This window comes from Sporosarcina gallistercoris (genome assembly GCF_014836415.1).
In the GTDB taxonomy this organism is placed as follows: domain Bacteria; phylum Bacillota; class Bacilli; order Bacillales_A; family Planococcaceae; genus Sporosarcina; species Sporosarcina gallistercoris.
The window spans coordinates 346,029-400,957 of sequence record NZ_JACSQY010000002.1 but is presented as its reverse complement, the minus strand read 5'-3'; the positions used below and the strand labels follow the sequence as shown (position 1 = coordinate 400,957).

General features: G+C 42.9%; 61 protein-coding genes, 1 pseudogene and 2 riboswitches (1 of these 64 only partly in view). Of the genes and pseudogenes, 39 read left to right on the top strand and 23 right to left on the bottom strand.

Annotated features, from left to right (window positions below):
* Positions 1–350: 350 nt before the first annotated feature.
* The gene (locus H9659_RS05285; RefSeq protein WP_191688870.1) at positions 351–1,541 is read right to left on the bottom strand and encodes a coenzyme F420-0:L-glutamate ligase; all 1,191 of its coding nucleotides are present in this window, start codon (positions 1,539–1,541) and stop codon (positions 351–353) included.
* 134 nt (positions 1,542–1,675) lie between these two features.
* Between H9659_RS05285 and H9659_RS05280 the strand changes: the two genes are divergently transcribed.
* The 6 genes from H9659_RS05280 to H9659_RS05255 all read left to right on the top strand — a co-directional run bounded on the left by H9659_RS05280 (position 1,676) and on the right by H9659_RS05255 (position 6,652).
* Positions 1,676–2,554 carry a LysR family transcriptional regulator gene (locus tag H9659_RS05280; RefSeq protein WP_191688869.1) on the top strand — a complete coding sequence of 293 codons (879 nt, stop codon included), beginning with the start codon at positions 1,676–1,678 and terminating at the stop codon, positions 2,552–2,554.
* A gap of 367 nt (positions 2,555–2,921) precedes the next feature.
* Positions 2,922–3,467 carry a histidine phosphatase family protein gene (locus H9659_RS05275; protein WP_191688868.1) on the top strand — a complete coding sequence of 182 codons (546 nt, stop codon included), beginning with the start codon at positions 2,922–2,924 and terminating at the stop codon, positions 3,465–3,467.
* Between the two features lie 280 nt (positions 3,468–3,747).
* Positions 3,748–4,263 (top strand): YehS family protein, encoded by a 516-nt coding sequence (locus H9659_RS05270; RefSeq protein WP_191688867.1) that lies wholly within the window; start codon positions 3,748–3,750, stop codon positions 4,261–4,263.
* A gap of 139 nt (positions 4,264–4,402) precedes the next feature.
* Complete coding sequence (locus tag H9659_RS05265; RefSeq protein ID WP_191688866.1) at positions 4,403–5,149, top strand: methionine ABC transporter ATP-binding protein; 747 nt, start codon at positions 4,403–4,405, stop codon at positions 5,147–5,149.
* Complete coding sequence (locus H9659_RS05260; RefSeq protein WP_191688911.1) at positions 5,142–5,804, top strand: methionine ABC transporter permease; 663 nt, start codon at positions 5,142–5,144, stop codon at positions 5,802–5,804. The genes H9659_RS05265 and H9659_RS05260 overlap by 8 nt, the downstream gene beginning before the upstream one ends.
* A gap of 17 nt (positions 5,805–5,821) precedes the next feature.
* Complete coding sequence (locus H9659_RS05255) at positions 5,822–6,652, top strand: MetQ/NlpA family ABC transporter substrate-binding protein (protein WP_191688865.1); 831 nt, start codon at positions 5,822–5,824, stop codon at positions 6,650–6,652.
* A 60-nt stretch (positions 6,653–6,712) separates the two neighbouring features.
* Here H9659_RS05255 and H9659_RS05250 read toward each other — a convergent pair whose 3' ends face one another.
* Positions 6,713–7,048 carry a MerR family transcriptional regulator gene (locus tag H9659_RS05250; protein ID WP_191688864.1) on the bottom strand — a complete coding sequence of 112 codons (336 nt, stop codon included), beginning with the start codon at positions 7,046–7,048 and terminating at the stop codon, positions 6,713–6,715.
* A gap of 74 nt (positions 7,049–7,122) precedes the next feature.
* Between H9659_RS05250 and H9659_RS05245 the strand changes: the two genes are divergently transcribed.
* Positions 7,123–7,812 carry a type 1 glutamine amidotransferase domain-containing protein gene (locus tag H9659_RS05245; protein ID WP_191688863.1) on the top strand — a complete coding sequence of 230 codons (690 nt, stop codon included), beginning with the start codon at positions 7,123–7,125 and terminating at the stop codon, positions 7,810–7,812.
* Between the two features lie 160 nt (positions 7,813–7,972).
* Here H9659_RS05245 and H9659_RS05240 read toward each other — a convergent pair whose 3' ends face one another.
* Both H9659_RS05240 and H9659_RS05235 read right to left on the bottom strand, forming a co-directional pair.
* Positions 7,973–8,512: a PadR family transcriptional regulator gene (locus H9659_RS05240; RefSeq protein WP_191688862.1), complete on the bottom strand. Its 540-nt coding sequence runs from the start codon at positions 8,510–8,512 to the stop codon at positions 7,973–7,975.
* Between the two features lie 46 nt (positions 8,513–8,558).
* A complete protein-coding gene (locus tag H9659_RS05235; protein WP_191688861.1) occupies positions 8,559–9,743 on the bottom strand; it encodes a YhgE/Pip domain-containing protein in 1,185 nt (394 codons plus the stop codon).
* A 284-nt stretch (positions 9,744–10,027) separates the two neighbouring features.
* Between H9659_RS05235 and H9659_RS05230 the strand changes: the two genes are divergently transcribed.
* The 5 genes from H9659_RS05230 (at position 10,028) to H9659_RS05210 (ending at position 15,587) form a co-directional block, all read left to right on the top strand.
* Positions 10,028–11,104 carry a helix-turn-helix transcriptional regulator gene (locus H9659_RS05230; RefSeq protein WP_191688860.1) on the top strand — a complete coding sequence of 359 codons (1,077 nt, stop codon included), beginning with the start codon at positions 10,028–10,030 and terminating at the stop codon, positions 11,102–11,104.
* A 117-nt stretch (positions 11,105–11,221) separates the two neighbouring features.
* Positions 11,222–11,998, top strand: coding sequence for a TatD family hydrolase (locus H9659_RS05225; RefSeq protein ID WP_191688859.1), 777 nt, complete (start codon positions 11,222–11,224; stop codon positions 11,996–11,998).
* A gap of 309 nt (positions 11,999–12,307) precedes the next feature.
* Positions 12,308–14,002, top strand: a complete 1,695-nt coding sequence (locus tag H9659_RS05220; protein WP_191688858.1) for a methyl-accepting chemotaxis protein — start codon at positions 12,308–12,310, stop codon at positions 14,000–14,002.
* A gap of 187 nt (positions 14,003–14,189) precedes the next feature.
* Positions 14,190–14,807 (top strand): NUDIX hydrolase, encoded by a 618-nt coding sequence (locus H9659_RS05215; protein WP_191688857.1) that lies wholly within the window; start codon positions 14,190–14,192, stop codon positions 14,805–14,807.
* Between the two features lie 30 nt (positions 14,808–14,837).
* On the top strand, positions 14,838–15,587 hold the full coding sequence (locus H9659_RS05210) for an alpha/beta family hydrolase (protein WP_191688856.1): 750 nt from the start codon (positions 14,838–14,840) through the stop codon (positions 15,585–15,587).
* Positions 15,588–15,658: 71 nt separating this feature from the next.
* Here H9659_RS05210 and H9659_RS05205 read toward each other — a convergent pair whose 3' ends face one another.
* Positions 15,659–16,150 carry a hypothetical protein gene (locus H9659_RS05205; protein WP_191688855.1) on the bottom strand — a complete coding sequence of 164 codons (492 nt, stop codon included), beginning with the start codon at positions 16,148–16,150 and terminating at the stop codon, positions 15,659–15,661.
* Positions 16,151–16,350: 200 nt separating this feature from the next.
* On the opposite strand from H9659_RS05205, the gene H9659_RS05200 reads away from it, so the two are divergent.
* From H9659_RS05200 to H9659_RS05190, 3 genes are read left to right on the top strand one after another with little or no spacing between them, the layout of a single operon-like run.
* On the top strand, positions 16,351–16,863 hold the full coding sequence (locus H9659_RS05200; protein ID WP_191688854.1) for an RNA polymerase sigma factor: 513 nt from the start codon (positions 16,351–16,353) through the stop codon (positions 16,861–16,863).
* Positions 16,850–17,752, top strand: coding sequence for an anti sigma factor C-terminal domain-containing protein (locus tag H9659_RS05195; protein ID WP_191688853.1), 903 nt, complete (start codon positions 16,850–16,852; stop codon positions 17,750–17,752). The genes H9659_RS05200 and H9659_RS05195 overlap by 14 nt, the downstream gene beginning before the upstream one ends.
* 13 nt (positions 17,753–17,765) lie before the next feature.
* Positions 17,766–18,107: a hypothetical protein gene (locus H9659_RS05190; RefSeq protein WP_191688852.1), complete on the top strand. Its 342-nt coding sequence runs from the start codon at positions 17,766–17,768 to the stop codon at positions 18,105–18,107.
* An 85-nt stretch (positions 18,108–18,192) separates the two neighbouring features.
* Here the strand turns inward: H9659_RS05190 and H9659_RS05185 are convergent, their stop codons facing one another.
* Positions 18,193–18,615, bottom strand: coding sequence for an organic hydroperoxide resistance protein (locus H9659_RS05185; protein ID WP_191688851.1), 423 nt, complete (start codon positions 18,613–18,615; stop codon positions 18,193–18,195).
* Between the two features lie 263 nt (positions 18,616–18,878).
* On the opposite strand from H9659_RS05185, the gene H9659_RS05180 reads away from it, so the two are divergent.
* Together H9659_RS05180 and H9659_RS05175 are read left to right on the top strand one after the other, a co-directional pair.
* On the top strand, positions 18,879–20,072 hold the full coding sequence (locus tag H9659_RS05180; RefSeq protein ID WP_191688850.1) for a DUF4317 domain-containing protein: 1,194 nt from the start codon (positions 18,879–18,881) through the stop codon (positions 20,070–20,072).
* A gap of 37 nt (positions 20,073–20,109) precedes the next feature.
* A complete protein-coding gene (locus tag H9659_RS05175) occupies positions 20,110–20,877 on the top strand; it encodes a 3-hydroxybutyrate dehydrogenase (RefSeq protein ID WP_191688849.1) in 768 nt (255 codons plus the stop codon).
* 109 nt (positions 20,878–20,986) lie between these two features.
* Here the strand turns inward: H9659_RS05175 and H9659_RS05170 are convergent, their stop codons facing one another.
* From H9659_RS05170 to H9659_RS05160, 3 genes and pseudogenes are all read right to left on the bottom strand, one after another.
* On the bottom strand, positions 20,987–22,795 hold the full coding sequence (locus H9659_RS05170) for an ABC transporter substrate-binding protein (RefSeq protein WP_191688848.1): 1,809 nt from the start codon (positions 22,793–22,795) through the stop codon (positions 20,987–20,989).
* A gap of 30 nt (positions 22,796–22,825) precedes the next feature.
* Positions 22,826–24,321 (bottom strand): annotated as a pseudogene (locus H9659_RS05165) (ABC transporter permease).
* A 15-nt stretch (positions 24,322–24,336) separates the two neighbouring features.
* A complete protein-coding gene (locus H9659_RS05160; protein ID WP_191688847.1) occupies positions 24,337–25,701 on the bottom strand; it encodes an ABC transporter permease in 1,365 nt (454 codons plus the stop codon).
* 178 nt (positions 25,702–25,879) lie between these two features.
* Here H9659_RS05160 and H9659_RS05155 point away from each other — a divergent pair, with 178 nt between their 5' ends.
* Both H9659_RS05155 and H9659_RS05150 read left to right on the top strand, forming a co-directional pair.
* Positions 25,880–27,619 carry an ABC transporter ATP-binding protein gene (locus H9659_RS05155; protein WP_191688846.1) on the top strand — a complete coding sequence of 580 codons (1,740 nt, stop codon included), beginning with the start codon at positions 25,880–25,882 and terminating at the stop codon, positions 27,617–27,619.
* A 311-nt stretch (positions 27,620–27,930) separates the two neighbouring features.
* Positions 27,931–29,481 carry a malate:quinone oxidoreductase gene (locus H9659_RS05150; protein ID WP_191688845.1) on the top strand — a complete coding sequence of 517 codons (1,551 nt, stop codon included), beginning with the start codon at positions 27,931–27,933 and terminating at the stop codon, positions 29,479–29,481.
* Positions 29,482–29,641: 160 nt separating this feature from the next.
* Here H9659_RS05150 and H9659_RS05145 read toward each other — a convergent pair whose 3' ends face one another.
* Positions 29,642–29,986, bottom strand: a complete 345-nt coding sequence (locus H9659_RS05145; protein WP_191688910.1) for a DUF3889 domain-containing protein — start codon at positions 29,984–29,986, stop codon at positions 29,642–29,644.
* A gap of 134 nt (positions 29,987–30,120) precedes the next feature.
* Between H9659_RS05145 and H9659_RS05140 the strand changes: the two genes are divergently transcribed.
* Positions 30,121–30,627 (top strand): methylated-DNA--[protein]-cysteine S-methyltransferase, encoded by a 507-nt coding sequence (locus H9659_RS05140; RefSeq protein WP_225217652.1) that lies wholly within the window; start codon positions 30,121–30,123, stop codon positions 30,625–30,627.
* A 76-nt stretch (positions 30,628–30,703) separates the two neighbouring features.
* Here H9659_RS05140 and H9659_RS05135 read toward each other — a convergent pair whose 3' ends face one another.
* Positions 30,704–31,186, bottom strand: coding sequence for a hypothetical protein (locus tag H9659_RS05135; protein WP_191688844.1), 483 nt, complete (start codon positions 31,184–31,186; stop codon positions 30,704–30,706).
* A 110-nt stretch (positions 31,187–31,296) separates the two neighbouring features.
* Between H9659_RS05135 and H9659_RS05130 the strand changes: the two genes are divergently transcribed.
* From H9659_RS05130 to H9659_RS05115, 4 genes are all read left to right on the top strand, one after another.
* Complete coding sequence (locus H9659_RS05130) at positions 31,297–32,091, top strand: ABC transporter ATP-binding protein (protein ID WP_191688843.1); 795 nt, start codon at positions 31,297–31,299, stop codon at positions 32,089–32,091.
* Entirely contained in the window at positions 32,084–33,712 is a 1,629-nt protein-coding gene (locus tag H9659_RS05125) for a hypothetical protein (RefSeq protein ID WP_191688842.1), read from the top strand. Before H9659_RS05130 ends, H9659_RS05125 begins: the two co-directional genes overlap by 8 nt.
* Before the next feature lie 121 nt (positions 33,713–33,833).
* Complete coding sequence (locus H9659_RS05120; protein WP_191688841.1) at positions 33,834–34,340, top strand: hypothetical protein; 507 nt, start codon at positions 33,834–33,836, stop codon at positions 34,338–34,340.
* Between the two features lie 27 nt (positions 34,341–34,367).
* Positions 34,368–35,078 carry an AAA family ATPase gene (locus H9659_RS05115; protein ID WP_191688840.1) on the top strand — a complete coding sequence of 237 codons (711 nt, stop codon included), beginning with the start codon at positions 34,368–34,370 and terminating at the stop codon, positions 35,076–35,078.
* Between the two features lie 30 nt (positions 35,079–35,108).
* Here the strand turns inward: H9659_RS05115 and H9659_RS05110 are convergent, their stop codons facing one another.
* Positions 35,109–35,504 (bottom strand): hypothetical protein, encoded by a 396-nt coding sequence (locus H9659_RS05110; RefSeq protein WP_191688839.1) that lies wholly within the window; start codon positions 35,502–35,504, stop codon positions 35,109–35,111.
* A 310-nt stretch (positions 35,505–35,814) separates the two neighbouring features.
* Between H9659_RS05110 and H9659_RS05105 the strand changes: the two genes are divergently transcribed.
* The 5 genes from H9659_RS05105 to H9659_RS05085 all read left to right on the top strand — a co-directional run bounded on the left by H9659_RS05105 (position 35,815) and on the right by H9659_RS05085 (position 39,113).
* The gene (locus H9659_RS05105; RefSeq protein ID WP_191688838.1) at positions 35,815–36,432 is read left to right on the top strand and encodes an NUDIX hydrolase; all 618 of its coding nucleotides are present in this window, start codon (positions 35,815–35,817) and stop codon (positions 36,430–36,432) included.
* Between the two features lie 36 nt (positions 36,433–36,468).
* A complete protein-coding gene (locus H9659_RS05100) occupies positions 36,469–37,191 on the top strand; it encodes a GNAT family N-acetyltransferase (protein ID WP_191688837.1) in 723 nt (240 codons plus the stop codon).
* 128 nt (positions 37,192–37,319) lie between these two features.
* A riboswitch (guanidine-I (ykkC/yxkD leader) is annotated at positions 37,320–37,416 on the top strand.
* A 60-nt stretch (positions 37,417–37,476) separates the two neighbouring features.
* Entirely contained in the window at positions 37,477–37,818 is a 342-nt protein-coding gene (locus tag H9659_RS05095; protein ID WP_191688836.1) for a DMT family transporter, read from the top strand.
* Complete coding sequence (locus tag H9659_RS05090) at positions 37,818–38,132, top strand: DMT family transporter (protein ID WP_191688835.1); 315 nt, start codon at positions 37,818–37,820, stop codon at positions 38,130–38,132. The genes H9659_RS05095 and H9659_RS05090 overlap by 1 nt, the downstream gene beginning before the upstream one ends.
* A 66-nt stretch (positions 38,133–38,198) precedes the next feature.
* Positions 38,199–39,113: an aminoglycoside phosphotransferase family protein gene (locus H9659_RS05085; RefSeq protein WP_191688834.1), complete on the top strand. Its 915-nt coding sequence runs from the start codon at positions 38,199–38,201 to the stop codon at positions 39,111–39,113.
* An 8-nt stretch (positions 39,114–39,121) separates the two neighbouring features.
* Here the strand turns inward: H9659_RS05085 and H9659_RS05080 are convergent, their stop codons facing one another.
* Together H9659_RS05080 and H9659_RS05075 are read right to left on the bottom strand one after the other, a co-directional pair.
* Positions 39,122–39,961 carry an alpha/beta fold hydrolase gene (locus H9659_RS05080; RefSeq protein WP_191688908.1) on the bottom strand — a complete coding sequence of 280 codons (840 nt, stop codon included), beginning with the start codon at positions 39,959–39,961 and terminating at the stop codon, positions 39,122–39,124.
* 48 nt (positions 39,962–40,009) lie between these two features.
* Positions 40,010–40,870 carry a GNAT family N-acetyltransferase gene (locus H9659_RS05075; protein WP_191688833.1) on the bottom strand — a complete coding sequence of 287 codons (861 nt, stop codon included), beginning with the start codon at positions 40,868–40,870 and terminating at the stop codon, positions 40,010–40,012.
* A gap of 154 nt (positions 40,871–41,024) precedes the next feature.
* Between H9659_RS05075 and H9659_RS05070 the strand changes: the two genes are divergently transcribed.
* The gene (locus tag H9659_RS05070; protein ID WP_191688832.1) at positions 41,025–42,473 is read left to right on the top strand and encodes an NAD(P)H-binding protein; all 1,449 of its coding nucleotides are present in this window, start codon (positions 41,025–41,027) and stop codon (positions 42,471–42,473) included.
* Positions 42,474–42,689: 216 nt separating this feature from the next.
* Here H9659_RS05070 and H9659_RS05065 read toward each other — a convergent pair whose 3' ends face one another.
* Positions 42,690–43,316, bottom strand: a complete 627-nt coding sequence (locus H9659_RS05065) for a nitroreductase family protein (protein WP_191688831.1) — start codon at positions 43,314–43,316, stop codon at positions 42,690–42,692.
* 137 nt (positions 43,317–43,453) lie between these two features.
* On the opposite strand from H9659_RS05065, the gene H9659_RS05060 reads away from it, so the two are divergent.
* The 4 genes from H9659_RS05060 to H9659_RS05045 all read left to right on the top strand — a co-directional run bounded on the left by H9659_RS05060 (position 43,454) and on the right by H9659_RS05045 (position 45,542).
* Positions 43,454–43,828, top strand: a complete 375-nt coding sequence (locus H9659_RS05060) for a winged helix-turn-helix transcriptional regulator (RefSeq protein WP_191688830.1) — start codon at positions 43,454–43,456, stop codon at positions 43,826–43,828.
* A 21-nt stretch (positions 43,829–43,849) separates the two neighbouring features.
* Positions 43,850–44,071 carry a DUF2829 domain-containing protein gene (locus H9659_RS05055; protein ID WP_191688907.1) on the top strand — a complete coding sequence of 74 codons (222 nt, stop codon included), beginning with the start codon at positions 43,850–43,852 and terminating at the stop codon, positions 44,069–44,071.
* 55 nt (positions 44,072–44,126) lie between these two features.
* Positions 44,127–44,882, top strand: a complete 756-nt coding sequence (locus H9659_RS05050; RefSeq protein ID WP_191688829.1) for a 3-oxoacyl-ACP reductase — start codon at positions 44,127–44,129, stop codon at positions 44,880–44,882.
* 153 nt (positions 44,883–45,035) lie between these two features.
* A complete protein-coding gene (locus H9659_RS05045; RefSeq protein WP_225217651.1) occupies positions 45,036–45,542 on the top strand; it encodes a QueT transporter family protein in 507 nt (168 codons plus the stop codon).
* 47 nt (positions 45,543–45,589) lie between these two features.
* Here the strand turns inward: H9659_RS05045 and H9659_RS05040 are convergent, their stop codons facing one another.
* The 8 genes from H9659_RS05040 to H9659_RS05005 all read right to left on the bottom strand — a co-directional run bounded on the left by H9659_RS05040 (position 45,590) and on the right by H9659_RS05005 (position 52,053).
* Positions 45,590–45,991, bottom strand: a complete 402-nt coding sequence (locus tag H9659_RS05040) for a GNAT family N-acetyltransferase (protein WP_191688828.1) — start codon at positions 45,989–45,991, stop codon at positions 45,590–45,592.
* A 128-nt stretch (positions 45,992–46,119) separates the two neighbouring features.
* Complete coding sequence (ribH, locus tag H9659_RS05035) at positions 46,120–46,587, bottom strand: 6,7-dimethyl-8-ribityllumazine synthase (protein ID WP_191688827.1); 468 nt, start codon at positions 46,585–46,587, stop codon at positions 46,120–46,122.
* A 12-nt stretch (positions 46,588–46,599) separates the two neighbouring features.
* Entirely contained in the window at positions 46,600–47,793 is a 1,194-nt protein-coding gene (locus tag H9659_RS05030; RefSeq protein ID WP_191688826.1) for a bifunctional 3,4-dihydroxy-2-butanone-4-phosphate synthase/GTP cyclohydrolase II, read from the bottom strand.
* Positions 47,794–47,809: 16 nt separating this feature from the next.
* Complete coding sequence (ribE, locus tag H9659_RS05025; RefSeq protein ID WP_191688825.1) at positions 47,810–48,457, bottom strand: riboflavin synthase; 648 nt, start codon at positions 48,455–48,457, stop codon at positions 47,810–47,812.
* Entirely contained in the window at positions 48,438–49,553 is a 1,116-nt protein-coding gene (ribD, locus tag H9659_RS05020) for a bifunctional diaminohydroxyphosphoribosylaminopyrimidine deaminase/5-amino-6-(5-phosphoribosylamino)uracil reductase RibD (RefSeq protein ID WP_225217650.1), read from the bottom strand. Before ribD ends, ribE begins: the two co-directional genes overlap by 20 nt.
* Positions 49,554–49,675: 122 nt before the next feature.
* Positions 49,676–49,822: riboswitch (FMN riboswitch) on the bottom strand.
* 61 nt (positions 49,823–49,883) lie between these two features.
* Positions 49,884–50,375 carry a hypothetical protein gene (locus H9659_RS05015; RefSeq protein ID WP_191688824.1) on the bottom strand — a complete coding sequence of 164 codons (492 nt, stop codon included), beginning with the start codon at positions 50,373–50,375 and terminating at the stop codon, positions 49,884–49,886.
* A 77-nt stretch (positions 50,376–50,452) separates the two neighbouring features.
* Complete coding sequence (locus tag H9659_RS05010) at positions 50,453–51,223, bottom strand: STAS domain-containing protein (RefSeq protein ID WP_191688823.1); 771 nt, start codon at positions 51,221–51,223, stop codon at positions 50,453–50,455.
* A gap of 80 nt (positions 51,224–51,303) precedes the next feature.
* Complete coding sequence (locus tag H9659_RS05005; protein ID WP_191688822.1) at positions 51,304–52,053, bottom strand: GNAT family N-acetyltransferase; 750 nt, start codon at positions 52,051–52,053, stop codon at positions 51,304–51,306.
* 183 nt (positions 52,054–52,236) lie between these two features.
* On the opposite strand from H9659_RS05005, the gene H9659_RS05000 reads away from it, so the two are divergent.
* From H9659_RS05000 to abc-f, 5 genes are all read left to right on the top strand, one after another.
* Complete coding sequence (locus H9659_RS05000; RefSeq protein WP_191688821.1) at positions 52,237–52,578, top strand: PadR family transcriptional regulator; 342 nt, start codon at positions 52,237–52,239, stop codon at positions 52,576–52,578.
* The gene (locus H9659_RS04995) at positions 52,565–53,248 is read left to right on the top strand and encodes a DUF1129 family protein (protein WP_191688820.1); all 684 of its coding nucleotides are present in this window, start codon (positions 52,565–52,567) and stop codon (positions 53,246–53,248) included. The genes H9659_RS05000 and H9659_RS04995 overlap by 14 nt, the downstream gene beginning before the upstream one ends.
* Before the next feature lie 72 nt (positions 53,249–53,320).
* Positions 53,321–53,476 carry a hypothetical protein gene (locus H9659_RS04990; RefSeq protein WP_191688819.1) on the top strand — a complete coding sequence of 52 codons (156 nt, stop codon included), beginning with the start codon at positions 53,321–53,323 and terminating at the stop codon, positions 53,474–53,476.
* Positions 53,477–53,591: 115 nt separating this feature from the next.
* Complete coding sequence (locus H9659_RS04985) at positions 53,592–53,942, top strand: rhodanese-like domain-containing protein (protein WP_191688818.1); 351 nt, start codon at positions 53,592–53,594, stop codon at positions 53,940–53,942.
* Between the two features lie 425 nt (positions 53,943–54,367).
* Positions 54,368–54,929: the beginning of a ribosomal protection-like ABC-F family protein gene (abc-f, locus tag H9659_RS04980; protein ID WP_191688817.1), read on the top strand. It continues 1,100 nt past the right edge of the window; only the first 562 of its 1,662 coding nucleotides appear in the window; the start codon lies at positions 54,368–54,370; its stop codon lies off the right edge, out of view.

The window sequence follows — 54,929 nt, the reverse complement described above, 5'->3', positions numbered from 1 at the left end:
ACGCTAGATTATCTAACGCCAATTGAGTACCGATTAGAGACCTTATAAAAATTGTCCGATTTAATGTTGACAAGCCATATTCAAGAAAAAAGTAACGGGACAGGCTTCCTCGCTTAATATGCAGAGAAAGCAGTTCGGATGCAATTGCTTAGATAGTAGGCGCCCTATAGAGCTAAAGATGGATTCGTTTAATGATATTTTACTTAATAATTATGTATTGATGTGATACATGACAATAAGCATCCATTTGCGAATTAGATAATAACCGACGCGAGATTATTAGGTGTCCTCGAGTATAAGCAAAAATAAAAAGGATGTCTCGACTAAAGAGACATCCTTTTGTGGTGAGATTATTTTGTAAAGTTATCGAAGTAACCCTTAATATAGACAATAGGAGTTCCTTTATCTCCACTTCCTGAAGTTAAATCAGATAAAGATCCAATTAGATCAGTTAGTTTACGAGGGGTAGTACCTTGTGCTTCCATTGAACCTACTAGGTCTTCTTTTTTATTTTGGATGAATTCAGTAATAGCTTGATTTAACTCTTCACCATGAAGATGAGAGAAGTTATTATCTGCCAAGTATTTTAGTTTCACTTCGTTTGGTGTGCCGTCCAGTCCAGTTGTATAAGCCGGTGATACTACTGGATCCGCAAGTTCCCAAATCTTTCCGACAGGATCTTTAAATGCTCCATCGCCATACACCATTACTTCCACAGTTTTACCCGTTAATTCTTTAAGTTTAGCTTGAATTCCATCCACGACGGGTTGGCAGTTGTTCGGAAATAGCTTGATACTGTCTTCCGTTGCTTTGTTTGAACCAAGTAGCCCATATGCTTCGTTATATCCACTGCCGTTGACGGATTTTGAAAGAACATCGTCGAGGCCATATACTTTTTCAGCACCATTGTTTGTCAAAATGCGTTTTGTTCTTACACGTGAGTGAATATCACAAGTTAAAACGCTCTTTGTATAGTCCAGAATTGTTTTTGGATTGTTGGAGAAGATCACTTCACAAGTTGCCCCTTCAGCCTCAATCAAGGATTTGTAGTATTCGATGTAATCCACACCTGTGAAAGTGTGTTTTCCATATCCGAAATGTTCGCGGAACTGGGCTTCGGTTAATACATCCGTCCATGGATTAATGCCTTTCGCATCTAGCTCATCAATGTCTACCAGGTGATTCCCCACTTCATCAGAAGGATAGCTTAACATTAAGACTATCTTTTTTGCGCCTTTTGCAATTCCTCTCAAGCAATTTGCAAATCGGTTACGACTAAGAATCGGGAAAATGACACCAATTGTATCATCACCGAATTTAGTTTCTATATCCGTTGCTATATCATCAATTGTCGCATAGTTTCCCTGCGCACGAGCAACAATGGATTCAGTAATTGTTACAATATCGCGATCCTCTATCGAAAAGCCTTCGAGCTTTGCTGCTTTTAATACGGTTTCAACAGTGATTTGTTCCATATTGTCACCTTGGTTGATGATGGGACTGCGAAGCCCACGAACTACTGTTCCAACGGCTCTTGTCAATGTAATCTCTCCTCAAATCGAGTGTATTTAATATTATGATGTCCATTTGTTTAAACATTATATGTTTACTATACCGTTACAAAGTGATATAAGTAAAATTAATATTCATTATATCGGGTATAAGGAGAGATTATATGATAGGAAAATTGGATTTGTACCGTATATTTAACGTTGTTAGCTCCAATAAAAGTTTTTCAAAAGCGGCACAAGAACTATACATGACACAACCCGCTGTTAGCCAAGCAATCTCAAAGTTGGAGAAGGAATTGGACATTCTACTGTTCCATCGAACGTCAAAGGGAGTAGTATTAACAAATGAAGGAAAACTGCTGAATGAGCATATTAAGTCCGCACTAGGGATCATAAACGCCGCAGAAGACAAATTGTTAGAATTTAAAACATTAAAGACTGGACACTTACGAATCGGAGTGGGTGACACCATCTCTCGTTATTTCCTATTACCTTATTTAGAACAATTCCATAAGGGATACCCAGGGATCAAATTAAATATATTAAATGGCACGACAACAGAAATTAGTGACTTGATCAAATCAGGAAAGGTAGATATTGGTGTGTGTAATTTACCAATGGATGAAGAAAACCTACAAGTTATACCCTGCAAGGAAATCCAAGATATCTTTGTCTGTGGAGAAAAATATAAATCTCTTACGGAAAAACCGGTTAGTTTTGAGTATTTAATGAAAATGCCACTCATCTTTTTGGAAAAGAAATCGAATTCACGATTGTTTGTGGAACACTTCTTTGAAAAAAAAGGTTTTAAATTTTCTCCTGTATTTGAATTAGGATCATTTGATTTGGTCTTAGAGTTTGCAAAAATAAATTTAGGGATTTCATGTGTGATTAAAGAGTTTTCACAGAGTTATTTAGAAAGTGGAGAATTATACGAGATCCAGCTAGTAGAGGAAATTCCAAAGAGGGTTATTGGCCTATGTTATTTAGAGAATGTCCCATTGACGCGTGCGGCAAAATCATTTATCGAGCTTGTAAAATAATGCATGCAGTTAAATCTGCATAGTTACATGCAGTACGCTGAACCGTAACATAAGTAAATAGTATTTGAACAACAATCACCTAACGTGTTGGGAACTTAACACGTTAGGTGATTGTTGTTTTAGTTAAACCTTACATACATCCGTCTCTATAATCATTCCACTTTACAAGTCCCCCAAAAAATACCTGACAGCATGACAACTAGACGGGAATTAAAATCCATCACCATCACTCGAAGATCCAGCAGTGCGATAGTTATTAAAAATAAGAACCAACAATTGCTCGCGTTTGTTTTTTTGATGCCGATTCATAACCCGATACATATAGTAGCAGTAAATTAGGAGGATCACATGAAAGGAGAAGATCGATTTGAACGAATCACTACTTACTTCCCTTAGAAAAGGCGGATTCATACTATACGCTAAACATGGGGAAGCGAACGTTGGAGAAGATTTACCCTATCTCAACTTTCAAGACTGCTCTACCCAAAGAAATCTTTCTGAAAAGGGAAGAAGGCAGGCTAATTACTATGGAGAGATTCTTCGATACTTACAAATACCGATTCAAGTCCCTGTTCCCGCAAGCCCCTTCTGCCGGGCAATCGAAACAGCACAGTTAGCATTTGGAAGTGGCAATGTTCAAGTCAATCCATTCTGGTTTGAGATCTATAGGTTGAGTGGAAATTTACCTAGCAGCTATAGACAAAAAACTTTGAGTGATTTAAAGGCTATTTTGGAAACACTTCCTGTAGAGGGGAAAAACACGGTGATTGTTGCGCACAGTTTCCCGGAAGGGGTGGGACTAGGCGTAATACCTGATATGGGCACAGTTATTATAAAGCCTAAAGGGAAAGGAAATGGTTATGAAGTTGTTCGTCAATTACCTTTAGCAGAGTGGAGTAAATTAGATAGTTAGAAGAAGGTTCATTACCAGAAAAGCAGAGGTATTTGGATTTTGTATTAAGGAATAAAGAGAAAAAACTCTTCAATACTTTAAGAGTTTACTATATCCTTACATCAATTTAGTATAAGAATTTCAATAAAAAATCGCATTTATACTAGTTACAGGGAACCGTACTGTAAGAAAAATAATCTACATCATCGACTAACTTATGAAATTGATAACAAGTTCGTACATTAATTCATGAAAAGCAGTATACTACTAAGAACTGTACAAATACGAAAGGTTTAAGGTGATGACAATGAATGCAAACGATATACTAACCAGACTCCGATATGCACTCGACATAAAAGATGCAGAAATGGTGGAGATTTTCGCACTGGGCGGAATCGAAACAACGAAAGCGGAAGTCCAGGACATGCTGTCGAAGTCAAAAAACAGTCCGGATGGTGCGGCGGCTGACGAAGAATATGTCAAAATGATCGACAACAAAACATTAGAATCTTTCTTAAACGGGTGTGTCACATTAAAAAGAGGGCCTCAAGAAGAAACGCCGGAGACCGTCAAAAATCAGTTTTTAATGAGAGACGACAATAGAAACATGAATAATATTTTGCTCAAGAAGTTGAAAATTGCCCTGTCCCTTACGAGTGAAGAGATGATTGATATTTTACATGACGCAGGAGTCACGGTGTCAAAGAGTGAATTGAGTGCAGTACTGCGTAAAGAAGGTCACCGCAACTATAAAGAGTGCGGCGATCGATACGCGAGAAACTTCTTAAAAGGGTTGGCACACATCTATCGAGCATGATTCCTACGAGAAAAGGCAGACTCCAAATTTATCGGAGCCTGCCTTTTCTCTCTGCCTTGCAGAACATATGACAGCGTATACCTGATAAGCTATAATCATGAAGGTTGCAGCCACCTTTCAACAAGAGAGGGGAGTCTCTTTGATTTCATTACATAATGTCAGTAAAAGTTTCACAGGTGTACCCGTCATCCAATCCATTTCACTCTCGATCGCTCGAGGCGATATCCATGGCATTATCGGAGCGAGTGGTTCGGGAAAGTCGACGTTGTTGCGACTCATGAACTTGTTGGAAACGCCTGATGCAGGGGATGTAGAAGTGAACGGCCAAAAGCTGACCGCTCTCAACACGAAGCAACTTCGGCAAGCTCGTAAATCCATCGGAATGATTTTTCAACACTTCAATTTAGTGGCCAATAAAACCGTTTACGAAAATGTAGTGGTCGCGTTGGAGCTCGCCAAGTATCCGAAAGCTGAACTTCGCAAACGGGTTATGGACTGTCTGCAATTTGTTGGACTTGAAAGCTTCCAAGCCAAGTATCCAGCGCAGCTGAGTGGCGGTCAAAAGCAACGGGTTGCCATTGCGAGAGCGCTTGCGAATCATCCACACGTATTGTTATGTGATGAACCCACATCCTCACTTGACCCTCATACGACTGCAGAAATCCTCAGAGTGTTAGCAGATATCAATCAAAGGCTCGGGGTCACCATTGTCCTGGTGAGCCATGAGATGGACGTCATTAAAAGTATCTGCAACCGCGTCACTGTGCTGACAGATGGCACCATTCATGACACGGTAGCCATTACACCGAGAGGCATTCAAGAAACGGTAAATACTGCGGTTCATCTTGTGGAACGTCTCAAGGAAGATGGTGATCGCGATGCCTGACGTACTCATTCAATACCAAGCTGAAATTTGGCAGGCGATTGGAGAAACGTTCATCATGGTGGGGACTTCCATCTTGGCGGCCATTTTAATAGGGTTGCCTGTAGGAACCTTGTTATTCATTTGCCGGAGAGGGCAGGCTTTTGAAAATCAGATGGTCTTTACCATCGTCAACTTATTCGTAAATGTAGTCCGTTCCTTTCCGTTTTTATTGTTAGTGGTCTTTCTAATTCCTTTTACCCGGCTTCTGATTGGAACGGCAATCGGTACCGCAGCTGCCACTGTGCCCCTTTCAATTATCGCCATTGCCCATTATTCAAGATTAGTGGAACAAGCGCTCTTGGATGTGCCAAAAGGCGTCATAGAAGCAGCAATCTCTATGGGAGCTTCCATGAAAGAACTCATCTTTAAATTTCTTTACGTGGAAGCCCGTTCAGGATTGGTCCTCGGTCTCACAACGTCCATTATTAGCTTCATCTCCTATTCCACGATCATGGGAGTGGTTGGAGGCGGTGGAATCGGTGATTTTGCAATTCGTTATGGGTATCAGCAGTTCAAGACAGATTTAATGATCTATATGATTGTGATCATGATCATTTTGGTGCAGCTCATCCAGTTTACGGGGACGACTGTATCCAGATGGATCGACAAAAGATAAAGAGATAGGAGAACATCATGAAAAAAATTCTTTTAATCCTCACGTTAAGTATTCTTCTTGTAGTAGCCGGGTGTAACAAATCTGATTCTGCCAAGGAACCTGAAAAAGCTCCAGCAAAAGAAGATGACGTCGTCACATTGAAAGTCGCTTCACTCATCCCCCCGATGACGGAAATCCTGGAACTCGTGAAACCGACTCTTGCAGAGCAAGGTATTGACCTTAAAATCGTCGTGCTAGGCGATAATGTTCAACCGAACAGTGCTCTTGCCGCAAAAGAAGTAGACGCAAACTTCTTCCAACACGTACCGTACATGGAAGAGTTCAATCGCAACAACGATGCGAATTTAGTTCCAATAACACCGATCTATTTTGCCAATTACGGTGTCTATTCAAAAGAATACGACTCCATGGAACAATTACCGAAGGGTGCGAGTATTGCAATCGCAAATGACATTTCAAATATTGACCGCTCGTTAGCCCTGTTAGCTCAGCAAGACATCATCACATTAAAAGAAAAAAAGGGACCGTACTATACAAAAGCGGATATCTTAGAGAATCCGAAGAATTACGAGTTCAAAGAAGTGGATTTACTGATGCTTGCAAGAATGTATGATGACGCAGATGCCGTCATCATGACACCTGCTTATGCAGCACCACTGAACCTGACGCCGAAAAGTGATGCACTTCTAACGGAAGGTGTCGAAAATGATTTTGCCATTACGTTAATTGCCCGTGAAGACAATGCAGACTCGGAGTCAATCCAAAAGCTATCCAAGGCGATGACTTCCGATGAGGTGCGTAAGTTTTTAGAAGACAACTACGATGAAACAGCAATTCCAGCATTTTAAGAAAAAAGGCTTTAAGAACAGGAACACACCTGTCTCTTAAAGCCTTTTTCTATGCTTCTGTCATGCCATTATCTTGTCGTCAATTTCACGGATGAATGAATTCAAAATGTGGATCTGTTCTTCCAGCTTCTCTTTATGCTGGAACAGAATCGCTTTCGTATTCACATCTTCATAAGCACCATGGATATGTGAGAGGTTCTCTCGGATATCCTCAATTGACATGCCAAGATGCCGGAAACACCTGATTAGATTCAGGATTTCAATGTCTTTATCATCAAACGTCCGGTTTCCTTGAGCGTTTCTTGTGATCGCAGGGATGAGCTGGATCTTTTCATAGTATCTGATTGTGCTGGATGGCACTTGAGCTAGTGTGCTTGCTTGTTGAATGGGATACATGGAGCAACCTCCTTGACTTAAAGTTAGGTTTAACCTTTAAGGTTGATTCTATCAGACAAAGAGGAGTGAATGGAATGAAAAAGATTTTAGTCGTCGTTACGAATGTGTCCAAGTATCCGAATCTTGAACGAGCTACAGGGTTATGGCTGGGTGAAGCAGTACACTTTGTAGATGTCATGCAAAAAGAAGGACATGAAATTGATTATGTAAGCCCTAAAGGCGGATATACACCGATTGACCCGCACAGTCTGCAAGCAGATCAGATGTCGGAGCTCGACTGGCAGTATTACGAAGACCAGACGTTCATGAATAAGTTGGGTACGACATTGGCGGCAGCTGAGGTGAATGCGGCAGAGTACGACGCAATCTACTATACGGGCGGACACGGGGTCATGTGGGATTATCCAGAAGATGCACACTTGCAAAACATCGCAAGTACCATCTACCAAAAGGGTGGAGTCGTTTCTGCAGTGTGCCATGGCTCTGCAGGTTTAGTGAATATTAAAGATGCAACAGGTGAGCCGCTGATTGCGAATAAGAAAGTTTCAGGCTTTACCAACACAGAAGAAGCCGCACTAGGTTTAGAGAACATCGTACCATTTTTAACAGAGGATGCACTCGTCAGCCAGGGGGCAAACTATGTGAAAGGTGATGACTGGGCTGCATTTGCTGTTGCAGATCATCGCGTCGTTACTGGACAGAACCCGGCATCCGGCGGCGCGGTCGCAGCTGAAGTATTGTCCGTTTTTAATTCAACTAACTAACAGGAAACGTATTCGCTATAAGCAGGAGCAAAGCTATGATCCATCTTCATAGCTTTGCTTTTTTATTTTCGGATGAAAGCCTCCGATATCGAAGCTAGCGAGCCAACTACTAAAAGGACCCTCCAGTCATCAGTGTTCACTGACTTTCCGGAGAGTCCTTTTATAGATTGCCCTGTTCAATTTGTCGAATGGCTTCTTCCAGCCAATGAATTGTATGGTCTGACTTGGTGGTGAAATATCCAACGAGCAAATCATTGAGGTTTTCACTTTTTTCGTCTCTGGGGGACGTATTGTCAAAGTTCATGATCCGTTCCCAATGAGCTTTATAATTCGTTAACTTTTCTTTTAAGAGCGTCACAACTATTTCAGAATCCACATATTTGATATTTGCTAAAGCGATGACCATGTCATTGAGGTCATTTGCACTTTTAAATAATTTGTAAATCTTATTAGGAAGCTCTTCACGGCCTTTAGCCGTAATCGCGAATACTTGTTTGTCAGGCCGGTGTTCTTCTTTGATGATTTCAACGGGTTCAATTAAACCTTGTTTTGACAGAGCATCGAAGTGATAGTAGAGCTTACTCTCTGTAATCCCACCTAATTCGTCCAATGGTATGGGTTCGGACATTTGTTTTTTCAGCTCATAAGGATAGGTTTTTCCTACCATTAGTTTGCTTAATATAAACACTTGAATGCTCATTCACAATGCCCCTTTAATAAGAATAATTCTTCTTATTATAACATGGTTAAGACAACACTTTAGTGATTTCTTCTATTTCAGTCCTTGCTGCGGACTTCTCGGACGGTTTGGACTTGTTAACGGTCGCAACGATGATGATATTGATGATCATTGCACCTAAACCGACTGCAGCTAGTGACCAAAGGAATGGACTTGCACTAATACTTCCGTAAAGATCCGCTACGTAACCCTGTACGGAGTAATACATAGGTGTGATATGGCTTGCCCATTCATATGGTGCGTACATCATATCACGCGAGATGACTGCCCCATTCGCTAACGTTTGGACGAAGATAAGGGGAATGTTGAGAATCATACCAGCGGGTCCGAGTAAGAAAATCAGAATCGCTGTGAAATTGAAACTTGCCATGTAAATAAGGGTTTGATGCCCGACTATACTCATGAACAGGCTTCCGCTCGGCTCATTCACTAAATAGGTGATTCCTGTCGCAGCCAAGGAGGATAACACGGCGATCAAAAGAGCAGTCAATTGAAGATAGATGAACAACCGGGTTTTGCTAGCTTTTCCGCGGCTCTCTTTAAAGGCATCCACTAATTGCATGGAACCGATCATCGCCCCAATGTAACTCGCCATTGTCAGGAACATAGGAAGCATATTATTATGCATGCCATCAGGAATCTTATTGATGGTCACTACATTTCCTACATAAGCAGTTTCAATTTTTTCGGCTAATTCAGAAGCCTGCTTTTCTGGCACATTGAAGTTCATTAATACGCTCTGAGCAGTTTGCTGAGAGAATTGCTGACTGAGCTGGTTATTGATTTCCGCAACAACGGATTTCATAGAAGAAGAAATGACTGTGGCTCCTGCATCATTAATTGTAAAGTCAATACTGGACGAGGTCTCACCGTTTTGCATATCCGCAGAAAATGATTCGGGAATGTGTACGACTAAGGCTAAATCATTTTTCTCCAATTCTTTTAAAGCCTTCTTATTCGTGATATCTGTCTCTACTTTTTTAAAAGGTAAATTCTTTTGCAGTTGCTCTGCAATCGTTGCTCCATATTCACCCGCGTCATCATTGACGATGGCAATCGGTAATTTATCAATATTTCTTGGAATTGCCGTATAACCAGGTAAGAAAATTCCCAGCATGGCAATTGCATAGAATACGCCCATGATGATGGCGGCAATTGAACCTCTCGTTTTTAGAAACTGTGTGAATTTCATGTTTTTTCCTCTTTCCAATTCAAAATACACTTTAACAATTCGACTTTCATAAAAGTACTTTGTTTAAAGTATCTCATCATTTTATTCTTTTTCCTTAAGAAGTCAACTGATTTGTTTGGCGGAGGATCTGATAGGATTTGTAGAACATGAGATGTGGAAACTTTATAGTGAAAGTGCAAGCCGACGGTAAAATGAGTCCAGTCTATCTTGAACGGTACTCAGCGCAACAACTATCATATGATTAAACTAGCTACACCGTATACTGGTATTTGGGAGTGATGAAATTGAATGAGTACATCCAGCACATGATTGATTGGATAGAGGACAGGTTAAAAGAGGAGTTCTCTTTAGAGGGGTTAGCAAATCATATGGGGTATTCTCCCTACTACTGCTCTTTTAAGTTTCATCAGGTCACCGGTATCAGTATGAGACGTTACATTTTGCTGCGAAGATTATATTTGTCTACGGAAGATTTAGTAATGAATCGCAAAATCATCGATATTGCTGTCGACTATAACTATTCATCGCAAGAAGCGTATAGCAGGGCTTTTAAATCCGTGTTTGGTATCAGTCCAAGTGAGTTTCAACGTCGTCAAATGCCAGTTCAATCCATTGCCAAGCTTATAACGTATTCAGAAGGGGGAGGAAATCGTATGACTGCTCAAAGAGACACGGAAGTTGCACATTTGCAAAGTGAAAAAAGTGAATTATTTGACCGGGATGTACTGAATATTTTAAACGGACAGGTCATGTACGAGGAGTTCAAAAGTAAAAAACTGATGGGGAATTCCGATTATGCCCCATTCAATGAAGCGATGTGTGTCCATGAAACGACAACTCCAATTTTCGATTCAACGTTCATCCAAACACGGGCTTTTGGTCATGATGTTTCTCTTGAAAGTTACATTGGCAAAGTGATCCAGCCATTAACGGTACTTAATCAAAAAAACTATAACTATATAGTTTTATGGTTTGGTGAAGATCTGTTTTGTCAGATGAATCTTCTAACCGTTCTTGCGTATCTTGAGCAGTTGGAGTATAAAGGTACGGTGTTTTTAAATAGTTTCAGGGAAGACGAATTTAAAGTAACTCAAACGGAACTAGCTTTAGGCAGCTATCATTCAATCTATGAAAATGTACTCATAAACCATAAAAAGCCAAGTCATCAAGTGATGCCCCTGATGTACCAGTCAATCGAGTTATATCTAGAAATGCAAACAGAGAACAATCCGGTCACTAAATACATCTCAAAAAATAGACAGCTGTCTCAATCGGAATTGCTTAAGAAATTATTTGAGGTCTTTCCGATGATCGGGTATGGAGATACACAATATATGGAGCTGATCAATAAAGTAAGGTAGATGTACAGGAATGTCCTTGTATAGCAGAAGCAGTTATCATGTAGAGTACAGCTTTGGAGTGGAATACTTAAACCGTCAGCGCTTGAAAAAACAAACTATACAAACAGGTGATAGCCAATGTACCGGAAAATAATCGACGCACATATCCACTTAGATATGTATGCGGATACTGAACGTCTTCAAATTCTAAATGAGTTAGAACAAGCGTCTGTTGAATCACTGATTGCTGTCTCAAACAATTTAGCCTCTTCACTTAGGCAATTGGAATTTGCCCGAATGGACCGTCGGGTAAAACCAGCTATCGGATATCATCCAGAACAGTCCTTGCCAAGTAAAAGTGAGCTTGAAGGGATTATGCAACTGATTGATGCCAATCGGGACGTTCTCGTTGCAATAGGAGAAGTCGGTCTTCCATATTATTTGCAACAGGAGGAACCCGAGATGGATGTGGCGCCATATGTGGTTCTGCTAGAGCGTTTTATGCAAAAGGCTGTAGCGTGTGATTTACCCATTGTCCTGCATGCCGTTTACCAAGATGCGGAGCTCGTATGTGACCTGCTGGAAAGCTATCACATCACACAAGCGCATTTCCATTGGTTTAAAGGGGATGACGCAGTTCTTGAGCGTATGCTTCGGAATGGATATGTTCTATCGGTTACGCCCGATGTCACGTATGAACAAGAGATTCAACATATAGTCAAACAGACTCCACTCTCACAGTTAATGGTGGAAACGGATGGACCTTGGCCATTTAAAGGCCATTTTGCAAAGAAAATGACGCATCCCTCCATGATGCACCATAGTATTCACACCATTGCGGATATTAAAGGAATAAGCTTAGAAGAGACCTATCTCCAAATCTACGAGACAACCCGAAAGTTTTATCGGTTGTAAGGGCGCAGTACGAAGCAACATATTATATTATCCACCTATTGAAAGTGAGGAATGGGACGTACTCTTTAAATGGTGCGTCCTTTTTGATTTTAAAATCTGTGCGTTAAATGAATAGATATTATAGAAGATAACTGAATTCAAGATATAATGCGATTTTTCAATAAGACTAAAGGTGATATTTAAATATAAAATAGCTCTTTACATAGTTCAATAGTATGTATATATTTAAATGCGGGGGATAGTCATTAGTTACTATAATTACCCAGTGACGAATAGCGTTTCCTGAAAATTACATAAGAGGTGTACAGGTTGAAAAATTTTGGGCAGTTAAATAGTATTAGAAAGAAAATTTTGCTAGGATTTGCAATTGCGATTGTGTTCACGTCAATATATAGTGTTTTTATGTATATAACGAACGAAAAAACAAATGCTTCTTTGGATCAGGTCATCAATGAAGAATTACAGTTATTAAGTGCCTATGAAAAGATGTCTTCGTCTATCTCTGTCAGGATTTCTGCCGTGAGAGGATATATAATTTTAGGAAATTCCTCTTTTAAAGAGACATTCAAAGAGTATACCGAAATCGGTATTGAAAACGAAAACACGATTAGAAGTATAGAAGAAAATAGTGAATTTGATGCGCTAATCGAGCGAACGGTGAAGTGGCGTAAGCAAGTTGACGCTCAAGTTTTCGACGTATACGACAAGGGAAATAAAGATCAGGCGATTCAAAACGCGTCCAGTCTAAGTAATGAAAGTACTGAGATTCGTCTTGGATATGAAGCATTAGCGGATAAAAATCAAAAAAAGATCGAGCAAATGGGTAAAGAAATACAACAGGCAGGAGAAAAAGCTTCACATATCGGTACGATACTCTCTATTATTATTACAATTATTTCTATTATAATTGCCATTATTACAGCAAGAGTTATCTCAAACCCTATAAAACAAGTTGCTGAGCGAATGAAATTAATTGCGGGTGGAGACATTAGCCACGAGCATCTTATGACAAATGCGCGCGATGAAATCGGTCTTCTTGTGGATGCAACAAATGACATGCAAACAAAAATGAATACAATTCTGCGTCAAATTAATAGCGTTTCGAATACCGTTTTATCACATAGTGAAGAGTTGACTCAATCTGCTAATGAAGTAAAGACAGGATCTACTCAGATTGCAATGACGATGCAGGAACTGTCAACAGCGGCTGAAACACAAGCGAGCAGTGCTAGCGACCTAGTGTCTATCATGGATTCCTTTGCGACAAAGATTTTTGAAACCAACGAGAGCGGGACTACCGTTCAGAAGTATTCTCAAGAAGTGATTGGGATGACTCAAGATGGCGTTGAGATGATTGCATTCTCTACAAAACAAATGGAGAAAATCAATGATCTTGTTCAAGAATCGGTTCAAAAAGTTGAAGGATTAGACAGTCAATCCCAAGAAATTTCCAAGTTAGTTACAGTGATTAACGATATAGCAGCCCAAACAAATCTACTAGCACTAAATGCCGCAATAGAAGCGGCTAGGGCGGGAGAACAGGGACGTGGATTTGCAGTAGTTGCAGATGAAGTGCGTAAATTGGCAGAGCAAGTTTCTCATTCTGTAACCGATATCTCAGGTATTGTAGAACGAATCCAAGGTGAGACGAAAGGTGTTTCGGATGCACTTGCTGACGGTTATAAAGAGGTGGAGCAAGGTACCGAACAACTCCAATTGACAAAAGGAACCTTCAATAAAATTAGTGAGGCCGTTCTCAAAATGGATGAAAATATAAAAACTGTAGGGACCAATCTGAATGATATAGTAGGAAGTACTAAAGAGATCAACCATACAGTGGACGATATCGCTGCAGTGTCTGAAGAAGCGGCGGCGGGTGTAGAACAAGCCTCAGCTTCCGTTCAACAAACTGCGAGCTCGATGGAAGAAGTGGCCAGTAGTTCAGCTGAACTTGCTCAACTATCTGAAGAGCTGAATGGATTGGCACATCAATTCAAACTTTAATTATACTGAACACGGGATCATTTCACTTTGATGATCTCGTGTTTTTTTGTAGAAGATGTTTTTATCTCACATACGTACGTGAAGTAAGTTGAAAAAGGCTTGAAACGCCTCCTAATGCGTTTCTTTAATTATTCACCTGCTAATGATACGATAACGTTATGAGAAAGCATGGAGGTGTAGAAACTGTATGTTTTTGGAGGATATGAAGAAACAACTAGATGGCAATGAGTCACTGTTCATTGGTGAAGATACTGCATTCCGCGCTGCAGTATTAGTGCCGCTTGTTCATGAATCAGGTGAGTGGCATGTAGTTTTTGAGAGACGTTCTCTGACAATGCGTAAACAGCCGGGAGATAGCAGTTTTCCAGGAGGTCGAATTGACTTGGCAGATGCTTCGCCGATGGAGGCTGCATTGCGGGAAACCCATGAAGAATTAGGAATCGATCCAGACACCATCAATGTCATTGGAAAGTTGAGTCCATATATTGCATCTCCTTCGTTTGTCGTCTATCCCTTTGTGGCGGTGTGCGACTATCGTGAAATTATCCATTCTTTTAATAAGGAAGAAGTCGAGGAAGTCTTTGCGATTCCGTTGAAGTGGTTACTCGAGCATGAACCCGTTCTGCACAGAGTCCCCGTTCAACCGGCACCCTTGCCGGACTTCCCGTTCGATAAGATCTACAATGGTCAGCAGTACCAATGGGGAACGCGTTCACAGGAAGAGTGGTTTTATGAATATGGAGAATATATTGTTTGGGGATTGACAGCTCGCATATTAAAACATTTTATCGATTTGATTAAATAGGATTTTATCTCACTTAAAGGAGTCATGAAAATGAGAGAAAAGAAGTCATGGCCTGTAAAGATCCTGATAGGAATCGCAGCGTTACTGCTAATTGCAGTAGCTGGATTTTTCATCTTTGTCAGCACTTCTTATGAGGCAATTCCATCTGCAAAGAAAAGTTTACAATCCGATGATCAGTTGATCGTTAAAGAAGAAGGGAATATTCTGTTTGAACCGGTTTCTGAAGCACGCGATATCGGTTTCATTTTCTATCCGGGTGCGAAGGTAGAAGCACCAGCTTATGCGAAGATGGCAAAGGAAATTGCTGCGAAGGGATATCCTGTGCTCCTTGCAGATCTCCCATTTAACTTAGCGATCCTTTCTCCCGACCGTGCGGATGAGATTATTAGCGACCATCCAGAGATAAAAAGATGGGTCATTGGCGGTCACTCATTAGGGGGTGTGATGGCGGCGGATTATGCGCTGGAGCATGAGGAAATAGAAGGACTCGTCTTGCTTGCATCCTATCCTCAAAGTAAAACGGATTTAAGTGACTCCTCGTTGAAAGTGTTGTCTTTATGGGGAAGCAATGATAAAGTTGCTGATTTGGAAAAAGTGAAAGGCGCAAAATCGATGATGCCAAGCGATGCTGAATTCATCGGAATTGAAGGTGGGAATCACGGCGGATTTGGAGAGTACGGTCATCAGAAGGGTGATGGAGAAACTTCACTGTCAGGAGACCAACAAATTCAGGACACCGTCAAATACGTCGTGGAATTCTTAGGGAAATTGAACGAGTGAAGAGGATTCTGCGGACGTTAACGTAAAAAACTGCATGCAGAAAGTTCTTCCACATGCAGGGGAATCTTCAGTTATGAACATAATACAACGATTTGGTAAGGTGTCGTCTGCGCAGGGATACTTCGAGTGGTTGCGCCGTATACGACAAGCAAATCTCGGTTGGCCAGATTTCCTGTGAAAGGCTGCCCGTTTTTCAGTACGACTTTAGTAGCTGGATTCATATTCAACTGTAGCGTGTGATCACTGCTCACTAATTGCTCATCAAAATGATCCACTTTCACAAATTGACCAGACGTATTTTTATACATGATCACCGCATTGTATTGTGGTGGGAAGATGAGCGGAGCCGGAGCATTCCCATCGTAAAATCCAGTCACCTGATCCCCGACGGATACCACTTCTTGATCGACAAAGTAAGTGGTCGGAGCCACTACGAAATTCACTGCGTTTCCATAACCGTTATCGACAGACATGAGCTTGTAACAACCTACTTCGTTGTACTGTCCGATTGAAAAGTCATTGATGGCAGTCACGATGCCTGTAAAGGCTTGATAGTTCATCATCCCGATTCCTCCTACTATATGATTGAGTTACGTTTACATAGAGTATGCCCGCTTTCCAACTTAGTGAATCTGAGGATACGAATAGTACTGTAAAAGAGTAAGCCGGTTGCGGCTTGCTCTTTTTTAGAAAAAATTTTGAAATGGCTGTATACCTTTTGCGAATTCGATTGTTATATAGAAGAGAGGAGCTTAGCGGACCCATGACAGAAGAAGACCTATTATCGATGCTATACAAAGATAAATATTTGTTTATCCAAAACTACTTGATGAAGCTCGGTTCCTCTCTCCAAGATGCCGAGGATATTGCACAGAACACATTTACGAAAGCCATCGTCAATAATATCCACACTACGATGGAGAATCCGATTTCTTGGCTATTCCGTGTTGCAAGAAACGAATACTTTACGTTATGCAAAAAGAATAATCGGGAAATTACGATGTACATCGAGCCAGATGGAATTGAGCAATTGCTTTCGACAGAAAATGGCGAGTCCATTTTACTCGGTAAAGAAAGCAGAGTAGCCATTCAGCACGTGTTAGGTGAGTTAACTCCTGCTTTTAGTAATTTACTGTTGTTTAAATATGAATTTGAAATGTCTTATGAACAGATCGCATCACTGCTCGATATGAAAGTTGATACGGTCAAAACTTCTTTGTACAGGGCACGCATTGCATTCAAGAAAAAATGGAGTGAACACGATGAAAAATACTGAGAACGATCTCGATGCAATCTTTAATCATGATGATTCAACCAATCTGTTTAAACAAGCAAAACGGAAGAACATTCAACAGAACGTGTTCATCAATCTAATTCTAGTACTTTCAACAGTTGCTTTGCTAGTCATCATCAAGTGGTGGATCACCCCCTATCTTTTGACTCAAGATACAGCAAAAGTGGAAACCTATTATACGGTGTTCGGAGCAAATATGTATGTTGGTCAATGGCAAGAACACCCGAAGTTACTAGGATCGAGTGCGACTGCTCCAGTTTACAAGTTAGTAGATGGCATCCCTGTCGAACTGAAAACCGTTCAGCACAAAAATAATACAGTAGATGCGTTCGTTTACAGTGATCATGGAGTGTTTCGAACGAATGGGCAGAAGGTGATGACGTTCATGCATCCAAATGTGATGTATAAGGAATACAACAAAGACTTAACATCCCTTCAAGAGGATACGTTGTATGAAGTGGCGCTGTCCTTTAGCAGATCCTTCACTCCCGAAGAACTTGAAAGCCAATTCCCTGAATCACTAACGCCTTCTTGGCTATGGCTTGATGTGTTTGACGAAAATGGAGTGAAGGCCATGCAAAAAGAACAACCGATTTTCACTGAGGATGAAGTTGTCGGTATTTCTACTGTAGATCAAAGTGGAGCACTTATTGAAAATCCTGCAGCACACTTTCAAGAGGATTTGAAGCTTTCGATTTCCAAAAATCGAGGAACAGATAAAGAGAAATTGATGCAAGTTAAAGAAGCAATTGATCGTGAATCTCCAGAAGTCATTGGCGCTGTCGTAACAGGATCAGCAAAGGATTTACAACAATTAAAACAACTCGACTTCGTAAAAAATATAACAATCGGAGCAAGTGTACACAACTAGAGGAGGAACAGGCATGTCCAAAACAGTTCGAAAAGTCATCTTCATCATCGCAGCACTTGCAGTTAATATAAGTGCTTTGAGTATCATATCCTTCTTATTATTTGGAGCAACTTCCATCATTTCAATAGATGCATTGCTCGGTTTGTTGTTGCTTATTGCATCTAACATTCCTGTCATCATCCTTTATCGAGCTATGAAGAATGAGAGGGAAACTAGTTATTTAACGGCATTGCTTGGGGCAATTGGCGTTTGCATCGCATTCATCATATTAGTGAATATCTGGACACTCACAGTTCCAATCGTTATTTTCAGTGCCAGTATTCTAATTGCATTGGTTTTCAATATTCGTAAATGAGACGCTTATCGTTCCAAATAGAATTAAGAAATCCCCCGAAATGTGTAACTCTACATTTCGGAGGATTTCTTGTACTCCTGAATGTTTATAGGGCTTCCAATGTAACTTCAATGTTATCTCGCGTCGCTTTCGAGTAAGGGCAGACCTTGTGAGCTTTTTCGACTAACTCTTGTAACTGGTCTTTTTCAATGCCTGTCCCTTTCACTTGCAACTTCACCGCTAACTTGAAGCCTTGGTCTGCTTCGTCTTTTTGAAGGCTGACGTTTGCAGTGACTTCAGAGTCGAATTTCACTTTTTCTTTGCCTGCAACCAATTGCAGCGCGCTGTCAAAGCATGCTGCATAGCCCGCCGCAAACAATTGCTCAGGGTTGGTGGAGTTCTCCAATTTTTTAGCTCTAGGAGTTCCAGGCATCGCCGTGTCAAAACTCACGACATTATCCGAGGATTGAACGTGCCCTTCTCGTCCGCCGTTTGCAGTTGCAGTCGCTGTGAATAGTGTTTCTGACATGATATCACTTCTCCTCATCATCTATTTAGTACTATAGTCAATGTTTACCCTGTATCCAATTTTTTAAGCAAAGGAAACAGATAGGTATTGTAGAAGTCTCATTCAAGTCGTCAAGAACGCTCAAGATTACTTTCATGTACCCAACTATTGTTATAATGGAAGAGTGTCAAAAGCGAGTCGTGAACTTTGAAAGCTCTAAGTTGGATGTGAGCTAAGGCAGATTCCAAACAATCGATCTTATAGATAGAAAGCAGGGACTTTATATGAATAAAAAAGACATTGCTGAAATTCGCAAGCAATTTAAAGTAGATACGGATTTACTCATGATTACAGATATCTATAATGTTTACGTTCGCCAGGAAAGTGATGAGATCTATCACGAGGAGAGCCAAGCATTCGGATTGATGGAGCGGGAGCAGCAAGAGTTGTTTTTAGCTAACTTCAAAAAAGTGCTAGGCGGAAAGCTCGCCATGAAGTTATTCGAGGTTCGATTTGCGGAAGTAAAAGAAGGGCAGACAGATAATACTCAACAGCTTTTATATGCGGGACTCCATACAAAAGAAGCGGATGACTGGAAAGAGAACATGCAGTTGATCGCCCAGAAAATGGTCAAGGATACTCAGTACGAAAAAGATTTGGTCATTACGTTCATTCGTGGGAAGTATTATAAGCCGACGAAAAAGAACTTGGAAGAGTTGGAAATGGCTGAAGGGGACGAGGCGTATACAACACCTTTCATTCTTTGCAGCATGAACCATACCGAACTGCCGAAGAGTTCACTCGTGTTCGACTTTGTCGGACGTGAGTTTAAGTCCAGCGAGATGACGGACCCTGTCGTCAAACTGGCTTCGCCTGTAGGAGGGTTTCTGTTCCCTTGTTTCACGGACAATGCAGCAGATGTGAATCACATTTTGTATGCTGCGGGCAAGGCGAACAAACCGGATTACCGATTTATCGAGAACGTGTTAGATGGTGAGGAAATCATGACAGCTGAAGATGACAAAGCGGTCTTTGAAGAAATCGTCAAGCACGTCGTAGGAGATGAAGTCAATACCAAAATGTTGTCCAACGTCTACGATGAACTCAACCGAATGACGACTGTTGAAGACGAGGGTGAAGATGAGGATTACGTTCCGACATTGGATACAAAAGAACTGGAACGCGTATTGAAATTGAGTGGGGCAGAAGACGTTGATACCGAAAAAGTGCAGCAGGCATTCCAATCTGTAGTTGACGATGAATCCTATGAGTTGAAAGCGAGCCATGTGGTACCAAGTTATACCTCGAAATCGATCAAAATCAGCACGAAAGTCGCAAATATATCAATCAGTCCCCAAGATTTAAAATATGTGAAACAAGTCAATTACAACGGCAAACGCTGTCTTTTGATCGAGGTGGAAGAAGATACGATGATCGAAGGGTTTACGTTGATGGAAGAAGAGTTGTTTGAGTCTTAAATCGGTGGGCGTCAATTTAACTTAAGGGGATGAAGTAATGGTAGAAGGCAACGTATTATTCATTACAGGGGCGGCACGAGGAATCGGATTCGACATTGCAAAAGCCTTTTCTGAAGCGGGAGCGAAAGTGGTTGTTTCAGATCTTAGTCAAGAAGCGATCGATGAAGCAGTTGCTAAGTTAAGTGGAGATGTTTCAGGAATCGTTTGTGACGTCACGAAAGAAGAAGACATTCAAGCTGCAATTGAATTCACTGTAAAAACTTACGGAAAAATAGATATTCTGGTTAATAATGCAGGTCTACAACACGTGTCGTTCATCGAGGAATTCCCAACTGAGAAGTTTGAACTGCTAGTTAAAGTGATGCTAACAGCACCATTCATCGCCATTAAACATGCTATGCCATATATGAAAAAACAGAAATTTGGCCGTATCATTAACATGGCATCGATTAATGGCGTGATTGGTTTTGCAGGGAAAGCTGCCTACAATTCTGCGAAACATGGCGTGATTGGTTTAACAAAAGTAGCTGCATTGGAATCTGCAACAGATGGTGTTACCGTGAATGCAATTTGTCCGGGGTATGCAGATACGAAACTGGTCCGTGACCAATTCAATGATCTTGCAAAAACCCGAAATGTTGAAGTAGAGCAAGTGTTGGAAGAAGTGTTATATCCACTTGTGCCACAGAAAAGATTGATTGACGTCAAAGAAATCACCGATTTGGCATTGTACATGTCAAGTGAATCTGCAAAAGGGATTACTGGACAGGCGATTGTTTTAGATGGTGGGTATACAGCGCAGTAATCGGATGTAACTCATTTCGATTGCGTGTAAACGAGAGAAAACCTTTAAAGAATATGAAAATAAAAACCGCACTCCGACCTGGAAATTCAGGTTGGAGTGCGGTTTTCAATTATTCCTTACGATAGGCTTCCAAAAACTCTTTTACCTTATCAGAATCAGCTACAAGCTCGTTTCCAGTGTCTACAAGTGGGCTAACAGTAGAGTAAGCTTTTTTCTTGTTCCCTTGATAATAGTTCAGGAATTCGTCTTGATTGATGGAAAATAGCACAGCTTTACGTAAGTTTTCACTCTGTGAGACTTCTCGGCCGGCTGTATTGAATTGCAAGTAAGTCACGGCGTTGCTGTCGCTCTTTTGAAGCTGCAAGTTATCCGCTTTTTCTACAAGGTCGTACTTCGTTTCCGGAACTCCGTTAAAGATATGGATTTCACCGTTACGTAAGGCAGACAGAGCACTATCTGCATCATCGATGAAGCGCACCGTTACGTTTGAAACCTTAGGCTCAAAATCACTGCCTGTGCGGTATCCGGGGTTCTTAACGAAATCTGCTTGATAATCGTTTTTCTTGACGAGAATGTAAGGTCCACTTGCATACAACTGGTTGTTATAATTTGCACCTTCAGTTACAGTGCGCTGATCTCCATATGGAATATCGGTATCTATATTAAAGGATGCAACGTCATACGTGTTTATGCTCTTCACTTGTTTCTCTGAGACGATCCCTGCTGATTGGTGAGCCAAATAGTTCAACACTTGAGGGAATGGTTCTGTTGTCGTCACTTTAACTACTTGGTAGTTTCCTTTTGAATTGTCGGCTTCTGTTTTGTTTCCAACAAGTGCAGACAGTTTTGTATCCAGATCATTTTCAAGAGCGGCTAGAACCGTTTGATCACTACCTGACAGAGTGGTTTTTTCCAATTCCGCCAAGTCAGTTACGATTTCAGCGCTTTTAATATGTTCATGCAAACTATATGTCCGATGATCCGGTACAGAATCCATGTCTTTTGCACGATCCAAAGAGAACACAACATCTTCTGCTCCGACGCGTTCACCAGTGTCAACTGCTTTCTCTTTTGAAACAGCTGCGAAGTGAATGTCGTCGCGAAGAAGGAAGTAGTAATCGGAATTTCCTTCAGCCATTGCATAGTTATAAGAAAGTGAACCATCTGATACGACTTCGTCTTCATCCGTCAAGTTGACAAGACGGACGTACATATTTGTGTTGAGTGTATTTATAGAACCATCATTTCCTTTTATGGGATCCAGTGAAGTCAAATCGCCTATTGCTTGTTGCGTCACAAGTGGCTCGGTCGCACGCTGTTCAGTCTTTTTGAAGTCAATGGTCTCCCATGGAATTGCACGGGATTTTGCAAGTCGTACTGTATCTGGATTCAATACTTCTTTGTTTACACCTTGTGCTTTAAAAGAGTTATAAAGGGGTGCGATGAATGCTTTTTCTGTAACGAGCTGCTGCTCTAACTGTTTGTAAGTTTTTGTATATTCATCAGCAGTCTCGGTGCTCGCTTGATCGATCAATTCATCCACTTTAGCGTCCTTAACCATACTATTTGCACCATCGGATTTGAATAGTGCACGTACGGCGTAGTCAGGATTCCCAGTGACTGTCGTCCAGCTCGACAGCGCCAGATCGAAGTTTCCTGCATCTTTTTGTGCGGAGAATGTCCCGTAATCCGGTTGGATGTTCAGTTTGACGTCAAAGCCGTTTTTGATGAGTTGGTCGCGCACAATATTCAAGTCTTCTTCGCCTGAACCCATTCCGAGAACTTCAATCTGCACTTTCTCATTCGAGCCGCCCTTACTGTCGTCTTTACCTCCACTTTCAACCTCTGATTTAGTTTTGACACAGCCTGAAAGCACGAGAACGAGCAGTAAGGTCAGTGTTAACAGTTTCTTTTTCATAGATGAATCCCTCCAAGTTTTTGTTAGTTGTCAGTCAAGCTTCGGGTCTAGCGCATCCCGTAATCCATCTCCCAAGAAATTGAATGAGAGAACGAGCAGGATGATTGCAAGACCTGGAAAAATTGCGAGATACGAATTCGACTCCAGATACGTACTTCCGACTTTCAAAATATTTCCCCATTCTGGAATATGGGGCTCAACACCAAGGCCTAAATAGCTCAGACTGCTCGTTGCAATCACTGCACCGCCGATTGTTAAGGTGGATTTCACAATCATCGGTGCTAAAGAATTTGGGACAACTTGTTTAAATAGTATGGAGAAGTCTGATGCGCCTAATGCTTTAGCGGAATCTACGAAATCGTAGTTGGACACCATTAGGACATTCGCCCGCATCGTTCGTGCGTATGTTGGAATGGCTCCCACGCTGAGCGCAATAATCAGGTTGACTGTATTGGCTCCGAATGCTGCAATAATAGCAATTGCGAGTAAGATACCAGGAATTGAATACAATATGTCCAGCAACCTCATGATCCAGTTATCTACGCGGTTGCTATAGTATCCAGCAATAGCCCCGAGAAAGCCGCCGATAATTCCGGGTAAAATCGTTGCCGCGAATCCGACGAGTAGTGATATTCTTGCCCCGAATACAATTCTTGAGAATACGTCTCGGCCAAAATTATCGGTTCCGAACGGGTATTCAAGACTCGGAGTCTGTAAAGTCGCGCCGTAATTATTTTCCACTGCGAGCGTATAATCGAATGTGAATCGACTCGTGACGGAGATCGTAAGCATAAGGAGAATGAAGAACATTCCCAGAACAGCGGTCGAATTCCATGTAATTTTCTCCCACATCACATTCCACTTCAACAATCGTGACGAGTCGAATCCCCTGGACTTCATAAGTATGCTCCAGCCTAAAAGAAGTGCAAACAAGTTCCCTGTCACGGCTGTCGCTATTAAAAATAGTGCAACGATCGTCATCCATTTCGGTGCCTCGTATTCCTTAACAAAGTTAATCGTCAGGATGAGAACAAGTAGATGAAACAGAGCAATGATGAGCAAACTTCCCATCGCGAGTAAAAAAGTATCGCTGACGTACGGTTTAAAAAGATTCACAGAGCTTATGGCAATAACTGCAAGTTGCGTCAACAACATATACACTGCAAACGTATATTCCACGGTCTTTCTTTGATTGATCAAGTTGAATGCGAAAGCAGCAGCAAAGATATTACCCGATAGTAAACTTATCAATTGCACATAGCCAAGTCGTCTTGTAGCTTGCTGAATTTCACTTGTGTTGAGTAGATCTTTTTTCATCTTCCAAGTGATGAAAAGCTGAAATAGAGTCGTCAGAGCATAGATGAAAAAAGGATGAATACAACGGGCTGCAGTTCACCAGTTTTGAACGAGAAGCTGTTCCATAAGAAAATCCCTGAAAAAACCAGCGAAAGAACCCACGTGAAATTTGCTTGGGTATACTCGGTTGAAATGGATAGGGCGTGACGTTTCCGCAGAGTTTCTTTCATAAATTTACACCTGCCTTATGATTGGTTAATCTTGGATCGGATCCGCGGATCTAGAAATGCGTACAAAATATCGATCAGTAAATTGATCAACGAAATTGTAATCGCAATGTAGACGACACCGCCCATAATCGCTGGAATATCGGGAATGAATTGTTTATCAACGATATAACTGCCAATCCCTCGAATATTGAATACTTTTTCTGTTACAGCAGCACCTCCAAGCATGCCTCCGAACAACAGACCGATAACGGTGATGACGGGAATCATGGCGTTTCCGACAGCGTGCTTCCAAAGCATCTGACTCTTAGATAAGCCTTTTGCTCGAGCCGTGATGATATAGTCTTCATGGATGATTTCAAGAAGCGATGAGCGCATCATTCTTGCAATGGATGCAGTCAGCGCAGTTCCAAGAACGACGACAGGCATGATAAGAGAAAGCGCATTGCCAGGACTATATGTGGGAGGAAGCCAATTCAGATTGATGGAGAACCCCAAAATGAAGATGAGACCTTGCCAAAAATTCGGGATAGAAAGACCGAGTAACGCAATAAACATAAAGGAATAATCTAAAAACGAATTCGGCCGAGTTGCAGATAAGATCCCCACTGGAATGGCTATGACGATGGCCATGATAACGGATAACAATGCAATAGTGAGCGTCACTGGGAATTTGTTGGCGATACTGGTTGCAACATCCTCATTCCCTGCGAAGGAGGAACCGAGGTCGAAAGTTGCAATCCCTTTTAACGCATTCCACAATTGCTGCCAGTAAGACAAATCGAGACCATGCAGTCGATTGAATGCTGTAATTTGTTCCTTAGTTGCAGATTCTCCTAAAATGTTGGTTGCGGGATCGAAAGGAGATATATACAGGATTGTAAAGACCAGCACTGCAACGCCTGTAATCACAAACAAACTTTGGACAAGCCGTTCTGCGACATAGGTTATGAACGGACTGCTGAAAAGTAACAACAACCCATACATGAAAATGCCTGGCACTAAAGAAACCATCAAAAATGTCGGGCGCTTGAGTAAGGACTGAAAGTAAAAGGAGTACGTTTGCTTATGCATTCCGTTTCTTGCGAGACGTACTTCACTGAGCCGTAAAGTTTCCGCTCTCAGTTTTTCTTCAGCTAACTTCTCCGCCTCCCTATGGATTTCTTCAGACTTCAAGTTTGTTTGGAAGAATTTCTGCTTTCGATCGAGCTGATCTGTAAAATCATTAAGCCATTCCTCTTTGCATTTATTTTCCAACAATTCTTCTCGAATAACTTCCATCATTTCAATAGAGTTCTGGTCTTTTCGCTTTCTTACATAAATAAAATAAGTGACAAGATGGAGAGGGAAACCTGCTACCAAGAGGAGAATTTTAACCAACATTTTTCCCTGAGCCTTTCTGAAAGACCTTTCGAAAAGTGAAGCTAGAGTGAGTGCCAATCATTACACCACCTTTTATATTGTTTAATTCCGATTGGTATACTAGACTATAAAATACTAGATAATGTTTGTCAATTCTATCTTTATAACTCGAAAATTATGACAAAGGGAGCTTGATCCGATGGAACCAGTTTTAAAAGTAAGGAACTTACATGTAGCGTTTACCGGGAGGCAGGAAGATTTCAACGCAGTGCGTGGGGTGAGTTTCGAAGTCAATAGAGGGGAAACACTTGGTATTGTAGGGGAATCAGGGAGTGGGAAAAGTGTAACGGCGCGTTCAATCATGCGTTTGTTACCCTCCCCTCCATCATATGTAAAAGAAGGCATCATTGAATTTCAAGGAGACGACTTGAGCCTTAAGACAGAAAAAGAAATGGAAAGTATTCGAGGCCATGGTATCGGCATGATATTTCAAGACCCCATGACTTCTTTAAATCCAACTAAAAGAATCGGAAATCAAATTTCCGAAAGTATAGTAAAACATATGAATGTGTCAAAAAGAGAAGCGAGAAAAGAAGCGGTGGAACTTTTGAAATTGGTCGGTATTAAAGACAGTGAAGCACGCTACGACCAATACCCGCATGAGTTTTCAGGGGGGATGCGTCAACGAGTGATGATTGCGATTGCCCTTGCGTGTAAGCCCGCATTACTCATTGCAGATGAGCCGACAACTGCTCTGGATGTAACGATCCAAGCGCAGATTTTAGACTTGATGAAAGACATTCAACAGCGGTTCGGCACATCGATTATTCTTATTACACATGATTTAGGGGTCGTAGCAGAAATGTGCGATCGCGTGGCAGTCATGAAAGAGGGGGAAATCGTTGAAACTGGAACAACGTTCGATATTTTTGAAAGTCCCCAACATCCTTATACCAAACGGTTATTACATGCACTGCCTCGTCTGGATGAAAGAAAGAAAGTGAAACGAGTGTCTCAGCTCCGGGAAGGAATCGATAGAACCATCCCCTTGATTCAAGTGACATCCTTGAAACAACATTTCGACAGTGGAAAAGGAGAAGTGACCAAGGCGGTGGATGATATAAGTTTTCACATTCGACCTGGTGAGACGCTTGGTCTTGTAGGGGAATCGGGCTCGGGGAAATCTACAACGGGTCGTGCAATTCTCCGATTGAACGAGCCGACAGCTGGAGAGATCCTCTACCAAGGGATGGCCATTAACCGATTCTCTCCAAAAGAGATGAAAGCGATGCGAAGTCATATGCAGATGATTTTTCAAGACCCGTATTCTTCTTTGAACCCGCGTTTTAAAGTACTCGATATTATCGGGCAAGCACTGGATATCCATCGGATGAGTAAGAACAAAAAGGAGCGGAAGCAAAGAGTGGAAGACCTCCTAGTAATGGTAGGACTAGAACCGGAGCATGCAATGCGCTATCCGCATGAATTCTCAGGTGGTCAACGTCAAAGAATCGGCATCGCCCGCGCCTTGGCAGTTGAGCCGGATTTCATAGTTTGTGATGAACCGCTCTCCGCACTTGATGTATCTATCCAGACACAGATTGTGAAACTTCTTGAGGATTTGCAGCATAAGCTGGGACTCACATATTTATTCATCGCCCATGACTTATCGATGGTCAAGCATATCAGTGACCGGGTGGCGGTCATGTACGCGGGCAAGATTGTCGAGTTGGCAGAAAGCGAAGAACTGTACAATAACCCGTTACATCCCTATACCAAGTCGCTGCTAGCTGCAATTCCGATTCCTGACCCTAAAGTGCAGAGGAACAAAAACCGTAATCTAACGAGCGAAGACGGGCTAGAAAGAAAGTTTGATGTACAAAACCAGCAACTTGTAGAAGTGTCGAAAGGACATTGGGTAGCAAAGGCACTCGAGTAATTTTAAGGGGAGTTTTCCGTGTAAGAACCGCATCCCGTGTGACGTGGGGAATGCAGTTTTATCTTGGAGAGAACGATTCAATTCATCATTTACTCTACTATGATCTTTATAAGCTTGTGATTTGTCTATATCCTCAAACATCTCCCTTTTGTATCTCCTTGAATTAGTCTATAATTGGGAAGGTAAAGCAAGTTTATTTATTAATTAATCAAAACGTATAGATGTAGACAATGGTCAGCAATACAAAAAAGGTGCAGTGGGAACGGTTCCCTCCATTTTTTTTGCAAATTCAGTGTGTAAGGATGGGTCAAATGAGCAACAGAGATACGAATACAGACGTTATTTTGATTGGCGCCGGAATTATGAGTGCTACTCTCGGAGCGATGCTGAAGGAAGTTGCCCCAGAGTGGAATATTACCGTGTTTGAAAAGCTGAACCGGGCAGGGGAAGAGAGTTCGAATGAATGGAATAATGCCGGTACAGGTCACGCAGCATTATGCGAACTGAACTATACAACGGAAAAGGCAGACGGCTCCATTGATATTAGCAAAGCGATTAAAATCAACGAACAGTTTCAAGTATCTAAGCAGTTCTGGTCATTTTTAGTAGAGAACGGAAGAATTCAACGTCCTGAAGATTTTATCCGTCCACTCCCACACATGAGTTATGTGCAAGGTAAGGACAACGTGACGTTTTTAAAGAAGCGCTATGAAACAATGAAGCAAAATCCACTGTTTCAAGATATGGAGTACACAGAAGATCGTGAAACGTTAAAAGAATGGGTTCCTGTAATGATGGAAGGTCGGACATCTACTGAACCGTTAGCCATTTCTAAAATCGACGCAGGAACGGATGTCAATTTCGGTGCGCTTACACATATGCTATTTGATCATCTTCAACGTGAAAATGTGGATATCCAATACCGACGCAGCGTAGAGGATTTGAAACAGAAGAGTGATGGCCGCTGGGAGCTGAAAGTTCGTAACTTAGTGAGCGGGGAAATCGAGCGCCACACTGCGAAGTTTGTTTTCATCGGTGGCGGTGGCGGTAGCCTTCACTTGTTGCAAAAGTCAGGCATTCCTGAAGGGAAAGGAATTGGCGGCTTCCCTGTCAGCGGTCTGTTCCTAGTCTGTAACAACCCGGAAGTTGCAGAAAAGCATTATGCGAAAGTATATGGGAAAGCATCGGTGGGTGCACCCCCGATGTCAGTCCCTCACTTGGATACGCGTTATATTGACAACCAGAAGTCCTTGCTGTTCGGACCGTTCGCTGGTTTCTCACCGAAGTTCCTGAAAACGGGTTCGATGATGGACTTACTGTCGTCAGTAAAGCCGAACAACGTCTTCAACATGCTATCTGCTGGTGTGAAAGAGATGTCGCTGACAAAGTATCTCATTCAGCAGCTCATGCTCTCGAAAGAACAGCAAGTTGAGGAATTACGCGCGTTCATCCCGAATGCGAAGGTCGATGAGTGGGATGTGGTTGTTGCAGGTCAGCGGGTACAAGTTATCAAAGAAACTGAAGCAGGCGGAAAAGGGACCCTCCAATTCGGAACGGAACTGGTCAACTCTGCAGATGGTTCAATTGCTGCATTGCTCGGAGCTTCCCCGGGAGCGTCAACAGCAGTCCATGTCATGATCAATCTACTCAATACATGTTTCCCAGATCGTAAAAATGAATGGGATGCGAAGTTCAAAGAAATGGTGCCTTCGTACGGTACAGCATTGGTGGAAAATCCGGATATGCTTCGTGATGTGAAAGCAGCAACTGCGAAGTCACTGAAGCTGGATGCTGAGCCAGTGGTTATAGATGCTTCTGTAACTGGTGTGGTAGAACCGCAAATCTTACCAGAAGAGAACTAACACCTATAATTAACCCCCTTACTGATGTTCAGTAAGGGGGTTTTGAAGGTTGGTGACGTATTATATGTAACTGATTTTAAGCAAAAGGGATTTTACTTTGGAGTTCGAACAAATAAATATCTCTAGTCATCGTAGGAGAAGGTAAACTAGGAAGTGAAAGTTATCGCTTATCACTTCTGCCAGGCGGTACAATTTCGTGGAATTTCACACTCTCCAGTTTTTCAGTTTCCGTGACATACGTCACGCGAACGACAACGCCGTATTCCCGTTTCCCTTCACGCAGCCAAAGGCGGAACGTGGCAACAGTGGAGCCATTATTCGCAGCGCTTCCCATATACAAGTAGTCAACAATACTGGCTTTCGGATACTTCGATTGCGTTTGAGTAATGGCTAGTCTCGACCATTTCGCATACGCAGGGGCACCTTCTTGCACCACATCGGTAATCGGAGCATGAGGTGAGTAAGAAACGATGAAAAGTCCGATTGCAATCGCAATTTTAATCATCAAAACGCATCCCTCCTTTTGGTTAGGATGCGGTTTTTTGTTTGTTTTATACAAGAATGATGTCAATGAAGTAGCGCCATGTTTGATTTTTCGTTACACTAAAGAAAATGAAGTGCGGGGAGGATTTAGTCATTATGCAACCCTCAATTTACCAAGCAGACCTGAACACCAACATGTCGAAAGTGGAGTATCAATCGCCCCTCGGTGTGATTGAAATCGTGGGAACAGAAGAAGCGATTGTTTCAATTTTATTTACAGATTCTGACGTGGTCAGGACAGGGCTGACGGATTCAACCTTTCAAGTAGTCAAAGACTGTTACAACGAGCTGGATGAATACTTTAATGGGACTCGTAAGGAGTTTACGATTCCGTATGAAAATGCGGGTACCGAATTCAGAAGAACTGTCTGGCAAGCACTAACGGATATTCCCTATGCACAAACTGCGTCTTATCGAGATATTGCACGTTCGATTGGCAACGAAAAGGCAGTGCGCGCAGTCGGTACGGCTAATGGGAACAACAAGCTGAGCATCATCATTCCGTGTCACCGGATTATCGGCTCGAATGGAACGTTGACTGGATACGCAGGTGGCTTGTGGAGGAAAGAATGGCTGCTAGCGCATGAACAAAAAAATAAGTAATGATTTTGAAGTGCAGGGAATGCGCCTGGTCGACTGAAAATCATAATGTGAACGCTCCTCGAATATTGTTTTGGCATCAGGGCACACTACCTTTAAAAATGAGATAGGTGTGATTAGGTGAAAACCCTAACGCAAGACGACCCGCTCGTTTCGCGAGGGAACCCGCTCGTTTCGCAAGGGAACCCGCTCGTTTCGCGAGGGAACCCGCCCGTTCCGCGAGGGAACCCGCTCGTTTCGCGAGGGAAGCCGCCCGTTTTGCGAGGGAAGCCGCCCGTTTTCGAGGAGAACCCGCTCGTTTCACACGAGGGAACCCGCTCGTTTCGCGAGGGAACCCGCCCGTTTCGCGAGGGAACCCGCTCGTTTCGCGAGAGAACCCGCCCGTTTCGCGAAGGAACCCGCTCGTTTCGGCGAGGAACCTGCCCATTTCGCGAGGGAACCCGCTCGTTCCGCGAGGGAACCCGCTCGTTCCGCGAGGGAACCCGCTCGTTCCGCGAGGGAACCCGCTCGTTTCGCAAGGGAACCCGCTCATTTCACGAGTCAACCCACCCACTCTCTTCACAACTTCTCTTAAAATTATCTCTAATTTCTTTATTATACAAAAAGTTATTGGAATTTCCCTGGCAACTTGTTACCCTTAAGCAAACAGAGAGAGCTAGGGGGAACTACCGTATGCCAACAGAACCAATTATTTCACTGCGAGACCTCACGATGGAATTTCCGGGGAAACGAGTGCTAGATGGAATCTCCCTTGACGTGTATCGAGGACAGATCATCGGATACATCGGACCGAATGGAGCTGGAAAAAGTACAACGCTGAAAATTTTACTTGGACTCCTTCGAGATTACAAAGGGACTGTCGAGATTTTTGGAAACGATTTACGTAACGAAGACCAGAACGTTAAACGCAGAATAGGCTACGTGCCTGAGAATGCGGAGATCTACGATACGCTGACACCTATGGAATACTTGACATTCATTGGTGAGCTGTATGGTATGAAGCGCACAACGGTCGAGGAAAAAGCACGGCAGCTGATGACTGAGCTGGGACTCGAGGAAGTTTTACATACTCGGATTTCTTCCTTCTCCAAGGGTATGAAGCAAAAAGTGCTCATCATCTCGAGCTTACTGCATGATCCGGACATATTATTTTTAGATGAACCATTAAGCGGACTTGATGCCAATAGCGTAATGGTGGTCAAAGATATTTTAGCAATGCTTGCGGCAAGCGGGAAAACGATTTTTTACTCGTCACATATAATGGATGTCGTAGAGAAAATCAGTAATCGCATTGTGCTTCTGTACAATGGGAAAATTGCAGCCGACGGGTCATTTGAAGAATTAAAAGGTCAGGGTGAAGCAGGATCTCTTGAAATGTTATTTAATCAGTTGACCGGTTTTAATGAACATCAGCAAACGGCGAAGCGCTTTGTAGAGCTCGTTACAGGCGGTGAAATGGATGGATAACTTCCGATCACTGCGTGTGATGGACTTATTTAAAGGTCTCTTTCAAACGTTTGGAATCCACTATCCTTCCATGCGAACCATTGTCGGGCTGAAGCTGACAATGGATGAACGGCGCATCCCTGTTGTATTTTCTCAAACGAAACTGAAAGAAGGTAACCAATTTCTTAAATCCCTTGGGTTGTATGTGCTATACGGTCTAGTGATTATTCCTTTCCTGTTCATTGGCGACAGCGTGATGCTGCAGATGGGGATTGTATTCGGAATTGCGATGTTCATGATCATGACGTCGCTCATTGCGGACTTTTCCAGTGTCCTCCTGGACGTTAGAGATCGGATTCTGCTGGCTGCTGCACCCGTGGATGATCGGACGCTGAATGCTGCGAAGCTAGTCCATATCAGTATTTACATGACATTGATTGCACTATCTTTACTGGGCATTCCTTCAATAGTAATACTTGTGTCCAAAGGGATACTGTTCTTTTTATTGTTCTTGGTGATGATGATTTTTCTAATGCTGTTCATCATCGCACTTACAGCGATCACCTATATGGTGATGCTGCGTGTTTTCGATGGCGAACGACTAAAAGACATGATCAATTACGTACAAATCCTGTTATCAGTGGGGATTTTTGTAGGATATCAAGTTCTGATCCGCTCGTTTGACTTCGTGGGTTTAACGATTTCATATGAGTTCAGCTGGTGGCATTTCCTGATTCCACCGTTATGGTTTGCAGCACCTTTCGAATGGTTGCTAGGGGGCAATGGGAGTCAACCGCTTGTAATGCTCTCATTAACTGCTGTTATCATTCCCGTATTAGCGATTTGGATGTACATCCGTAAAATGCCGTTGTTTGAACGTGACCTTCAGAAACTAATGGCTGAAACAAGAGGCGGCAAACAACAACAGGCAGTATTGATGAGGTTCTGGGGGTGGGTGCTCTGCAGAAACAGCGAAGAACGTGCAAGTTTCCGGTTTTCATGGCAGCTGATGAAACGAGAACGTGATTTTAAACTGAAAGTGTATCCATCGTTAGGGGTCGGATTCGTTGCACCGTTCCTCTTTTTATATATCTTTTTATCCAATGGAACATGGCAAGACATGATAACCTCCAATACGTATTTCATGATTTACTTCGGTTATATCATCATTGGTCCACTAGCAATCATGTTAAGTTATTCAGGTAAATTCAAAGGAGCATGGATCTTTGCCGTCGCCCCGATAACGAGTGTTTCACGTGTTAACAGAGCAGCTTTAAAAGCGAGCCTAGCCCAGTTGTTTTTGCCGGTGTATATTTTGCAAGCAGTACTATTTACGGTGTTGTTCGGCTGGCGAATTGTTCCCGATCTTATTGTCGTCTTGTTTTCAGCTGTCCTATATGCAGTCATTTGCTATGCGATAGGTGCAAAAGGCACATTGCCATTTTCGCTTCCAATGGGTGAGTCTGTTCAATCGGGTACAGCAAAACAGATTATCCTCATGCTGCTCATTGGAGTCTTTGTAGGGATTCATATTCTGATGACTAAGATTCCATATGGGACTCCGATTTACTTAGTCGTGATTGTATTGGGATGTCTGGTCGGCTGGAAGATGCTGCTTCCGATTAAGCGTCATTACGTATGAATAACAAATGGGCCCACCTGGCAGATAATTCTGGGTAGGTCCATTTTTACTTCAAGAAAGATCTAACAAGTATCGAAACTTTTTTTACTTCCTTTCGTAATATGGAAAAGGAGTGAATGATTTGTCAAAGTGGACAGGCTATCAATTAGCAACGGCGTGTGCAGTGATCTTAGGATTGATCGGTAAGCATTATTACATAAGTTCAATTCATGTGTCGCTTGAAAGTCTACCACGTTGGATAGACCCTACTATTGCAATTACATTTGTTAGCATCATCGGTACAGTGTGGAGTACTGCAGCAGTTGTGTATTGGCAAGCGCGCAAGAACGGGCAATTTTTCACACATAAGATCTGGAGAATTCTACCTGTTCTCTTAGGAGTCCTGTTTGTGCTTTCATTTATTGGATTTGTTGTTTTGGGAAGCAAGGTATTTGCATCGATCACTCAAGATCAGCAATGGCAAATTGACGTGGTCCTGCTATACTTTTTAGCTTTAATGTATCTATTTGTCCTATCGGTAGTTCATCGCTACGGTAGTGTAAGGACGTCGGAGGACTTAATCGTCTATTCTGCCAACTGCACCGTGCTTGTTCTGCTTATTATCTTGTTTTTCGTTCCACATATTTAGTGGGACTATTAGGAAGGACGTACTAGTATGTTTCTAAAAAAGATTACGCTTCAAAATGAAAAAAGAAAAGAGGAGTATCCGTTCACCATACCGGTTATTCAGTCATTGAAAGAACTAGAGTTAACAAATCCTGTCACGTATTTTGTTGGAGAAAATGGTTCAGGAAAGTCAACGTTACTGGAAGGGGTAGCGGATGTATGTGGGTTTAATCCCGCGGGCGGGGGGCGTAACAATCAGTATGAAGTGGATGCAGCGGGGAGCGATCTCTCGGAGTATTTACGATTATCATGGATGCCTAAAGTGACGAATGGATTTTTCTTACGAGCCGAATCGTTTTATCAATTTGCCTCTCATGTGGACCAAGTAGGTTCTTATAATGCCTATGGTGGGATATCCTTGCATCAACAATCGCACGGCGAATCATTCATGTCCTTATTCCTCAATCGCTTTAACGGCAGAGCACTCTATTTGTTGGATGAACCAGAAGCGGCATTATCGCCACAGCGCCAATTAACATTTTTGAGGATTATCCATAAGCTGGTGGAAGAGAAAAACTGTCAATTCATCATAGCTACGCATTCTCCAATTCTGCTTGGCTATCCGGGAGCATCCATACTCAGTTTCGATGAAGAAGAAATCCACGCAATTGACTATGAGCAGACCCATCACTATCAAGTAACGAAATACTTCTTAGATCATCGACAAAAGTTTCTAAAAGACCTATTCGAGGAAGGGTAAACGCTTGAGTTGATCCGCTTTTGTATCCCTTTATCGTTCATCTACTACTTGAAATTTAAATTCCTTGTCACTGCTCTCTTTCAATTTGATGGCTTTTTCACTTTCAACAAGCGGATCATCTACGGCATGAGTGATAGTAGCTGTAATAATCGGTTGACTGAACCGTTTATGAGCTTTGAGATCGAGCGAGCTGTAGGAGTTGGACTCATTCAAGTGATAGACGACGTATGTATGGTCCCCGTGTTCAAATGTACTGAACGCTTGTTGGCGGTTAGATTCTTTCATACCTTGCTTTACTCCGGATGGCAGGTTAGAAATCTCAACTACTTCATAATCCATAGGGTGATGCATAGCGTTATGAATGCTCAGTGCGATTAAGAAAACTAGCACAACATACATGAAGCCCCATCGGGATATTTTCTTCAAACACAAAACCTTCCTTCACAAATGGTTTCTACTAATACGTTATTTAGGTTATTAAGTTCCCATTATTCCAATTAAAAAGCCAAACTTCGATTCAATTGGAGTTTGGCTTTTTGAAAATTATTTAAACACTTCAACTTTCTTAAGTAGAACACAGTCTGGAATCGCAACAGCCATTCCGACTGCGTTTTGAACTAGGTTTCCAGGAATTGAAGCGAGGTGAGCCATCTCGCTTTACATCCGATTAGTGGTAAGAAGTATCTGAGTACTCTATCATTGATTGCCAGATAGACGTTAAAGTGGAGGGAATGAGATGAGCTATAAATGGTTGGAATGGGCACAACGGATTCAATCGATCTCCCAGGCCGGACAGGCTTTTTCGAATGATGCATTCGATCGGGAACGATATGAGGAATTACAGACAATTAGTGCAGAAATTATGGCGTTTCATACAAAAACGGACATGCAAAAAATTCAAGAGCTTTTTTTGGAGGAAAAGGGATATCCGACTCCTAAGATAGATGTTAGGGGTGTTGTGTTTCAAGACGATCAAATCTTACTCGTGAAAGAAACACACGACAAGAAATGGGCGTTGCCAGGCGGTTTTTGTGAAGTAGGATTGTCTGCTGCAGAAAATGTGGTGAAAGAAGTACGAGAAGAGTCAGGGTACGTAGTTCAACCGGGAAAATTACTGGCACTGATGGATATGAATAAGTACGCATCGATACCCCAAGCGTTTCACTATTATAAAGTCTTCATCCAATGCGAAATTATTGGAGGACAACCGATCACCGGAGTCGAGACAGCGGAAATCGGATTTTTCACTGAAAACAATCTCCCGGAGCTTTCTGTGAAGCGCAATACTACAGAACAGATCCATATCCTTTTCGAATTCAACCGTAATCCTCATAAAGAAACATGGATTGACTAGAAAAGAGAACGTGTTTAACAGAAAGAAGGGGCAGAGATGAAGCTGTTCAGCACTATCAAGAAAGAAAAAGAGTATTGGTTGGTAGACCAGGTGAAACAACCTGTGGTAAGTGAACGTGACTATGAAGAAACTTTCCAAGAACTTTTGAGAGAATGGAATCACAAGGAAGTGGACTACCTATCCTTATTGATGGATGAGACGTTTGAGGTGTGGCTGCTAAAAAAAGGTTTCCATAAGGTATCTGTAATCGTGGAATACACCGTGGATTTACATCCAATTCATATGCAAAGACCTGATATTTCTTCAATGATTTTAGCAGACTCCGAAATGACCGATGAAACGTTTGCGCACTTATATGAGCAATGTCGCAGTGGCTCTGCCAATAAAAATATTCTATTTACAATTGAACAAATCATGGAGTCTTTCGAATTGGAACTGGGTCCGGATTGGAGATCTCATTGCATGATTTTCCAAAAAGAAGACCAGCCGGTAGGCATCAGTATCCCTCATATTGAACCCGGTACGAAGGAAGAAGGCAGGCTGTTTTACTTTGGTATTTTACCAAAATGGCGAGGCAAGGGAGTAGGGACCGTTTGTCATCAACATTCCCTGGAGGCATTAAAAGGATTTGGGGCAACGTATTATGTAGGAAGTACCGACGCTGCAAATGCTGGGATGATCCGGATTTTTGAGAACAATGGCTGTGTGTTGAGAGACCGTAAAGGCATTTATCGGATTGATCGACCACGTACTGTTTGAAAAGTGGAAGAGCAAGTAGAAACCCAACGAAGTAGGATAGGCATGTGCATTACCTTATTTACATTAATAAACAAGAGTGCATTGCTTGAAAAAGCTTTTTGAGTAGGTATAATGAGATTTAATTGCATACTCATGTTTTCTAGGGTTCCGTAACGAACTGTTAGTCTGGACCGAGAGAAAACTCACAGCGTTGCTGTGTCACGGAAGGATAAAAGCCTGGGAGATGACTGTTTTCAGTATCTCTCGGGCTTTTTGTCTGTTAAAAAATATGGAGGTGTCAGTAACTTGAATGCAAATTGGATTAAGGTCGTCATTGCAGCGGTATTTGAAGTGTTTTGGGTAGTTGGGTTAAAGCATGCGGACGGCTTTTTAGAGTGGAGTGGGACGGTTTTAGCCATCGCCATCAGCTTTTATATGATGATTATGGCAGGAAGAAAACTACCCGTCGGAACGGTCTATGCCGTTTTTGTTGGCCTTGGTACTGCGGGAACAGTCTTTACAGATATCGTATTTTTTGAAGAACCATTTAAGATTGTGAAGATGATTTTAATTATGGTGTTATTAGCAGGAGTGATCGGTTTGAAAGTAGTGACTCCCGACACTGAATCAGAAGGAGTGGAATCGTAATGGCGTGGGTTTCATTGGTAGTGGCAGGGTTGTTTGAAATGTTTGGTGTGTTAATGATCAGTAAGCTACACAAGGATCGGAATTGGCAGGCAGTCGTACTGCTGGTTGCGGGATTTGGCGCGAGTTTTCTATTTTTAGCAAATGCCATGGAAACGTTGCCGATGGGTACTGCCTACGCCGTTTGGACAGGAATCGGAGCATCTGGTGGCGCGTTATTAGGAATGCTCGTCTACGGGGAGTCAAAAGAGTGGAAACGTCTGCTGTTCATCGGAATGGTATTAGGAGCGGCAGTGGGGTTAAAAATAGTGTCTTGATGGAGTAAAGTTACAGGCGGGAATCTATCGCCTGCTAGCTGAATTAAAGGAAAAGGGGGGACATGTATGAAGCTACCCATTGAGTTTGAACAGAGAGTACGAAATAGTTTTGGAACAGAGGGAGAGGTGTGGATTGCATCGTTGGAAGAGCGAGTGAACTGCTTTGCAAAACACTGGGGATTGACGATTGAGCAACCGGTTCACAATCTCTCTTATAACTATGTGACGAACGCGGTAGACTCCCGACAAACTCCCTACATTTTAAAACTAGGGGTGCCAGATCTGGCCTACCGTAATGAGATGGAAACTCTCGGGCTCTACAATGGTCATGGATGTGCACGATTGGTGAAAGAGGATCGGGTGCGAGGAGCCATGTTATTGGAGAATCTTACTCCTGGGCATATGCTCTGTAATCTTTCTGACGAAGAGGTGGTTGTCCAGGAATTCATAAGTGTATGGAAGAAACTCCGCCGAGATTTGCCAGAGGACAGTGATCTCCCGCTCATCACGGATTGGGCAGTCACACTGGAAGACTACAAAAAGCACCATTTGGATATAGACGGAGACCTCCCGAACGAGAGGGTCCGTCAGGCACTTCGTTACTTCCAAGAATTGATGGAGACCACTGAAACTCTCAGTTTGCTGCATGGAGATTTACATCACGAGAATATTTTATACAGTCAGGAGCGTGGTTGGCTCGCAATTGACCCAAAGGGAGTTGGAGGAGATCCTTGCTTCGACCTCGTGCAATTTATGATAAATCATTTGATGGAAAAGCCTGATCCCAAAGCGCTCCTACGTTACCGGGTTGACCAAATCTGCGAATTACTAGCACTTGATAAGAAGCGTGTATTAAAGGCGGCAATCGCAATGTCTATGCTCTATGCTTGCTGGTTCGTTGAAGATAAGGATCCTGCTTGGATCGAGAGATTGCAGTGTGCTCAGTGGTTTAATGAGTTTTTGGAAGAAGCTATTCGTTGAAGCGTATTTTACGAAAATACTTCATCTTGAACAAATCTTTCAAATTCCTTTTCTTCTTCTATGAAGGGTGAGTGATTGCTGTATTCAAAAGTGGTCATCGTTGAGTTGGGCATCAATTCTGCCGCTTCCTTGGAAAAATGATGAGGACATTGAGCATCATGAAGGCCAGAATAGATATGTGCCTCAACATAAACATCCATAAGTGAAGCTCTTAGATCATACGTTGGCAGTTCTTCATAGGAGAAGTAATCTAAGCGTGCGGGTACCGTCTTTCCGCTGTTTGGCCTTCTAATCATTTCATCATAGGTATCCTCGTTATAAAGAGACATCAGTGACCACTCTTTCCCGGCAGCACGTCGCTGGTCTGCCGTGGATGCACGATCTTTTAAGGTGGATAATATTTCTAGCAAGCGGGTGTTATTAGGATTTTGGGAACAATATATACTCCCCTTGTCTTTCATATAGTCTGACGAAGCGCATAAGCCACCAGCAATGATTTTCACTAAACTTTCCGGAAATTGCGTGGCATACTTTAATGCGAGCATTCCACCAGTAGAGTGACCTGCAAAAATCCATTTTTTGATGGAGAGAGACTTGCGTATTGCTTCCAAGTCCTTCACTGCATCGTCCATTCCTAACGTATATTCTTCATTTTGTGGTGAAGAGTTTCCACAACCGCGCAAATTCACAAGATAAACTGTCGCACTCTTTGTGAAGATATTGGCAAAAAGGTTGCCGTTCTTATTGAATTCGCTATATAAGTGAGTGACGCAAAGGGGCTGTCCGCTTCCTTTCGTAAATAGCTCGAAATCTCCGCGTTCTGTCGTAATCATTTGTTGCTTCCACATAGTACCCAATTCTTTCTCCTCTGGGGTGATGCCATATCGTTTATCCACTTAACGATCCTCCTTCACTTCAAATCCCAATTGCACAGAATCTGCAATTTTCTTGTATCCTATTTCCTGATAAATCTTGTTAGACGTTGGGTTCGTCATGTCTGTGTAGAGCATGCAGAATTCGTAGTTGTTTAATAACTTGGCAGAAAAGTCTGCGACGAGGGTCCGTGCATAGCCTTTCCTCCGGTGTTCAGTCGGTGTATAGACGAAGGAAACTGTGATGCTGTTTTGCGAAGGTCTTGCTTGCTTTGCACATGCCACTGGAATTCCGTTGTCTTCCCACAGCACAATTTCCTCACGCTCAACTGCGCGCGCTACCCACTCTGCTGCTTGTTCTGGGGTCACTTCGGGCATCTGGGTATCTTCTATAAATCCGATATGCCATTTTTTAAGCAGCGGTTTGTCGGATTCTTGGGCTAGCCTGAATGTTCCGGGACTTTTCTCGAGGGTTTCATCGACCTTATCTAATCGATACAAACCTTGGTCCATTATCGTTTTGGAGGGTTGATTGGTCTGGGCACTCCATCTAGCTGCGAATCTCTCAGCCCATGGTTTCAAACTAATGATCGAAGGCAGTGCCAAGTCGTTGGAGAGGATGTAGTCAATCATCCCATCGATTGCCGCATCCATCTGCTGTTCATCCGTAAAAATCATGTTGAGCGGGAAAGGCGGCGTCATTTGAAACAAAGCGATCACGTTGCCGTGCTGTTCCGCAGTTGCCATCAACGGCTCTTGTACCATGCCGGCTTTAATGGATTGCAATACCCCATTGAATAGGCTGAAAACATCTTCCCCTTCTGATAAAATCGGTTCTGCTTTGGCAGCAAATTTAAATGGATCGTCGAAAAACATGATTTTCATAGAGACACCCCTTCTCGTATTGTGTTGAGTATACGCATTAAAGAGGCAATTTTCAATCATCTATGTATAATTGATGACAAGTGAGGTAGAAGGCTTAGGAGGGCGAGTGCAAGGGTACAGAAAATTAGAGGGAATGACCAAGGAGGCGGAATGAATGGCAGAAAGAAAGCCGGTGGTAGCGATAGCGGGAGCAAGCGGATATATCGGGAATAGCTTACTGGAATATTTAAAAGGGAAAGCGACAGTTATTGCATTATCCAGAAATGGCGGACGGCGTAAAGATACCGAAGATGTAAAGTGGCGCTCATGTGATCTGTTTTCTATGAAGGATGCAGAAAAAGGGGTAGAGGGCGCTGACATTGCAGTATATCTGGTCCATTCGATGTTGAAATCCGCAAAGCTGACACAAGGCAATTTTGAAGATATGGATGTGATTTTGGCGGATAACTTTGCACAAGCCGCAAAACGTCAAGGCATTCAGCAAATTGTCTATTTGAGCGGAATTATTCCGGAAGACTACGAGTCAAAACTTTCTCAGCACTTGCGAAGCCGGTTGGAAGTGGAACGAGTATTGCGAGCGTATGACGTTCCAGTGACCGCTTTACGAGCAGGCTTGATAGTCGGTCCTAAAGGTTCCTCTTTTCCAATTCTATCAAAGCTTGTGAAGCGTCTGCCGATTATGATCCTCCCGAAGTGGACGAGCACAAAAACACAGCCCGTCGCTTTGAAGGATGTGTTGTCTGCATTGACTTCCATCATCATGGACTTTGACTTGAAAGATCGTTCCATTGATATTGGTGGACCGGATGTGATGACTTACAAAACGATGATGAAGGCAACGGCAAATGTTATGGGGAAAAACCCTATTATGCTCAATGTACCGTTCTTCTCGATAACCCTCTCCAGACTATGGCTCAGACTGGTCACGAATACCCCGAAAGAGATGGTGTATCCACTTTTGGAAAGCTTAAAGCATCCGATGGTTGTCCACAAAAGGTATACAGTTGAAGGGATTAGCAATGGAAAAACCCCATTTAAGGAAGCTGCACAAATCGCGATGGACGCAGATGCTCAAAAAGACAAACGCTCTACATCCCTTTTACCGGTATTCGGTCCTCTGAAACAAGATGTCCGCTCTGTTCAGCGGGTGGAGTTGCCAACTGGATGGACGGCGGATGAAGCCGCACGTTATTACGTAAAATGGCTGGAGACATTTTTGAATCCATGGGTCCAAACGACGGTAGACAGCGATTTGAATTGTAGAATCGGATTCCTCGGAAGTCGCACGCTTCTGGAATTATCTTATTCAGGAGAGCGAAGTACTGAAGACCGGGCGCTCTACTACATTACAGGTGGATTTTTACTGGATGACCAAACGAATGAGCGAGGGCGGATGGAGTTCCGTAAAATACCGGGAGCGAGTGAAGCGATTATAGCGATTCATGATTACCTGCCATCGCTTCCTTGGTTTGTTTACTATGTTACACAAGCGAATATGCATGCGTTCGTCATGAGTGCGTTCAGGAAACATATGCACCGGTTGAGCGTAAGTGAGCGAGATCGCCAGTATGTCAGAAACCTAACAGTTGAAGAGAACCGATGAATTTCTACTGCCCACGTCGTTGATTGACGTAGTGGGCAGTTTTTAGTGCGAATTGAAAGGGTGAATTGATAAAATGGATGCGATGGAAAAGAGATACCATCCAACTGGTTTGTTGAGATGAAAGGAATTACTTTAGCTACTATTTCAATGGAAGTACAATACGATCTCTGTAAAACAAAAAACGCACCCCAATTGGGGATGCGTTTTGTCTAATCCTTATACAAATGATGTGATTTTCTCAAGTGGCAGACGAGTAGAACCGTATGCCGGTGCAGCTGCCTTCCCAAGGGCAATCAGCACAAGTGGAACGTAACGGTCTTCCAGGTTGAATTCTTTAGCAAATTGCGCTTTATCGAAACCGCCCATAGGGACCGTGTCAAAGCCTTTCGCTTTTGCAATCAACATTAATTGCATCGAAACGAGACCTGCATCAAACGCAGCAATCGTCAAGCGAGCGGCTGTTGGTGCATTCGGGTAAAGAGCCTTTGCATTATCGATCTGTCTTTGGACATTGACTTCGTCGATATAACCAGCTTGTAAGTTGGCACCATAGATCTCATCAATATTATGATACATTTCTGTATCGCCAATTACTGCGATGATGGCAGAAGACGTCTCCATTTGTTCTTGGTTGAATGAAAACTCTTTAATTTTCTTTTTAGCTTCTTGGTCTTGAATGACGATAAACCGCCAAGGCTGTAAGTTGCTTGAAGAAGGGGCAAGTGTTGCTTCTTGTAACATTTCTTCAATCACTTCGGGTGCAATATGATATTCCGAATCGAATTTCCGGACGGATTTACGAGCGTGAATGACTTCTGATAGTGGGGCAAATAGTTCTGTCATGTTAAAAACTCCTTTGTGATTACATTTGAATTCAACTTACCTTTAGTAAGTACATGATTCAGCTTACTATTGGTAAGCTTGTTTGTCAACTATGACTGTGGTAGAGTGGAATTAACTTAAGAATAGGGGTTTTGACGATGAAAAAAACCGACGAACTTATTCAATCTCCATCACAAAATGGGCATGTCGCATGTGATAGTTTTCATGCGACAATAGAATTTATCGGTAAACGGTGGATGGGGATTATCATTTACCATCTATTAGATGGACCCAAGCGGTACCATGAATTAGCAGCGGAAATCCAAGGCATTTCAGACCGTCTGCTGACAGAGCGTTTGAAAGAATTGGAAGCGCATGGTTTTGCTGTAAAGAGGACGTTACTCTCTTCCCGTAAAGTGGAATATGAGCTAACAGAGCAAGGGTTAGCATTCGATCCAATCATCCGCTCGATTTTGACGTGGGTGAAATCGAACGGCGGCTGCACGCAGTCGAAAGCAGAAAACGAATCTTAAGTTTGAGAGGATGGATAGATGATGACATTTGAAGAAATTTTACCGCGACTAAAAGCAGGCGACAAAGTCATTCGGAATGGATGGGGCGGCGCAGAACTTTACGTGAAACTTGTTGAGGCTGAATCGTTGGATGGGGAAAAGATGAATCCTTATTTCGTCATTAATGTAACGGGTGAAGGGTACACGATGTTTACACCGACGGTATGCGATCTATTAGCGGAAGACTGGTCGATTGTAGAATAAACAAACACAACAGCTCATGAGCAATCATGGGCTTTTTGAATGGAGGAATTCAACGATGGCACAAAGTGAATTTGCGGGGAAAACGGTGTTCATCACGGGTGCAGCTTCAGGAATCGGGTATGCCCAAGCACTTGCGTTCCTTGAACAAGGTGCGTATGTCTATGGATTTGACGTTCTTCAAACGGGCTTGGAGAACCTGGCAAGCGAGCATCCAAGTCACTTTCGTTATAGCGAAGGAAGTGTGACTGACCAACGTGAAGTGACAGAGGCGGTGAGTCAGGCAATCGGATTTTTCGGCCGCATCGACATTCTGTGCAATACGGCAGGCGTGCTTGATGGATATACGAAAACGTTAGATACCGATGAAGCGTTGTGGGATCGTATTATGAATACGAACATAAAAGGCATGTTTTTCGTAACGAATGCAATCTTGCCGCATATGCTGAAGAGGAAATCAGGTGTACTGGTGAATATGGCTTCCATTGCAGGAATCGTTGGAGGCGGAGGGGGAGCAGCATACACGGCATCCAAACATGCGGTTGTCGGCTATACGAAACAAGTCGATCTGGATTATTGTCGGGAAGGAATAAGAGCAAATGCAATTGCACCAGGCGCCATCCAGACGCCAATGAATGCTGCCGATTTTGCAGGGGATGGAAAAATGGCGGAGTGGGTCGCTGAGGAAACACCTGCGGGACGCTGGGCGCAGCCTGAAGAAGTCGCGAAACTGACACTCTACTTAGCTGGAGCTGCTTCCGATTATGTCCATGGAACGGTTATTTCGATCGATGGTGGTTGGACGGCGAAGTGACCATTCTCAGGACGCACGAATTCTGCTATACTAGGCAGGCAGTCTTTTTGCCTGCACTGCGGCACTTTTTGACGGAGCAATCGGCTCTTTCTTCCTTTGGTCGCAGTTACTACTAAAACAGCTGTTTTGCTGTTTTACAAAGGAGGACTATATATGACGTTACTCGCAAAAGAGCGTCAGCGGATTGCGGTCGGAGAACTTGCGAAAATGGCGGTGGTGGCGGGACTTTATGTCGCTGTCACGCTCACGCTTGCGGTCATCAGTTTCGGCGCGGTCCAGTTAAGGCTGTCTGAGATGTTCAACTACTTGGCGTTGTTTCACAAGCGATATATCATCGCTGTGACAGCAGGAGTGGTGCTAGCGAACTTCTTCTCTCCAACTTGGTTCCTGGACGTACCGATTGGTGGAGTCGCCACGTTTCTCGTGCTTCTCATGAGCCGGGCTGCTACGAGAAAACTGAAGTCGGACAAACTGAAGTTTGTCTGGACTGCCGTAATTTTCGCCGTTTCCATGTTCACCGTCGCTGGACAGTTGACCTTATTGTACGGCGCACCATTTTGGATCACTTGGTTCACAGTAGGCGCTGGCGAACTATTGTCAATGACCGTTGGCGGCAGCATCATGCTCGCTCTTTCAAAAAAAATAGATTTCACAAAATGAAAAAACGCATCCCCGGTTATGATAAGGGATGCGTTTTTCCTATGGATTCAGTTCGAGAATACATACATCGGTGTACTGGATTCTTCTGGTTCAAAGCCAAGAGACTCATAAAAACCAACTGCTTTTGGATAAGAAACGAGTACTTTCGTGTGCATCGTCTCATACTTTTCCAACATCATCTTCATAATCTCTTTACCGACACCTTGACCTTGATAGTCTGGATCTGTAAGGACGTAATGGAAGTAGACAGTCATCGATCCATCAGACATCGCATTGGCTAGTCCAATCAGGCGCCCGTTGTCCCATGCAGTTGCTACCGAGTGGGAGTTGAGGATGGCATTGTGTAAATCATTTGGATGGGAAGCGGACTCCCATTCAACGGACTGGAATAATTGTTGGATGTTGTCTTTCGTCAACTGATCCGTTTTAAATGTATATGTGATAGACATCGGTGGATTCCTCCTACAGCAATTATTGGATTTGTGCTTTATTTTACAAAAGCATCATCCTGCTAGTTGTTCCTATATCCTACTTTAGAACAACTCAACCCACTATTGAAAGGAATATGGAAACTGTCTTATGAAAACTGTTTATTCAAGTTCGCCATTTCAATAGCGGAAACAGCTGCATCCCAGCCTTTGTTTCCAGCTTTCGTTCCTGCGCGTTCAATTGATTGCTCAATTGAGTCTGTCGTCAGCACACCAAAGATGACGGGAATCCCGGATTGCATTCCAGCTGCCGCCACACCCTTGGCAGTTTCGCTGCATACGTAGTCGAAGTGAGGCGTTGCTCCACGAATGACGGTGCCGAGTGTGATGACTGCATCATAGTTACCGGAGTCTGCCATTTTTTTAGCGATCATCGGAATTTCGAAAGCACCAGGCACCCAGGCCACATCGATATCCTCTTCGGAAACCCCATGACGTCTGCATGCATCTTGTGCAGCTGAAAGCAGCTTGCTTGTGATGAATTCATTAAACCGGCCGACTACCATACCTATTTTTAATCCTGTACCAACTAAATGTCCTTCGTATACAGTTCCCACTATGACTGCCTCCTATAGGGTCAATAAATGACCGAGTTTTTCTACTTTCGTTTGCAAGTATTGCTTGTTTTCGGGACGAGAAGGGAGCTCAATTGGAACACGTTCTGAAATCGTAATCCCATACTCTGCTAGTCCATCCAACTTTCTAGGGTTGTTCGTTAACAACCTTATGTCAGAAATGCATAAGTCCTGTAAGATTTGAGCGCTGATTCTATAGTTACGTAAGTCGTCAGGAAAACCGAGTGCAGCATTCGCTTCAACGGTATCCAAACCTTGCTCTTGCAATTCATAGGCTTTCAGTTTGTTGATGAGTCCGATTCCACGACCTTCCTGGCGCATATAAAGCAACACACCGCGGCCTTCTTGCTCGATTTTTGCGATTGCGGCATGTAATTGCGGACCGCAATCACAGCGGGAAGAACCGAAGACGTCCCCTGTCAAGCATTCCGAATGTACTCTGACTAGTATGGGTTCCGCGCTGGTCAGGTCACCTTTCACGAGTGCAACGTGTTCTTTTCCTGTCAGTTTTTCAGTAAAGCCAATCATCTCAAATTGTCCGAAAGACGCCGGCAGTGAGACTTGGGCTTCCCGAGTAATGAGTATCTCATTTGTAAGGCGGTACTGGACCAGATCTTCGATGCTGATCAATTTCAGTTTCTCTTCATCCGCCAGCTGACGCAATTCAGGCAAACGTGCCATCGAGCCATCCTCGCTCATAATCTCACAAATGACCGCCGCGGGTTCACTACCTGCAAGCCTTGCTAAATCGACTGAGGCTTCAGTATGACCTGTTCGACTAAGCACTCCGTTATTTTGTGCAACAAGTGGGAAGACGTGACCAGGCTGCTTGAAATCTTGGGGGGCTGACTGATGATCTAACATTTTTAAAATTGTCTCAGAACGCTCGAATGCACTAATCCCAGTATGGGAGTCGGCATGGTCAATGCTTACTGTGAAGGCGGTCCCGTGTGCATCCGTGTTATGTGCAGCCATCATCGGCAGACCGAGTTGAGCTGCTTTCGATTCGGTAATCGGTGTACAGATGAGACCGCGGCCTTTTGTCGCCATGAAGTTAATCATCCCGGGAGTTGCGTACTCCGCTAAGCAGATGAAATCACCCTCGTTTTCACGGTTTTCATCATCCACGACAATTATCGGTTTTCCGATTTTTAAATCTTCAATTGCTTCTTCGATCGTATCCAGCATGAGGAACACCCTCTCCTTATAAAAATCCGTTTTGCTGTAAAAAGTCCTTGTTCAAAGGTTGGTTAGCAGAAGAATGTTGCCGCTTCAACATGTTGAACGTGTATTTTGCGAGCATGTCAAACTCGACATTGACACGGTCTCCCGGTTGACGCTTCGCAAGGATGGTCGTCTTTTGAGTATGGGGGATGAGCGATATCGAGATGCAATCATCCATCACTTGAAAAATGGTTAAAGAAGTGCCATCGAGTGCAATCGATCCTTTCGGCAGGACATAGGGCAAGCCCTCTGGCGGAAGCGATAAATGCATGACAAGGGAATTCTCGACATGCTGGCACTTCTGGACAACTGCGGTTCCGTCAACGTGGCCGGTTACAAAGTGCCCGCCTAAACGACTATCCGCCCGAAGAGCACGTTCCAGATTCACCGCAGTACCGGCTTTCGCATTATGTAACGAGGTCGCTCGGAATGTTTCTGGCATCACATCTACGGTGAACTGTCCATCCGTAAACGAGGTAACGGTGAGACACGTGCCATTAACGGCGATACTGTCTCCTAGACGGACATCTTTCAGTATTTCATTTGCCGCTACAATGAGTTCCATCGATTGGCCGGACGAGCGGATTATTCGTAAGGTACCGATTTCTTCAATGATTCCTGTGAACATACCTATCACTTCCTTTTGGCACAGCCGTAACTTTTAAATCTGGACCGAGCTGTTCCGTTTTTACAAAAACAAACTCTTTTGCGTCGCTCATCAAGGCAGGATTTGTTCCGCCGATAGGTGTCAGGGAACCGGCACCTCCGAGAAGTCTCGGAGCAATGTACGTGATGATCCGATTGACGGCATTTGCTTGTAAAAAGGATGAATTTACCGAAGCGCCACCCTCTACAAGAAGCGTCATGACGCCGCGTGCGCCGAGTTCCTTAAGAACAGCGGATATTGCAATATCAGGGTCATTCATGCGGATGATTTCAACGTGGTCATACGTTAACAAGTTGAATTCCAGTTCTTTTGAAGCGGTGCTGCCGCAAAAAATCCATGTTGGGGCATCCGCATTTTGAATAATCTGGCTCGCAATAGGCGTTACTAATTGCGTATCTAAAATAACTCGAATAGGATGAAGGCCACCTTGGGGCAATCTGGTGGTAAGAAGGGGATTGTCATGAAGAATCGTTTTACTTCCGGTTAAAATGGCATCATGGACATGACGAAGACGATGGACGTCAAGCCGCGCGTGCTCGCTTGTCACCCATTTACTGTGTCCTGAAAAAGCTGCGATTTTACCATCTAATGTCATAGCTGTTTTTACCGTTACATGAGGTTGTTTGGTTTGTATAAAGTAAAAAAAAGGTTGATATAATTCGTCTGCCAACTCCGGACAAATTCCGGTTTGCACATCGATTCCAGCATCTCGAAGTGTCTGGATTCCCGAACCTGCAACTAGGGGATTCGGATCGAGTGACGAAACGAAGACACGAGTGATACCGGCTTGCATAATCGCTTCGGTACACGGCGGCGTTTTCCCCGTATGCGAACAAGGTTCTAAAGTGACGTACAGATCCCCGCCCCGGGCGTGCTCACCTGCCATATCAAGAGCGATCCGCTCTGCATGACGTTCACCTGCACGCAAATGAGCACCCATTCCGACAACCCTTCCATGGTTCACAACAACGGAACCGACGGGTGGATTCGGCGAAGTTTGTCCTACCGCACCTTGAGCAATTGAAAAAGCGACTTGCATATAGTGTTCAATTTCCAACGTGAACAACACTCCTGAATTATAGATTCCTCATGTAACAAAAAAAGCCCCGCAACGAATGTGCGGGGCTGGGTAAGCATGACAAAATAAGCGTCAGTCAAATAAAAAATTTGAAAAACGCACCATTCCTTCTCCCATCCAGACTTTAACTGTCGGCCTTGGAGTTTCACCAAATCCACCGTCTGCAAACATGCAGCCGGGTCACGGACTAAGAGCAACATAAGCTCATCACCGCCGGTAGGGAATTTCACCCTGCCCCGAAGGAATATTATTCGATTGTCTCAAAGTCTAGCACAGCTATTAGCAAGCATGCAACTCGAATCTTGATTTTTAAACGAGCAAGTCTTTCCAGCCCCCACCGAAGAAATCTGCTGCTGCAAGAGTGCCTAGACAGAGGAGGTATACTGCGATTGGTAGAACGAGTGCTTGGATGAGTCGCTTACGTGACACGTGGACGTTACGGTTTTTGATCACACGGTCTACTGCAAAAAACAGTAATGAAGCGACTAGACCATATCCTGAAAATACTAATCCGAAACTTGCATGGAGCAATCCCGAAAGAAAAAAATCTGAACGATTGAATTTTACTTTTTCGCTAAGAAAAATGGCTATTTTTTCGCTGATAATTGAACATGTTATTCCGTAAACAAGTATGAGTGGGATGCCGAAGAGGAGATACCCTGAAATACTAAGCAGCACCGATCCGAAGTATTGAGAGATTGAAGGGATCGATTCCCCGAATGGATTGGGGAGAAAGAAACCAAGCAATATGCAGAACAGCATTCCTGATAGAGAAGCGGCTAGGATTTTTCTAGGTAGCATAGTTTGTCCTCCTGATTGCTTGCTAAAACAAAAGATGCGTTCAAGAATATTTTAGCAATACTCTTGAACTGCGGAGATTATTTTATCTGATCTATCGCTTGCCGAATATTTGAGAATGTTATAAGTTGCTGACCTGTCACTTGCCCATTAATGAATGACTGCGCCACTTTTGGAGATATACCGGTGACATATAACTGAGTGCCCATAAGTTTTAAGACGTCCTGAATGGCTAGCAAGCCTGTCATCGGAGACTCATGATTCCAGAACAAGCCCGTAATGTCGAGGATGATATGATCTACTCCATGATGTTGAACAAATTCACAAAGTTTTTGTGTTAATAAGTTGAATCGCTGGACACTCATTTCTCCAATAAGTGACACGGCGGCAAGATTGTCTTGTATCCTCATAATCGGAAGCATCAGTTGTTCAATTTCAATTTCTTTACTTGAAAGTTTATCGCGTTGTCTATATTCAACCGAAACATTCGTTTGAGTTCCGATGAAAAATAAGTGGTCCTCGATTTGAAGAGGTTCTATAGAAAGACGATTCCAAAACTCAGTACCATCTTTCCTATAGTTTTTCAGTGTAATCGTAATCGACTCCTGAGCTTGAATTGCATCACGAAGCTGTTTGACAGCAAACGGATCTGTATCTTCACCTTGAAGGAACCGACAATTCCGACCGATTGTCTCAGATAAAGGGTAACCGGTCATCTTCTCCAACGTTCGATTTGCATAGATGATCGGATTGTCCGGTTGAGATGCGTCTGTGACTAGTGTCGCCACCCGGCTGCCATCCAACATGGCTTCTAATAATTGTGTCTGTATAGATTGGGCAAGATTTTTCATCTGCTTCACGTCCTGACCTATTTAGGATTCTGTCTCACACTAGCATATCCTGATTCGGAAATTCTTTTTCGAACTATTCATCACGCTTTTACCGCTTCAAATTGATAGCCCATATACTTGTAGTTTTGTCGCTGATACATGTCTTTAGGGGTATCTTCACCATCAGCGACCAAAATGACTAGTTTATCAGTGAACATTTCCATCACCCATTGCTGCAACTGACTTCCGATACCTTTATGCCTCATTTTTTCCAACACGTGCAACCCGTCAATTTCAACAGTCTGTTCGTTGACGATTAAATCTACGGAACCAGCTATTTCACCATCGGAATATGCAACAAGCTGAACAAAACCAGGATCTGAGAAGTTTCTTTTATGCTGCAGCTGTTTTTGTGTTGCAAACTCTTTCCCGAATTGCTCATCAATTGTTCGCTGTAAGTGAAGAAACTCTTCGAGATAGTCTGCAGTCACGGGTTGGACGTTAATAGCTGAAGACGGTGAAACACTAGGAAAATCCTTTGGTTGAAGTGCATATAATTCTAAAAAACCGATCTCATAGCCATGACGATTTAAATAAGCGTTCACTTCTTTTGAAATAGGTTCATTCTCCGGGAATGTAAACTTCAGATGATGTTGCCCGCGTGCGGTGTGATAAATTTTCAAGTCACGTTCTGCTTTTTGAAACTCGTTGACAGTGGGCATCTTTTTAAAAGCTATGAAATTGCTGTCATAATAGAGTGGCATCTCAGGTAGATGATAATGGATATATGTATCAGATCTCTCAGCTACAGACCCTGCGTTATAAATATCTTCAAATGTAACTTTAATCATAGATGACCCCTCCTTCTAACATCCTATCATATATTTTAGAGATGGAATGCACTTATCTGAACATTCTGGTTGACATATAAAAAAGGCAGGAATATACTAACCCTATTGCTACTTTGTGACGCAAGGTAGTTGTTTTTTATAATGCTACCTTGTAAGGCAACATACTGGATGGAGAGTGGTCGCGTGTCGGTTAGAAGTGAGTTACTAAAAGGGATATTAAACGGCTGTGTGCTTGCCATAATCGAAAAAGAGACAGTGTATGGCTATGAGCTTTCCGCTAAGCTGCAGAAAGTCGGACTCGACGATGTGAGCGAAGGTACGATATATCCTGTATTGCTGAGGTTACAGAAAAATAATTGGATAGTAGGGGAGATGCGCGCGTCCGAATCAGGACCTCGAAGGAAATATTATACGTTAACCGCAGATGGCGAAGAGGCATTGGAACTCATTCGAAGTGAATGGGGAAAACTTGCGGTGCCAGTAACTGCGTTATTGAAAGGAGAGGTTGAGCATGGTGACCACTAAGGAACTGATTCAAGAGAACAATGAAAAGCGGGAACAGTTGACGGAGGAAAATGAACGGTACTATTCCAATATGCTCGTATACATCCGTTCTAAGTTCTTGTTGTCTGAACGAGCAACAGAGGAGTTATTGATGGAAATGCTTGAGCATCTATTGGAAGGCCAGCAAGATGGAAAGAGTGCAGAGGAAATATACGGCAGAGATCCAAAAGCGTATGCAGATGAATTGATTGCACAGATGCCAAAAGAGAAGAAGAAAAACCAACTGTTATTTGGAATACAACTGACAGTCGGTGTATTAGGCTGGATGGTTATTGCACGTGGTGCTATTTTAGGCATCATGTCATTTTTCCAACCAGTAGACGAACGTCTATATGTGGTATCAACAATAGCTCTGCTTGCAGCGGTTCTCTTGATAACCGCAGTAGGTGTACTACTTTTAATAAATATGGTGAACAAAACGGCATTTGAAGAAAAGAAAAGCACTTGGAAATTTGCGATAGGAGGCGGAATGACTGGAGTTATGGTATTTGGACTACTTATGGGGATCGCCTTCTTTTTTAAAGAGAGGGGTCCTGCTATTGAGTTTCCTTGGTTAGCTTCTTTACTGGCAGGTTTTGTACTATTACTTGTAAGTCAATGGATTTCCCGCACAAATGAGGGTATTTCTTGATGGAAACGAAACCGAATGGACTCGCAATCCGTAGTACAGATAGAAGTACAGACGGATCGGGAGGTTGTTGTTATGAATGAAGGCTACTTCGTTGGATGGGGAACGCTCGCGCTGATCAATGCCGTATTGGCACAAGGGAAAAACCGGTCAGGATTCAACTGGTTCTTGCTATCCCTTCTGCTTGGCCCGGTAGCCACTTTCTTTTTAGCACTATCGGAGAAGAGATAAACTATACCAAACGCAGACCTATTGGGTACTGCGTTTTTTTATAGGCAGATTCATTGCTTTCATATACCCGTGCAGGTATATTTAAGAAAATAGAAAACAACTGGAGGCGTTTCAGATGAGTTGGATCATAGTCCTATTAATTGTTGCATTCTTTGTGTGGCGCATGAAACCGGCAAAAGGTATCCGTACGATGTCCACAACTGAAGTAAAGGCATTGACGAAAGATAAATCGAAGCAATTTGTAGATGTGCGAACACCTGGTGAATACAAAGGCCGCCACGTAAAGGAATTTAAAAATATTCCTCTAAATGATTTAGGGAAACGTATGAGTGAGCTCGACAAAGACAAAGAAACGTATGTAATCTGCCAAAGCGGTATGCGAAGTGCCCGCGCAGCAGGAATGCTGAAGAAAGCAGGATTTTCCGATGTCATTAATGTTAAAGGCGGGATGAGCGCTTGGCAGTAATTGAGTAGAGATATCTACTAAGCACAAACTGACAATTTCCGTAGTTATCTGTGTAAATCATTACTTCATAATGTCGGAATGAAGATTATTTCCCCGGAAATAATCGAAAGTTAGTAATGAATAAGTTGTATCCACCAACTTGCAAACAATTCTAAATTTGATATACTGGTGAGACTAACTGACAGAAAGGGTTGAGTGTGGCTGATGGATAACTAATTCCTGATTTCTCAAAACGAATGATTCGTTGTGTGGAAAAACGGGATTGGTCTGTCCATTTATAATTACCACTTTCAACCTTTGCTGAGTCGATATCATGATGCTCATCAGGAGAGTTGTGGCTTTTTTGAGATGCCGACAGAACCGATCCTTCCGATTAATTTACGGAGGGGTCTTTTTTGTGTTCCCCTCCAACTGGAGGAATGTAAATGTTACGAGGAATAGTAAACAAGGTATCAGTGGGATATGGAGATGTGCATATTTTTAACGAACTCAGCGCAGAAATTCCACAAGGAGCTAAAATAGCAATTGTCGGACCGAATGGGGCAGGCAAAACGACGCTTTTGTCCATCTTGGCAGGAGAACGAGAACCTTCTTCCGGAAGAATGGAATGGATCGGTCGAGCACCTTCCATCTCTTATTACAAACAAGAGGCTGAAACAGAAGACCCCGTGGACTGGACGCAAACTGAGCTCTTTCAAAAACGGAGCCACTGGCACCTCCCAAAAGAAGTAGAATATGCTCATGCAAGTGGTGGAGAGCGAGTCAAACTGCGACTTACCGCTACGCTGGCTGAAAACCGTGAGTTCTTGTTGCTGGATGAACCGACCAACCATCTGGACGCGGAAAGTGTGGAACGGCTCATTGAAACACTTCAAGTACGTGAAGGCACCATGCTGTTCGTCTCTCATGATCGGTATTTCATCGACCATCTTGCAAATATCGTTTATGAGATTGAAAACGGTAAACTGACGGTTTATGAAGGGAATT

Bases quoted from the DNA above. Each gene is read 5' to 3' on its own strand.
- H9659_RS04990 (WP_191688819.1), top strand. From the start codon at position 53,321: ATGAATGAAGGCTACTTCGTTGGATGGGGAACGCTCGCGCTGATCAAT.
- H9659_RS05040 (WP_191688828.1), bottom strand. From the start codon at position 45,991: ATGTCTATCACATATACATTTAAAACGGATCAGTTGACGAAAGACAAC.
- H9659_RS05060 (WP_191688830.1), top strand. From the start codon at position 43,454: ATGAAAAAAACCGACGAACTTATTCAATCTCCATCACAAAATGGGCAT.
- H9659_RS05010 (WP_191688823.1), bottom strand. From the start codon at position 51,223: ATGAAAAATCTTGCCCAATCTATACAGACACAATTATTAGAAGCCATG.
- H9659_RS05235 (WP_191688861.1), bottom strand. From the start codon at position 9,743: ATGAAATTCACACAGTTTCTAAAAACGAGAGGTTCAATTGCCGCCATC.
- H9659_RS05005 (WP_191688822.1), bottom strand. From the start codon at position 52,053: ATGATTAAAGTTACATTTGAAGATATTTATAACGCAGGGTCTGTAGCT.
- H9659_RS05170 (WP_191688848.1), bottom strand. From the start codon at position 22,795: ATGAAAAAGAAACTGTTAACACTGACCTTACTGCTCGTTCTCGTGCTT.
- H9659_RS05125 (WP_191688842.1), top strand. From the start codon at position 32,084: ATGGATAACTTCCGATCACTGCGTGTGATGGACTTATTTAAAGGTCTC.
- H9659_RS05075 (WP_191688833.1), bottom strand. From the start codon at position 40,870: ATGAAAATCATGTTTTTCGACGATCCATTTAAATTTGCTGCCAAAGCA.
- H9659_RS05055 (WP_191688907.1), top strand. From the start codon at position 43,850: ATGACATTTGAAGAAATTTTACCGCGACTAAAAGCAGGCGACAAAGTC.
- H9659_RS05030 (WP_191688826.1), bottom strand. From the start codon at position 47,793: ATGCTGGATACGATCGAAGAAGCAATTGAAGATTTAAAAATCGGAAAA.
- H9659_RS05070 (WP_191688832.1), top strand. From the start codon at position 41,025: ATGGCAGAAAGAAAGCCGGTGGTAGCGATAGCGGGAGCAAGCGGATAT.
- H9659_RS05050 (WP_191688829.1), top strand. From the start codon at position 44,127: ATGGCACAAAGTGAATTTGCGGGGAAAACGGTGTTCATCACGGGTGCA.
- H9659_RS05250 (WP_191688864.1), bottom strand. From the start codon at position 7,048: ATGTATCCCATTCAACAAGCAAGCACACTAGCTCAAGTGCCATCCAGC.
- H9659_RS05210 (WP_191688856.1), top strand. From the start codon at position 14,838: ATGAGAGAAAAGAAGTCATGGCCTGTAAAGATCCTGATAGGAATCGCA.
- H9659_RS05145 (WP_191688910.1), bottom strand. From the start codon at position 29,986: ATGATTAAAATTGCGATTGCAATCGGACTTTTCATCGTTTCTTACTCA.
- H9659_RS05015 (WP_191688824.1), bottom strand. From the start codon at position 50,375: ATGCTACCTAGAAAAATCCTAGCCGCTTCTCTATCAGGAATGCTGTTC.
- H9659_RS05150 (WP_191688845.1), top strand. From the start codon at position 27,931: ATGAGCAACAGAGATACGAATACAGACGTTATTTTGATTGGCGCCGGA.
- H9659_RS05085 (WP_191688834.1), top strand. From the start codon at position 38,199: ATGAAGCTACCCATTGAGTTTGAACAGAGAGTACGAAATAGTTTTGGA.
- H9659_RS05245 (WP_191688863.1), top strand. From the start codon at position 7,123: ATGAAAAAGATTTTAGTCGTCGTTACGAATGTGTCCAAGTATCCGAAT.
- H9659_RS05065 (WP_191688831.1), bottom strand. From the start codon at position 43,316: ATGACAGAACTATTTGCCCCACTATCAGAAGTCATTCACGCTCGTAAA.
- H9659_RS05100 (WP_191688837.1), top strand. From the start codon at position 36,469: ATGAAGCTGTTCAGCACTATCAAGAAAGAAAAAGAGTATTGGTTGGTA.
- H9659_RS05045 (WP_225217651.1), top strand. From the start codon at position 45,036: ATGACGTTACTCGCAAAAGAGCGTCAGCGGATTGCGGTCGGAGAACTT.
- ribE (WP_191688825.1), bottom strand. From the start codon at position 48,457: ATGTTCACAGGAATCATTGAAGAAATCGGTACCTTACGAATAATCCGC.
- H9659_RS05215 (WP_191688857.1), top strand. From the start codon at position 14,190: ATGTTTTTGGAGGATATGAAGAAACAACTAGATGGCAATGAGTCACTG.
- H9659_RS05115 (WP_191688840.1), top strand. From the start codon at position 34,368: ATGTTTCTAAAAAAGATTACGCTTCAAAATGAAAAAAGAAAAGAGGAG.
- H9659_RS05090 (WP_191688835.1), top strand. From the start codon at position 37,818: ATGGCGTGGGTTTCATTGGTAGTGGCAGGGTTGTTTGAAATGTTTGGT.
- H9659_RS05260 (WP_191688911.1), top strand. From the start codon at position 5,142: ATGCCTGACGTACTCATTCAATACCAAGCTGAAATTTGGCAGGCGATT.
- H9659_RS05185 (WP_191688851.1), bottom strand. From the start codon at position 18,615: ATGTCAGAAACACTATTCACAGCGACTGCAACTGCAAACGGCGGACGA.
- H9659_RS05225 (WP_191688859.1), top strand. From the start codon at position 11,222: ATGTACCGGAAAATAATCGACGCACATATCCACTTAGATATGTATGCG.
- H9659_RS05195 (WP_191688853.1), top strand. From the start codon at position 16,850: ATGAAAAATACTGAGAACGATCTCGATGCAATCTTTAATCATGATGAT.
- H9659_RS04985 (WP_191688818.1), top strand. From the start codon at position 53,592: ATGAGTTGGATCATAGTCCTATTAATTGTTGCATTCTTTGTGTGGCGC.
- H9659_RS04995 (WP_191688820.1), top strand. From the start codon at position 52,565: ATGGTGACCACTAAGGAACTGATTCAAGAGAACAATGAAAAGCGGGAA.
- H9659_RS05240 (WP_191688862.1), bottom strand. From the start codon at position 8,512: ATGAGCATTCAAGTGTTTATATTAAGCAAACTAATGGTAGGAAAAACC.
- H9659_RS05190 (WP_191688852.1), top strand. From the start codon at position 17,766: ATGTCCAAAACAGTTCGAAAAGTCATCTTCATCATCGCAGCACTTGCA.
- H9659_RS05105 (WP_191688838.1), top strand. From the start codon at position 35,815: ATGAGCTATAAATGGTTGGAATGGGCACAACGGATTCAATCGATCTCC.
- H9659_RS05280 (WP_191688869.1), top strand. From the start codon at position 1,676: ATGATAGGAAAATTGGATTTGTACCGTATATTTAACGTTGTTAGCTCC.
- H9659_RS05180 (WP_191688850.1), top strand. From the start codon at position 18,879: ATGAATAAAAAAGACATTGCTGAAATTCGCAAGCAATTTAAAGTAGAT.
- H9659_RS05270 (WP_191688867.1), top strand. From the start codon at position 3,748: ATGACAATGAATGCAAACGATATACTAACCAGACTCCGATATGCACTC.
- H9659_RS05080 (WP_191688908.1), bottom strand. From the start codon at position 39,961: ATGTGGAAGCAACAAATGATTACGACAGAACGCGGAGATTTCGAGCTA.
- H9659_RS05140 (WP_225217652.1), top strand. From the start codon at position 30,121: ATGCAACCCTCAATTTACCAAGCAGACCTGAACACCAACATGTCGAAA.
- H9659_RS05205 (WP_191688855.1), bottom strand. From the start codon at position 16,150: ATGATGAACTATCAAGCCTTTACAGGCATCGTGACTGCCATCAATGAC.
- H9659_RS05200 (WP_191688854.1), top strand. From the start codon at position 16,351: ATGACAGAAGAAGACCTATTATCGATGCTATACAAAGATAAATATTTG.
- H9659_RS05155 (WP_191688846.1), top strand. From the start codon at position 25,880: ATGGAACCAGTTTTAAAAGTAAGGAACTTACATGTAGCGTTTACCGGG.
- H9659_RS05130 (WP_191688843.1), top strand. From the start codon at position 31,297: ATGCCAACAGAACCAATTATTTCACTGCGAGACCTCACGATGGAATTT.
- H9659_RS05175 (WP_191688849.1), top strand. From the start codon at position 20,110: ATGGTAGAAGGCAACGTATTATTCATTACAGGGGCGGCACGAGGAATC.
- H9659_RS05160 (WP_191688847.1), bottom strand. From the start codon at position 25,701: ATGTTGGTTAAAATTCTCCTCTTGGTAGCAGGTTTCCCTCTCCATCTT.
- H9659_RS05255 (WP_191688865.1), top strand. From the start codon at position 5,822: ATGAAAAAAATTCTTTTAATCCTCACGTTAAGTATTCTTCTTGTAGTA.